Genomic DNA, 57,341 nt, shown 5'->3' with positions numbered 1-57,341 from the left:
GTGGCCGTCTCCGGCCCGGCTGCATAGCACATTTGGACCGTGGCAGCGAATACACGAGCAGTCAATTCCGTTGCGCAATAGGCGAGTTGCGCCTCCGGCAAAGCTGCGGCCGCACGGGATCTTGCTTCGACAATGCCGCTGCGGAGAGTTTCTGGGCCCTGCTCAAAGAAGAGATCGGCACCCGCGTCTGGCCCGACCGGGCCACCGCCCGAGCCCAGGTCTTCGACTTCATCGAGACGTTCTACAACCGACGTCGGCTACGCAAGCACAAGGTCTTCGGCTACCTCACGCCAGCCGAGACCCGGCGGCGCCACCAACACGGCCTCGCGGCATAAAGATCGAGTGTCCAAGATCACGGGGAAGCTTCACCCCGAAGAACGCGAGGATCTCGGGACCCTCCCCAGCGGGTACGGGGAGGGTCCCGAGGCGTCGCTGCGGCTTCCTCTCACGAGGTGGCGGTCGGCCTGCCCTGGCCCAGACGGGCGAGGGCGCGGTCGTGGACGCGGCTCAGAAGCAGCAAGGCACAGATGGCGCCGATCAGGGCGCAGAACATGTCCCACTGGGTGTCCCAGACGTCTCCCTGCGTGCCGAGGAAGGCATCCGCGGCTTCGCCTCCGGTGACCGCCGCGAGCCATTCCACCATCTCGAAGACGGCGCTGAAGGCGAGGCAGGCGCAGACGGTGAGCGGGGCGAGCCAGCGGCTGCCGCGCAACGGGGAGGTGCGGATGAGGAGTTCACGTACCAGGATGGCGGGGACGAAGCCCTGCACGAGGTGGCCGAAGCGGTCGTAGGGGTTGCGGTCCCAGCCGAGCCAGTCGCGCACCCAGTCCCCTGCGGGTACCTCCGCGTAGGTGTAGTGACCGCCCACGATGAGGACCAGGGCGTGCGCCGCCAGCAGAGCGCACAACAGACCGCTCAGCGGGAAGCGGTGGCGCAGCAGGATCGCCAGCGGCAGGCCCGCCATCACCCACACCGTCTCCAGCAGCCAGGTCGTAGGATCGGCCGCGCCGAACCTCGACACGACGAGCGCCGCGGTCACCGCGACGGCCAGGGCGGCGGGCAGACGACGTCGGGGCGGCAACCTCGCGTCCAGCGTCGGGGCGGGGGCGGGGTGGGCGGCGGTCATGGACTGCTCCTCGTCGCAGGGCGGACCCTCACTATCGGGCCTACCGGCGAGCACCCTCATGAGTACGTGTACTCAGACCACCGCGTCGCAGTGCCCAGACCGGGGTGATGAATGCCGGAACCCTTCCTTCTGCCTGGACGTGCCCGAGCCGACGACGTCGGTGACGGTGCATGGGCCATGCGCCATGGGCGACAGCTTTGCACGCTTCCCGCTGCGTCGCACGAAGTCAACTACCGGCAAGGTACGTCGACATGGGACCCAGCTACGTAGATGCGGCGGCGTATGAGCGCAGGGATGTGGCCGTGCAGTTCCGTGCGGGCACACAGCTGACGCAAACGGATCAGATCGGTGCGCAGGATCCACAACAGGCCCAGCAGTTGGGCCAGATGACCGGCGGCCTGCTCCTCTCCCGCATCGACCAGCTCGCAGTCTTCCCCCTCTGCGGACATGGAGCGGTGATATCAGAGGGCGGTCGACGAGGAACTCCAGACCAAGGGACACCTCGGGCCACTGCCAACGGATGAAAACGACTGCTGCACCCCGTTCTCGGTCAGTGCTTGAGACCGAATTCCGCCCTGACGTGGGCCCCGGGTCTTGCCCACAGAGGGTGCGAAAGCTCAGGGACGGCAGACGCCAAAGGGCTTCGATCCGTCAGGGGGAGTAACCGGGCGAGCAAAAGGCCGGAGGACGGGCGAGCGTGAGTGAACCCCCGCCGAACAGCGTACCCCCGGAGTGTCGGCGTTATCGTGGACCGGTGATCGGCAACCTTGAGACGTTCCAGAACGAGCTTGCCGCCAGCGGGTTTCCGCCGCTGGTCAACAAGCGGGCCGGCGCAGGCTTCCAAGGCCGGATCACCACCCGTGACCTCGGGCCGCTGCGGCTGGTCTCCCTCACCACGCCCGAGAGCTCCTGCATCGGGCGGCAGCGTGACGCCTCCGACAGCGAGAACCTGGCGGTCAAGGTGATGACCCGGGGCCGGACGCGGATCGAGCAAGGACGCGGCGAAGCCGAACTGGGACCGACCGACCTGGTACTGCTCGACCCCGCGCGTACGCTCCGCTTCGAGAGCACCGCCGCGGCGCACGTCACCATCCTGATTCCGCGCCGCGAGCTTCGGATCCGGCCCGCGCAGATCGACCGGCTCATGGGCGTACGTATCGACGGCAGCCACGGTCCGGGTGCTCTCGTCTCGGTGCTGGCCCGGGAGTCGGCGTGGTCGGCGACCGAGTTCCGCGAGGCGGAGGCGTTGCGGTCGGCGGCAGCCGTCGTCGAGCTGATCGCGGTCGCGCTGGAGGCCCGGCTCGGCGACGAACAACCGGCCCCGGACGAGCGGCTGCGGAGCCGGATCGCCGGCTACATCGAGACCCGGCTGGCCGATCCCGATCTGTCCCCGCCCGGCATCGCCGCCGCCCACAACATCTCCGTACGCCGGCTGCACAAGCTGTTCGAGGACCAGCCGCTCACCGTCGCGGCCCTGATCCGCCGTCGCCGTCTGGAACGCTGCCGGGCCGAGCTGGCCGGAAGCGGACGTACGGTCACCGCCGTGGCTGCCCGGTGGGGATTCTCCGATCCCACACATTTCAGCAAGCTCTTCAAGGCGATGTACGGCTACAACGCCCGTGCACTGGTAACCAGCAACCGTGCACAGACGACCAAGACGCGCACAGCCGGCCCGGACAAGGATGGTGGTGACCAAGGTAGGCCATAGCAATAGGAGAAGTCATGGCGAAGGTAAACATCGTCCGCCCCGGTGAGGGCGAGATCCTCGGCAGTGGGGCGCAGCAGATCCGCATCCTGGAGAACGGGGAGCACACCGACCACCGGCTGGGATTCGCTGAGGTCACCATTCCGCCAGGCACCCCGAGTCCGTTGCAGCATCGCCACGCCCAGCATGACGAGGGCTTCTACGTGCTGGCGGGAACGTTCCGGTTCACCGTCGGCGAGGACCAGTACGACGCCGGGCCGGGCACCTGGGTCATCGTGCCGACCGGGGCGCCGCACACGTTCGCCAACGTCGGCGACGAGAACGCGGTCATGCTGAACACCTTCACGCCGGACCTGTATGTGCAGTACTTCCGCGACTTCAAGGCCATGATCGATTCCGGGCAGCCGGTCAACGCCGAGACCATGCAACCGCTTTGGAAGAACTACGCCACCGAGATCTCGAACGAATACGCCTCGTGAAGCGGCTTCCGTGCCACCCATGCGACCGCTACGAACGCTACGGCGACCCGAGGTGACAGCGGCAGCCGCATCAGCGGGGAGAGCACCGTACGCACCTGTCCGGCGAATGTCCGCTTCGCACAGGCGGGGTTCTCGCAGTCTCGGAGACAGTCACTCGAACGTGCTGGACACGTCAGACCAATCGTGACGGTCGCGAAGTGGTTTCTTGTGTGCGGGACATTCGTTGTGGTGGGTGGCAGTGTGCGGGACGAGCCGCACCTCGTGGTCTGTCCGGACGCTCGGTGGAGGAAGTCTGTGGTGGACGGGGTGACGGAGCGGCCGGGGCTGCGGTGGGCGGCCTGGGTGAGCGGGGTTTTCGAGCCGCCGCACTGGATGGTCGTACTCCCGCCGTACCTGGGGTGGCGGGTGGCCGGCTCGGTTGGAGTGTGGTGGGGGCTGGGCGCGGGGCTGCTCGCCGGAGTGGTGCCGGCCGCGTTCCTGGCGGTCGACTCGTGGCGTCGGTGGTGGGGGCGGGGATTGCGGGTGCGGCAGGATCGGCTGGTCGCCATTCCGGGTCTGCTGCTGTTGCTGTCGGGCGCAGTGGCGGTGCTCTACGGGGCGGGCGCGCCGCGTGAGGTTGCCGCTGTGGTGGCGGCGATGGTCGCGGTGGTGGTGGTCGGGTCCGCTGTGACGTCGGTGTGGAAGGTGTCGGCGCACTCCGCGGTGACCGCCGCCGCAACGGGGGTGCTCGTGATCGCCTGTCGCCCGCACGCTGCGGCGGCCGGCGTACTGCTGGTTCTGGTACTGGGTGCTGCGGTCGTGGCGGTGGCGTGGTCGCGGGTACGGCTGGACTGCCACACTCGCGCGCAGGTGGTCGTTGGCGCGGCGCTGGGTCTGGTGCTGGGCGGGGCGGTGTTCGCGGGCCTGCGCTGATCCGCCCCGACCGGGTGCCCGGAGGTGTCGGAGGGAGTCAGCGGTCGCGGGCCGCGGTCCAGGCCGGCAGGTGCTCGAAGAAGGCCACGGCCTGCGTCCGCCAGCGTGAGTGCCAGGAGCCGGCCAGGGTGGAGGCCTCGTGTGCGTAGCGGTCTGCGTCGGCCTGTACGGACTGGTCGACACCGTGGCGTCGTGCGATGGCGCGTACGCGGTCGAGCGTGTCGTCGTCGCACTGCGGATCGCCCAGCGCCGTGTCCAGGACTTTGCGTTCGGTCTCTTCGGTGGCGGCGGCGAGCAGGGCACGGACCGCGTAGCTGCGGCGTCCGGAGCGGATGTCGGACCCGAGGGACTTGCCTACCGCGGCGGGGTCTCCGAACAGGTCGAGCCAGTCGTCACGGAGGGTGTTGGCGATGCCCAGCGCGGTGGAGTAGCGGCGCAGTTCGCTGTCGTAGGGTGCCAGGTCGGCGCCGGTGGCGAGCAACCCGAGGCGCAGCGGGGCGAGCACGGAGTACCTGGTGGACTTGAACTCGGTGACCACGTGGAGCAGGTCGAGGTCCGGGACGGGGCCGAAGTCGCGTTCGAGGTCGAGGAACTGTCCGATGACGGTGAGGGCGCCGGCGTCGGCCTGTACGGCGGTCATGGCCGCGGCCCGGTCGGGTGGCAGGTCGGCGGTGGCCAGGACGCGCAGTGAGAGGAAAGCGGCCAGGTCACCGGCGAGGACGGCCAGGCCCAGAGCAGTGTCGGGCCGGTCGGGGAACTCGTCGCGGTAGGCGTGGGGGACGGACTGGGCGCCGCGGCGCACGGCTGAGCCGTCGATGATGTCGTCGTGGATCAGGCCGTGGGTCTGGAGCAGTTCGATGCTGATGGCGGCTTCGTCCAGGCCCGGCACCGGCTCGTCGGTGATCAGCGCGGCGGCCTCGTAAAGGAATGCCACGCGTAGGCGTTTGCCGCCGCGCAGTGACATGTCGCGCACCAGGTCGAGGGCGCGCGAGGGGAACGCTCCGCGTGGGGGCACGTCGAGGGCGCCGCCCTCGGGGTCGGTCAGGGTGTCGAAGTAGTCCGCGAAGCGGGCGTTGAAGCGGTACTGGTACTCGGAGGCGCGTTGCCTAGCACTGGTGATCATGTCGTTCACAGGCCCAGGCTTTCAGCCTCACAGACGCAAGCGCCAACTCGGGGCCGCGGGACACCCGAACGGGTGACCGGCCCTGCCGGGTCGACCCCGGGCCCGGGGCGGATGTGGCCGTACGGCGGTGTGTGCGGCTCTCGAGTGTCGGGAGTGGGGGACACCGTTGCCTGCGCACCGTTTTGCTCGTTGACACCCGGACCAAAGCGGGAAGAGACGGGTGAGCGGTCCGAGGCTCGCCACCGACGGCTGCCGGACACGACGGGAGAACGATGGCCTTCGCGTCAGCTGAGATCGTGAGCACCGAGGTTCGGATGCCGCGGACCGGTGCAAGTCAGGATTCAGGGGAGTCCGGCCCGCCGCCTCGGCACATCGCGGTGATCGCGGACGGCAACCGGCGGTGGGCGCGCGGACGCGGCCTGGCCGTGGCCGACGGGTACCGGGCCGGAGCCGAGCGGGTCGTTGACCTGGTCGGCTGGTGCGACGGCCTCGGTGTGCACATCGCGACGGTGTTCCTGGTCTCCGCCCGCAACCTCGAACACCGCCCGGCCGACGAACTGGCCCCGATGCTGGAGGCCATCGCCGCCTTGCCCCAGGCCGTCCGCCACCGTCACGGCTGGACCGTGCGCGCCGTCGGCGACTCCGGTGCCCTGCCGGGACACCTGCAGTCACCGCTCGGACGCCTCAACCCCCCGGTCGATGCCGACGCACGCCGCGTGGTCAACCTCGCCGTCGGCTACGACGGCCACCGCGAAATCCTCCACGCCGCCCGCCAGGCCAGCGCACCGGGACACACCGCAAACCCCGACGACATCACCGTGCATCTGTACAACGGCGCGCTGCCCGCTCCGGACCTGATCGTCCGCACCGCCGGGGAACACCGGCTGTCCGGGTTCATGCTCTGGCAGTCCTTCGACGCCAGCCTCCACTTCTGCGACGCCCTATGGCCCGACTTCCAACGCGCGGACCTCGTCGACGCTGTCACACACCATCAGACGCAACAACGCACCTTCGGCCTCTAGCGCGTATGTGGTTGTGATCGATCGGTGAGTCGGGTGAGGTCTTTGACCCAGATCATCAAGGCGCGTAGGTGGACGCCGGCGAGATGAAACCTTGGTGGTCTGCCCCACTCGGGACCGCCCGAGCAGGGCGGCCTTCTCCAGCGCGGTGAGCACGTCCTTTCCCACGTTGCGGCAGCAGTTCGAGGGTGCGGTCTGGCGCTTCAAGGCCGGCGGCCAGTGGCGGGAGATGCCGCGGGAGTACGGTGCTCCTGGTCGTGAGGACGATCACGTGGCGGTCCGTCGACCATCACACGACCCGCGCAGAGATGTCATCGGTCCGAGGACGCACGATGACTGCTGGTTGATAACTTCCTTGTTATCGCAGCAGGTTGGTCAGTGGGAGGGGAATACTTTCGTGGGGGCGTCCGTATCGAGGGAACCGAGCATTCATCAGCTTCGGCTCTATCTCACGCTGTGCGAGGAACTCCATTTCGGCCGTGCAGCCGCGCGCCTGTTCATCACGCAGCCTGCACTGAGTCAGCAGATCAGAGAGCTGGAGAAACGCCTGGGAGCGCCCATGGTGGAACGCCAGGGCCGGACCATCACACTGACCGAGGCAGGGCAGGCACTCCTGCCCGAAGCCCGGGCGGCGGTCGCGGCGGTTGACCGGCTGCGGCGCGTCGCCGACGCGCAGCTGCGGCAGGTCTCCGGACGACTTGTCGTGGGAACCATGGGAGCCGAGGCCTCCATGGCGCACACCCGTTCCGTACTCGGCCTGTTGCAGGACCGGCACCCCGGGACGACCGTGCAACTGGTCAACCTCGGTTTCGGCGATCACATGGCCGCCCTGGCGCAGCAGGAGGCCGACGTCGTCTTCCTGCGCCCGCCGGTGACGGATGACATCGAACTGCACCACCTGGCCACCGAGCCGCGAGTGGCCTGTCTCTGCGCCGATCACCCCTTGGCGAGCCAGAACCGACTTACCTTGGCCCAGCTCTCCGACATCCCGGTGGTCGACATGCCTGTGCAGGTTCCGCGGCTGTGGTGGGACTTCTGGGCGGTCGATCCCCGCCCCGACGGCAGCCGCGTCCGTTACGGGCCGGTCGTCACCGACATGGAGTCGTTGCTGCACACGGTGGCCGCCGGAGAAGCGATGTGCTTTCTGCCGACGGCCGCCCGTGAATACTTTCCACGCCCGGGCGTCAGATACATCGATGTGGTCGACCTCAGCCCCTCCACGTCCGCCCTCGCCTGGTTGCGGAGCAGACGTTCCGAAGCCACCATCCAAGCAATCCGGCACGCCGCGCGAGAAGCTACGACCCGAGACTTCGGCGTCATCATGTGACCTGTCCGTGACTGCGCGGCGGCGCTGGGCCATGGCGCTCCGCCCCCATGACACTCATAGGTGTATATGCAGGCGTGGTGGGAGGAAAGTGTCGGTGGGGAGTCTGTTCGAGGCGCTGGGCAGTGAGGAGTTCTGTGTGACGGCGGTCCGCGGACTGGCTCTTCAGGAGGTACTGGATCGACTTGGTGTGGTTGACCGGGGGAACGTGCCGGAGTACCGAATGGACAATGCGGCCGAGAGCCTCGGGCTGGACGACTGGTCCGTGCGCCTGTACTGCCCTTCCGGATCCGGGTGGGCGTACCTGTTCGATGTGAACGGGCAGACGGGAGTTACTCACAAAATCCCGGTGCTCAAGCGGTTGTCTGCGGGCACTGAGGCGGTGAGTGTGTGGTCCCTCATCGGTTCGACTACGCGCATTGCCCAGGTCCGTGACGGGGAGATCCTTGCTGCCTGCAGCACGTGGATGTTCACGCCTGCGAGCGGACCGGAACCTGACCGTCTCAACCGGGCTCTGGAGAAGGCGGGATTCTTCCAGGAGAACGAGACCGAGGACGAGGTCGATGACGCGCGTGGGGCGCTGGACGCGGTGGAGAGCGAGTTCGGCCTGGCCGTGGAGCCGAAAGTGGTCGTGGAGCCGCTGCCGACCGTGATCGTGCCCGTTCGGCTGGATTGAACGGTCGCAGGCGGCAGCCACGGTTGGGTCAGGAGGTCCGCTGGTCATGGCCCACTGCGGACCGGTCAGTTCGGCCCGCAGCGGCCCGCAGCGGCCCGCAGCGGGTCGCTGCCCAGAGCAGACATGAGGTCCGACAGGGCCCACTGTCCTGACACGAGAGTTCCGACGCGTTGTCGCAGTCACCAAGGGACAGATGCGCAGGTCGTGTACTGACGCGAAGCCGAGAGATCGCACCGACGCACCTGGACCGAAGCGGTGAGACGGCCCGCGCACCTCCGCCGAAGCCGGCTCGCCCAGGCCGGACAAGACGGTGGGGCGGCACCAAGCTGCCCCACCGAACCCCCGTTGCCCGATCGGCTCGCTCAGCGCAGGAGCGCGCCGAAGCGGGCGCCCGTGGCGGGCGCCGAGAGGTCGTCGGCGCCGAACGCGAGGGACGACGTGGCCGTGAGACCGGTCGCCGTGCCGCGCAGCACCCAGACCGCGCCGTTCCAGTTGTTCTCGGCCAGGGAACCGGCCGCGAGGTCGGCGTGGCCGTCGCCGTTGACGTCGAGCAGGGCGCTGCTCGCGCCGAACTCGTCACGGCTCTCGGCGACTCCGGGCACGCCCGCGGTGTTCTGGTGGAAGATCTGCGTGCCTGCGCCCGTGACGCCGGTGGCGCTGCCGGGGACCAGGGCTACCGAGCCGGCGTCCGTCAGGTCGCCGATGTCCTCGCCCGGGATGCCGAGCGCGATGTCGCCGAAACCGTCCCCGTTGACGTCCCCGATCGAGACCGTGGTGCCCAGTCCGTCACCCTCCTCCTCGACTCCGGGGAAACCGGGCAGGTCCTGGTCGAAAGTCTGGACGCGGTCCTCGGAGAGGCCGGTGGCCGATCCGAGGGCGAGCTGCGCCTTGTCGCCGCTCCAGTAGTTGCCGACCACGACGTCGTCGAACCCGTCGTTGTTCACGTCGCCGATGCCGGTACCCGTGCCGACCCCCGTCCCCTCGGACGGGACCCAGCCGCTGGTGAAGCCCGTGCTGCCGCCGCCGAGGAACAGACGGTTGCCCCACTGGCCGTCGCCCGCGTACTTCCAGCCGACGATGTCGTCCTTGCCGTCGCCGTTGACGTCGCCGACCTGGGTGGAGCGGATGGGCCCGCTGATCGAGTCGCCGTCCTCCTGGCAGCCGGCGGTGGTGGTGGCACAGGACGCGTCGTTGGCGTCGTAGCCCCACCAGTCGGCCTTGTTCAGCAGCGGCAGGGTGGCGGTGGGCTGTCCGGCACGGGTGACCGGGCCCTTCCACACGGTGGCGTCGCCGCTCGATGGGTCGTCGCCCGCGCCGGACAGGTAGGAGAACAGGGCGAGGTCCGTCTTGCCGTCGCCGTCGAAGTCGCCGGCCGTGGGGGACTGCCCGTACCCGGGTATGGCCGTGCCTCCGGTGAGTCCGGAGGCGGAGCCCCAGAGGATGACCGAGCCGGGACTGCCGCCCGAGATCACCAGATCGCTGAAGCCGTCACCGTCCAGGTCGCCCTTGGTGAAGTTGGTCCCGAAGCGCTGGTTCGCGGTGGCGGAGCCGGGAACGCCACTGGTGGAGCGGCTGATGAGCTTCTTGTTGGCGGTGGAGACCCCATTGGCGGAACCGTACGTGACGGCCACGTAACCCGCCTTGGCCTTGCTGGAGATCGTGGCGTCCGGAGCCGAAACGACCAGGTCGGCGTATCCGTCACCGTTGAAGTCGTCCTGCGTGTCCGCGGACCCGGTGGCCGCCAGCGCCGGGCCCCCGGTGAGAGCCATGGCGCCGAATCCTCCGGCGAGCAGCACCGCGGCTGCCAGGGGTGCGGTGAGCGCGGTACGGGTTCGGCCGTGTGCTCGGCACATACGTGAGCCTTTCGAGTCGGTCGGTTCTGTACGCGGAAGGCCGCGTTCAGTGGGTTCGACTCGAACCGGGCGATCCCAGTTGTACGTCCCCATGTCATGGGTTCGTAACCGAGGAGCCAGGTGCGGCGCTGAACTACCTTGTCAGTAAAGGGAGTTCAGTTCGACGAATGCTCCCGAACGGTACGAGGCGGGGCACGAGCGCCAGCACAAGGCGCACCCATCGGCCCCGCTCAGCCACTCACCACACCCAGGAGGACCCGGACCGTCTCCGTCATCGCCTCCCGGCCCTTGGCGACGTAAGGGCGGGGGTCGGTCAGGTCCGGGCGCTCCGCCAGCGTCTCGCGGACCGCGCCGGTGAACGCGACGTTGAGCGCGGTACCGATGTTGATCTTCACGATGCCCGCCCGTACGGCTTGTCGCAGATCGTCGTCGCCGACCCCCGACGAACCGTGCAGCACCAGAGGTACGGGCACGGCCTCCCGCAGGCGTTCGATGAGCGCGTGGTCCAGGGTCGCGGAGCGTTCGGTCATCGCGTGGCTGCTGCCGACGGCGACGGCCAGGGCGTCCACGCCGGTGTCCGCGACATAGCGCGCCGCCTCCTGCGGGTCGGTGCGCACCCCGGCCGCGTGGGCGCTCGCGGGGGCGTCGGGCTTGCCGCCCACATAGCCGAGTTCGGCCTCCAGCCACAGGCCCTCACCGTGGGCCCACTGGACCGCGGCGCGGGTGGCGGCGAGGTTCTCGGCGTACGGCTGCGCCCCGGCGTCGAACATCGCGGAGGAGAACCCCGCGTCGGCCGCCGTGCGCAGCAGTCGCATGTCCGTCACATGGTCCATGTGCAGCGCGACGTCGACGTCACAGGCCTTGCCGACCTCGGCCGCGGCCCGCGCGATCGGCTCGACCCGGCCGCCGTGGAACCGTACGGCGTTCTCGCTGATCTGCAGGATCACCCCCGGGGCGCCCGCCGCGGCCGCGCCGGCGGTGATCGCCTCGGCGTGCTCCAGCGTGATCACGTTGAACGCGGCGACGGCCCGGCCTGCGGCGGCGGCCTTCGCGACGAGTTCGCGCGTGGGAACCAGGGGCATGAGGGTGTCCCCCCTCGCTTTCATATCGGTTCGGTGGGCACGGGCGTCGGTGTCGGCCCGTACTGCTACGTGGTTCGGGCCGTTCCGCTATGTGCTTCGGCCGGTACCGCTACGTGCTTCGGCCGGTACCGCTACGTGGTTCCGGCCGCTACCGCTACGTGGTTCGGCCGGTACGGATATGCGGGCGATCAGGATTTCTGCGGGGCCGGACTCATCGCCGCGCCGTCGTCCGCCGCCCCCGGGGCCACGGAACTCTCGCCGCTCTTCTCGTCGCTGTAGACCATGAGGGTGGAGCCGGCGAGGGCCAGCACGATGCCGAGGGTGCCCCATACGTTGGGGAGCCTCTGGTAGACCGCCAGGGACAGCACGATGGTCAGCACCGGCGCCAGTGCGTTGGTGACGGGGGCGACCACCGTGGCCTTGCCCCGGCTGAACGCCATGACCAGGAACAGCGCGCCGACCGCGTTGAGGACCTGCGTCACCGCGGTGAGCGTGGGCGCCTGCCACGGGGCGTCGGACGGGAAATCGCCCATCATCACGAACGCCACCGGCACCAGCAGCAGTCCGCTGATGGTCATCCAGCCGAAGGTCGTCGCGTCGTTGACCCCGACCAGCGCGGCCTTGCGCATGCAGAACGCCTGCACGCCCCAGGCGACGCAGATCAGGATGGCCATCAGCAGCCACGGGCCGTGTGAGTTCGAGTCGTCCTTGCTGCTGGGAATGCTGAACAGCACGATCGCCGCCAGCGCCGCGACGACACCTATGAGGGCGAGCCGGTTGATCCGCTCACGCAGCAGCGCCATCGCCATGAGGACGGTGACCACCGGGGAGAGCGAGACCAGGGGGAAGATGAGGTACGCCGGACCGTTGGCGAGCGCCTGGAACAGCAGCAGCTGGCCGCCGGCGCCGGTCAGTCCCGCGATCAGCCCGTACCCCGCGGCGACCGGCCGGCGGTCGAACGTGTTGCCGCGCATCGCGAAGTACGCGGGGATGAGCATCGTGAAGGCCCAGATGATGTAGATCATCTCGTTGGGATAGCCGTACCTGCTGTTCGGCTCGCTGGAGAAGGCACCCCACACACCCCAGAACAGGACCAGCAGCGCCGCGTACACGATCCAGCTCTTCGTACCTCTGTTCATCGGTCGTCCTCTCCTGAGGCAGGGGTCTCGGAAGCCATGCGCAGCGCGTCGAGCGCGGGTTGGTCGAGCGGGGTTCCAGCGAGTTTTGCCGCGTACAGAGCAGCACCTACGACAGGCTCGTAGAGAGGGCGTCGCAGTTCGTAGCGGGTGGAACGATGTTGCAGCGCGGAGGTGAACGCCTCCAGAACCATGCGGGCGCCGAAGGTGCCGCCGGAGTAGGAGACCGGTACGGTCTCGTCCGGGCCGAACTCCAGCCGTTCGCGGGTGACACCGACGAGCAGGGCGAGTTCGCGACCCGCGTCGGTGAGGATCTCCGTGGCGACCGCGTCGCCCAGACCGGCCGCCTCGGCCACCGGGCGGCTGAGCGCGGCGATCCGGCTCCGGTCGCCCTGCCACTGGTTGTGGACGACGTCGATCACGTCGAGGTCGGACGCGAGCTGCAGGTGGCGCCGGAACACCTCGGCCAGGGGGCCCTCGGGGAGCCGCCCGTCGCTCATCCGGGAGAAGGCGTTGAGGCCCCGGATCGCGATCCAGTGCGCCGATCCCTCGTCGCCGAACATCTCGCTCCAGCCACCGATGCGTACGCCCCGGCCCAGCCGCTCGCCGTAGGTCATCGAACCGGTGCCGCTGATGACGTTGATGCCGTCGACCGCCCCCAGCGAACCCGCCCAGCCGCAGACCATGTCGTTGTCGCAGGCGTAGCGGTCGTGCCCGAGCACCGCCCGCGGGGTCGCGTTCAGGACGGGCAGATCGCGGGCCGCCTCCCCGTAGCCGGGCAGCCCGAAAAAGGCGTAATCGATGTCGGCGGGGGCCAGATCGGCCGCCGCACAGACAGCTTCGACACCTTCCTTCAGCACACGTTCGACAAGCTCGATGCCGTGCGAGAAGTAGTACGAACTTGCCGCCTGTGCTCGCGCCACGACCTGTCCGGACCGGTCGACCATGCAGAAGGCGGTTTTCGTACCGCCTCCGTCGACACCTAGGAACATCGTTGTACCTCCGTCGGGCGCCCTCGGTCCGCGCCGTTGATGTCTCTGATCAGTGGTGCGTTGCCTTTGATCAGTGGTGAGATGCTTTTGATCAGTGGGGCAAGGAGTGCAAGGTCACGCCCTGCACCACGCGGTTGATCTGACCCGAGGGGAACGGGTTGTCGGGCCGCAGACCCCGGGCCAGGGAGGCGCGCAGGGCGATGAACTGGGCGTACACCACGGCGGACAGCGCCAGGGCGACATCCTCGACGCCGTCGAGGCCCGGCAGCGGCCAGGCATCGACGCCCGTGCCCTCCGTTCCCGCGCCGGACTCCGCGGATACCTTGACGACGCTGCCGGCGGGCAGATTCCCGCACAGCTCCGCATGGATGTCCTGGTCGTACTTGCGGGTGTACGGGTCGTTCGACATGTACACCACCGCGACCGAACGGTCGTTGAGTACTGCCTTGGGACCGTGCCGGAATCCCAGCGAGGACTCCGCTACGGCCATGAGGGTCCCACCGGTGAGCTCCAGCACCTTCAGCGCCGACTCCTCGGCGAGGCCCTTGAGCGGACCGCTGCCGAGGAAGACGATCCGCTCGGGCGCGCTCTCCAGGAGGGCGCCGACGGTACGGTCGACAGCGCTGCTCTCGATGATCGACTCGGCTGCCCGGGCCAGGCGTTCGGCGACGCCGTCGTAGGCGCTGCCGCCCAGGGCGAGCAGCGCCGCCAGCGTCATGCACGTGAAGCTCGACGTCATGGCGAAGCCGCGGTCGTTGGACCCGGCCGGCATCAGCAGCACATGGGACTTCGGCAGCTCGGCGTGTTCGCGCGCCAGGCGGCCCTGTTCGTTGCAGGTGACCACGAGGTGGTGCACCTCGGAGAGAACCTGGTCGGCCAGCACGGTGGCGGCCACGGACTCGGGGCTGTCACCCGACCGCGCGAAGGAGACCAGCAGCGTGGGCACGTCCTCGGCGAGACAGCCGCGGGGGTCGGCGACGAGATCCGTGGTGGGGACCGCGTCGACGCGTCGTCCCAGCCGCCGGGCCAGGGCGGGCTGGAGCACCTGGCCGGCGAAGGCGGAGGTACCGGCGCCGGTGAGCACCACGCGCAGGTCGCCGCGGGAGAGGAGCGGACGCAGGAAGGCGTCCAGCGAGTCCCGGGAGCCCGCGACGATCTTGTCGACCTCGCGCCACAGCGCGGGCTGCTGGGCGATCTCGCGGACGGTGTGGGCAGCGCCGTCGTCCGAGGACAGCGTGCCGGAGGGCGTGGTCACACGTGCTCCTTGTGGTTCGGGTGGGAGGCGCGGTCGTAGTCGCGCAGAACATCGCGTACGTGGTCCACGGCCAGGTCGCGCGGCCGGGCGGCGAGCTCGCCGTGGCGGACACGGGCGTACTGGAGCGGAAGGTGGGCGCTGAGCAGCGGCAGGGGGATGTCCACGGCCGAGAGGTTGTCCAGCAGCCGGGCCTGGGCCTTTTCGATCTCGGGGTCGGGCCAGTAGTAGCGCATCCGGTCGCTGTAGCTGTAGCGGCGCGCGAGGCGCTGCTCGGCGGCGCCGCCCGGGTAGTAGCCCTCCCATCTCGCCGGCTCGGCGAGCATCCGCCGCTCGACGACCTCGACGAGCCCTGACCGCCCGGCGGCCGGCACCAGTTCGTCCTCGATCGCGGCGAGGGCGAACAGCGCCTCGCGCAGGGCGAACGTCAGGCCGGGGCCCACCTTGAGGACCGCCCAGTGGTCCTCGACCAGCGCGGTGAGCGCCTCGGCGGTCTGGTAGTCGGTCGAGTGAGCCTCGTAGACCATGGTGGGCTCGTCGTCGAGGACCTTGCGCAGCTCCTCGGTCAGCTCCCGCCGGTAGTCGACGACCTGAAGGTGGTCGAACTCCACGGCCGGCTGGACGACGAGGGCCATGACACGCGGCCAGACCTCGTCGATGCCGTGTCGGGCGAACGCCTTGCGGTGCTGTTCCAGAGTGGTGCGCGCCGCCTCGGGCGTGGTCGGGGTGAGAGCGCCGAGTGTCTCGTGCGCGCCGCCGGGGGTGGGCACCTCGGTACCGATCACGTACCGGATCCGCTCGGCCCGCTCGGGGCCGGCCGTCTCCTCGGCCACCCGGATCAGCCGTGCGGCGCGTTCGGCGACCACCTCGTCGGTCAGCGGTGCGGGGTCCCCGGCACACGCGAAGCTGCAGTCCAGGTGGATCTTGGTGAAGTCCGCCGCCACGTACGCGGCGACCAGGGCGTCGGCCCGCTCCATCGCCTCGTCGGGCGTCAGGGACTGCCACCGGTTCGGTCCGAGGTGGTCGCCGCCGAGAATCACACGGTCCAGTGGCAGACCACTTTCGGCGGCGATGCCGTACACGAGGTCGCGGAAATCGGCGGGCCGCATGCCCGTGTAACCGCCGTACTGGTCCACCTGGTTCGAGGTCGCCTCCACCAGTACGTGACCGCCGGTCTCCCGTGCTTGCAGCACGGCTGCCTCGATGACCAGCGGATGAGCCGAACACACCGAGGTGATGCCTTGCGGCTGCCCGGCCTTCTGGTGCCGGACCACCTCGCTCAGCGGGCTCTGCATTGCCAACCCCTTACTCAACGCGCATCTCAAGCCAATGTGCCGTCATGGCCTGCGGCTCATTTCGGACAGTACTGGTCTTGGTTGGGGTCGTCAATAGTCTTATTCTGGTATGCATCTGGTATTGAATGATCGGTGGTGGATCTGCGGGGATCGTTCAAGACCGCAAGGCCGCTAGGGCATCCTTGAAGACCGATCGGTGAGTGGTTACGTCTGGTTGGTGATGGAGGCCCGGAACCGGTAGCGGTCTCCCCGGTAGACCTGCACGGTCAGTTCGATCGGGCGTGCTTCCTGGTTCGACGTCAGCTGGGTCGCGACCAGCATCGGCATGGTCTCCCCGATCTCGAACAGCTCGATCTCGCGTGGCGTCGGGTGGCGGGCCTCGACCGAATAGTCGGCGATGCGGGGCAGTTGCGGCGGATCGGCGGCGCGCAGGGTGGCGTAGAGCGAGGCCGTGGTGAAGTCGGTTTCGGTCAGGGCCGGGCAGGCCGCCAAGGGGAGCCGGTTGTGCTCCAGTACGACCAGCAGACCGTCCAGGAAGCGCAGCCGGTGGAGGTCGAAGAGGTCGGCGCCCGGAGCGATCCGAAGCTGCTCGGCCTCGTGCACCGTGGCCGGGCGGACAGTGGCGGAGAGCACCTTGCCGGCCGTCGTCAAGCCGTTGGCCTGGGCGTAGTCGGCGAATCCCTGGACCTGCGGGGCCGCCGCGGCGGACGTCATGGTCGCCTCGGGGAGCAGACCGAGCTCGGCGACGAACCATCCGCGCGACGACGACGGCCGTACGACGCCCCGCGACTCCAATTGTGCGAGGGCCGCTCGCAGCGTCACACGCGAGACGGCGTACCGGTCGGCCATGGCTCGCTCGGAGGGCAGCCGGTCACCGGGCCGGGCGGCTGCGGCGCGCAGGTCGTCGAGCAACTGCGTGGCGGTGCGCTCGTACAACGGGAGGACGTCGTCCCCGAACAGGCCTCTGGGCAGCGGCGTTCTCGCATCGGTCATACCAGAAACATACCAATCCGAGCGACGGCGCGAACCCAGGTCCCAATCGGCTACCCCGTTGACATGCCACTCGAATACCACTTACGTTCTCGATGCAGGCCACTCGGTGAGGAGGAAGCCGCCCCTTGCGCGACCTTCCGTTTCGCCGCGCCCCGGGCACCCTCCGGTTATCGAGGCGGCATTGTCGCAGCTCACTGAGTACGGCCGCGCACTACCGCCGGAGACGACCTCGCGCCGGGATGCCCGTTCGGACGGCACGCCTTCCCTCGACACCATTCGGCCCACTGCGAAAACCAGTAGCAGCACAGAACCAGTAGCAGACCAGACGTCGGCCGGTCCCAGGACGGTCGCTTCGACGCGAGCTCGCTGCTCGACTCCGACGATCCACACCGACGGACAGACGGACAAAAGGCGGCTGCCCCAAGCGGGCACGCACGACCGAAAGAGAGTTCGACATGACGGACATGAACCGGCGAAGCGTACTGAAGGTGGCGCTGGGAGGTGCCGGCCTGGCCGCCCTCCCCGCCGCGGCCATAGGCGCATCACCCGCGACCGCCGCACCGAACTCGGGTCCTGACCTCGTCGGAGTCGGCGACACCTCCATCACCCTGGAATTCGACGACCAACTGCGCAGCCGAGTGGCGCTGAAGGGCGTCGACCTCACTCGCTTCGACGCCGGCGAAGCCCTGCTGGTGGGGGACAGGACCATCGAGGCGTTCGCCTATCGCGGGCACCGGACCCGCACCACCCGGCACACCCGCCACGGCGCGGGCGTCCGGGTGACGATCGAGGGCACGTCCGAGGAAGGCGTGCACAAGACGGTCGAGCTGACCTCATTCGAGCGTCTGGCCGGCATGATCGTGATGAAGGTGACCTACACCAACAGGTCTTCCACCGCGCTGAAGGTCACCGGGTGGCGCAACGGAGCCCATGAACTCCTGGAGCGTCCGGGCGGCTTCTACACCTTCTCAGGCACCACGTACACGGACCGCCGCGACTGGGTGAGGCCGGTGAAGGACGGCTATGTCCAGGAGAACTCACTGGGGATGGACTCCTCCGACTACGGCGGCGGCACTCCGCTGGCGACCGTCTGGCGCCGGGGCGCGGGCCTTTCCGTCGGACACGTCGAGCCCGTGGCGACGATCCTGCGCATGCCGGTCCGCAAAACGGCGGCCGGAGCGAGCATCGCCATCCAGGACGACACCGCCCGCACCCTGAAGCCGGGCCGTCGGCTCAGCACCAGCACCACGTTCCTGACCGCACTCCCGGGCGACCACTTCGTGCCGCTCCAGCGGTACCGCGACTACATGAGCGACATCGGCCAGCGCGCCCCCAAGGTCCCCGCCTCAGCCTTCGAGCCCATCTGGTGTGCCTGGGGTTACGAGCGCGACTTCGCCACCGAGCAGATCACCGCGACGCTGCCGAAGGCGCACGAGGTCGGCCTGCGCTGGGCCGCGCTCGACGACGGCTGGCAGACCAACGAGGGCGACTGGGACATCGACACGGCGAAGTTCCCGCGCGGCGAAGCGGACATGCGCGCCTTCACCAAGGAGATACGGGACGCCGGCCTGCGACCGCGCCTGTGGTGGGCCCCCCTCGCTGCGGACCCCGACAGCAACCTGATCCGGGACCGCTCCGACATGCTGCTGCTGGACCGCGACGGCAACAAGCAGGACGTCACCTGGTGGGACGCCTACACGCTCTGCCCCGCCTACCAGCCGACCGTGGACTACTTCGTCGAGCAGGCGAAGAGGTTCATCGGCGACTGGGGCTACGAGGGACTCAAGATCGACGGCCAGCACCTCAACAGCGTCGCGCCCTGCTACAACCCCGAGCACCGGCACGCCCGCCCCGAGGAATCCACCGAGGGCGTGGCCAAGTTCTGGAAGGCGATCCACGAAGCCGCGCGTGCGGCGAACCCCGACGCCCTCATTGAACTCTGCCCCTGCGGCACCGCCTTCGCCTTCCACAACCTGCCCTACGTGGACCAGTACCCCAGCTCGGACCCGGAGTCCTCCTACCAGGTTCGCAGCAAGGGCAAGTCGATGAAGGCGCTGATGGGCACGGGCAGCAGCTACGCCGGCGACCACGTCGAACTGAGCGACAACGGCGACGACTTCGCGTCCTCCTACGGGGTCGGCGCCGTCCTGTCGACCAAGTTCACCCTCCCCGGCACCGGAGCCCCGGACAAGGCGACCGACCTCACCCCGGAGAAGGAGGTCCTCTGGCGCAAGTGGGTGTCGCTGTACGAGAAGAACATGCTGCCCACCGGTGAGTACCGCGGTGAGCTGTACGACATCGGCTTCGACAAGCCCGAGGCGCATGTCGTGGCCAGGAAGCGGACCCTCCACTACGCCTTCTACGCCGACCGGTGGAACGGGACGGTCGAGCTGCGCGGTCTGGGCCGCGGCCGGTACCGCCTGACCGACCCGTTCACCGGCAAGTCACTCGGAACTGCCACCGCTCAGCACAACACCGTGAAGCTGTCCTTCGAGCGGTTCCAGCTCATCGTGGCCGAACCCATCGGCTGACCGGCCGGGCTCGTGGCCTGTCGTCGGGCACAGCCACATGAGCAACGCACTTTGTCGGCTCAGCCGAATAAGCAGCCAGAACAGGCAACCGCGGGCCGCCGCCGGAGTTTTCTCCGGTGGCACGTGCCCCGTCGTGCAAGAAACCGGGTGGGTACCTGATCTCACTGCTTTGAGCTGGGATGATTGAGGTCTGGGTACCCCGGCGGTACGCTGGCCGTATGGCAGCACTCAATGTGGATTTCTCCGATGCGGAGCTCGAAGACCTCCGGGCTGCCGCCCGGGAGCACGGCATGACGTTGAAGGCTTTCGTGAAGGCCTCGACGACCGACGCGATCGCCCACCAGCGGAGCCTGAAGAGGGCGGCGACGGAGTTCCAGCGGGTCTTCGCGGATCCCTCCCTGGCCGAAGCCATCGAGGCGGCCGGCATCGACGACGGCCCGGTGACGAACACGACGGGCAGGGCCGCCTGACCTGATGGCGCCCTCCCTGCACATCGACGTGCGCTGGCTCCTGCAGCAGCACGAGACGGCTCTTCCCGACCAGCCCCACATCAGTGACTTCTCCGCCATGGTCGCGGCCGTGGCGCGCCATCGTGTCGATCCGCCCCGCCTCGGTGTCGATCCGGACGCGTCCTGGCGTGCTGCGGCGCTGCTGCACACCCTGCTGCTGCTCAAGCCCCTGCCCTCGCTCAATGTCCGGTTCGCGTGTGCCGTCACCATCGCCTACATGCACGCCAGCGACGAGGGCCTCGACGTCCCTTACGGCGAGCTGGTCGAACTCTGCAAAGATCTGCTGGCGGGCAAGGACAGCGTGTTCGGCGCCGCCGAGCGGATCCGTTCCTGGCGCGTCTGACGGTCTCAGCGCCTGCGCTGTCACCGGCACGGTCAAGCCCCGCTATGCGGTCCAGACGTCGGCGCGGCGCCCTCGACACCAGCGCCGGGACCGTGGGCGCGATCGCGGATCGTTCATCGCGGCCGGAAAATCAGGAACCGGCCACGTTCGTGGGCGCGGTCCAGCCGGTAGTTCGGATCCACTCGACCAGGTCCAGGGTGGCCGGCTCGATCGAGCGCACCGCCGCGAGGTCCGAAGGGGATTCCGCCGCTTTCGCGAACTCACGGAACATCGCCCTGTCGAGGTCGGTGGGAAGCACGCTCAACGGGAGGACCTCGTACCGGGCCGGGAGCCCGGCGCGCGCGCCGAACGCCGCGGCGATCTGGGGGCCCGTCAACTCGTCGCCGATGAGCCCGACGGCTCCGCCGGGCGCCTCCGCGGTGTCGAGCAGGAGCGCGGCGGCGACCCGGCCGATGTCCCTGACCGAGATCATCTTCAGGGCGACGTCCTCCGGCAGCGGCAGCCTCAGCACGATCTCCCCATGCTCCAGGCTCGGTGCCATCACGCTCGTGAAGTTCTCCATGAAGGCGGTCGCGCGAATCATCGTGGCCCTGAGGCCGGACTTCCTCAGGTACTCCTCGATCGAGTGCTTCGAGTCGTGGTGCGGCACACCCGATTCCCGGTCCGCTCCGAAGACCGAGTTGAACACGACGTGCGGGACGCTCGCCTCGACCGCCGCGTCGACGAGCGCGGTACCGATGCGGATCTCCGTCTCGACCTCTTCGAGGCTGTTCGCCTCCGGGGTCATGAAGTAGAACCCCTCGACCGCCGCCAGTGCGGCGGCCGACGACGCCGGGTCGTCGGCCCGGATGGCCGCCAGCTCGACGCCTCGGGCGGCCAGCGCCTGCGCCCGGTCGGAGTGCGGGTTGCGGACCAACGCCCGCACCCGCGCCTTGTGGTCCAGCAGCGCGTCGACCACCGCCCCGCCCTGTTGGCCCGTCGCGCCGAAGACTGCGATCGTGCCGGTCGTCCGTGTGCGCATCACTGCCACCCTTCACTAGTTCATGGCGTGAACGAAATTAGTTCACGGCATGAACTTCGTCAAGGTTCGGGTGGAGCGGGACCTCACGGTGTGCGGGGTTATTCCGAGGTCGGCGGAGAGAGGTCCGAGGTGTCCACGATGGCGGTGGCCACGCGCTCGAAGTCGCGCTGGTCGTCGGCGTCGAGATTCCTCGCGATCTCGGGCAGGCGCTTGCGGACCTCGGCGTAGAACGCCTCGGCGAGCACCTTCCCCGTGGGCGTCGCACTGAGCATGACGACCCGCCGGTCCTGCGCCGAGCCTGCCCGGTCGACCAACTCGCGCCGCGCGGTGCGATCGACCAGCTGGCTCAATGCGTTCTTGGTCATACCCAGCGACGCGGCGAGGTCGGCCATCTGCCGCGGCTCGTTCCTGATTGCGCAGAGCAGCGTGGCCTGCGAGGGGGTCAGGTCGAACTCGGCGCAGATCTGCGCGTACTTGCGTTGAATCACAACCGAGAGCCAGAAGAGCTTGTCGCCATAGTCCACGCCGGCCTCCCCGGTCCGATCACGAACGATCAGCCTACTCGTCGCGGGCCGGCACACCACCACTCACCAGGAGACGCACACCACCGCGAGACCGGTCTGGGCCACCCTCCCCGGCCCCGATGTCCGGCAAAGGTGGTCGACCACTCAGCTGAGAACGCACACCGGGAACCGGCGCGTACTGCCGCGCCGGAACCCGGCGTTACGAGGCGAGGGGCGCGGGATGTCCGGCGGATGTGCTGCGGCGTCGGCCGAGCAGGTCTCGATGCATCTCCTCACTGCTGCGCAGGGCGAGTGCCGCCATGGTCAGCGAGGGGTTGGACGTGGCCACCGTGGGCATGCTGCCGCACCCGACGGCGTAGAGGTAGGGATGGTCCCAGCAGCGTTGCCATTCGTCGACGACAGAGGTGAGAGGTGAGTCGCCCATGATGTGGGTTCCGGCCCCGTGTCCGGCCGCCCGGTAGGCGTAGGGACGGCCTTCGAACTCGAAGTAGCCGGGCCAGTCCGGCCCCTGTTCGAAACGCGTGTGGTCCTCTGCGCCCAGCAGATCGAAGAGCTGGTCGGAAACGGCCTTCGCGGCGGCGATGCCGCGTTTGACGTAGTCGGACAAGTCGTAGTGGATGACCGGCCGCGGGATGCCCAGTGCGTCGCGGTGACGGGGATCGACGGTCACGCGGTTCGCCGGGTCGGCCTCCTGTTCCACCTCGAACTGGAAAGCGAACTCGCGTCCGACCTGATCGCCGAGCGCCCGCCGCAGTTCTGTACCGAGGATGCCGCGGCCGTCGGACCCTCCGGTGCCCAGGAACTCCGCGACCCGACTCTCGGGCGGTCCCGTGGCCCAGGTCCAGCCCCAGTTGCCGATCTCCACGCGGAACGGAGCACGCCGTGCACGGGCGGCGCCGAAGCGGAAACCCTCCAGTCCGGAGGTCGAGCCGGGACCACGATAAGCACCGACCTGCTGGGGCATCAGGCCCCACGTCAGCAGGACCGGGTGGTCCATCAGGTTGCGGCCGACCTGGTCGCTGCTGTTGGCGGCCCCGGAGAGGAGGAGAAGCTTGGCGTTCTCGATCGCGTGCGCGGCCAGGACGACGAGGTCCGCGTCGACGCTGTGGGTCACTGCTTCGGTGGTGTCGTCACGGTAGGACCGGTAGTCGACACCGGCCGCCCGCCCGTCGGCTCCGATCCGGACCCGCGTGACGACCGCCCGCGTGACAAGGGTGACGGACGAGCCCCAGCGGGCCTGGGTCTTGAGGGGAGTGTATTTCGCCTGGGACGGGCAGATCGGTACGCAACTGGCGTGACCCTGGCACAGCGTTCCCGGACCTGGCTGCCCCGGCCCCGGATCGGGCCGGTAGCCGGCGCCGTCGTCGTACGAGGGATGGGGCAGTCCGTTGCGGGCGTGCGGCGTCGTGACGACACGAAGACGGACCGGATCGTTCGCCCCGGGATCCCGGATGGTCCCGCCGTTCAGGGACTTCGTCATCACCTGGTCCAGATAGCTTTGCGGGATGGACCGCATGGGGAGCTGGTAGCCCTCCGGGAACGGCAGGCCGACTTCCGCACACTGCTCCTCCGTGTCGCCGGCCACCCCGATCTCCCGCTCGGCCGCGCGGTAGTACGGTTCCAGGTCGTCGTAGCCGAGAGGCCAGTTCCGCCCCTGCCCGAAGTCACCGGCGCGGAAGTCCTCGGGGTGCATCCGGGGCGCGAGTCCGGTCCAGGCCAGGCCGGTGCCGCCGTTGGCCCGCAGGTATCCGCTGCCGTACGGAAGCGGACCGTTCTGCACGAAGTACTCGCCGACGTCGGACATCGCCGGCGACGGTGCCGCGGTACTCCTCCGGTAGGGCGAGTTGGGCACCTTGAGCAGTGCCGTGCGGTACGCCTCGACCGCGTCCGCGTGCCCCCCGTCCGGACTGGACGCGCCGTGTCCGGCCTCCAGTACGAGGACCCGCCAGCCCTGGTCGCCCAGGCGCTTGGCCACCAGGGAACCCGCGAAACCCCCACCGACCACGACCACGTCCCACCGCGGCCCCTGCGGACCGCTCATCGCGCGACCACCGACTCGCTGTCACGCGCTCCCACGGGCGGCGCTGCCTCGGACGGGGCGTCGGCCCAGCTCCCGTGCGGCTGTGCCGCCGTGCCGGGCGCGTTCCCGCCGAACGCACGCCATACGAGACCCTGTGCATAGGCCCTGGACGAGACCATGTACGGCCCGGCCTCCGGTGCCCACGCTCCGTTCGCCGGGGACAGCGGGTCCGACAGGCCGGGCCACGCTCCGACGTACCAGAGGTGAGTGATGGCCCGCGCCAGCTCCCGGGCGGAATCGTCCTCGAAACGCGGCGGGCCGTCGGGGGCCCCCGCCAGCGAGTCGGCGAGCCGGGCGAGCCGCTCAGCCCCTGCCTGATCCACGAGGACCTGCCGGTACGTGTGCAACATGCCGGTCTCCTGCAACTCCCTGCAGTCGAAACCGGTCAGGTCCGCCGACAGGGCGGCGAACTGGTGGAGTTCCATGCTCTCGAAATCCTTTTTCCTAGCGGGTCAGACGAGTTCTTCTCGTACGCGCGAGCCCTTCGCGGGACGGCGAGCTTGCGCGGGCCGGACTCGCGCCGGGTCGCCTGGGCACGGCCGACGCCCGATCACGTACCGGCGCCCACGCGTCACCGCCTGCCCCGGGGCGACGCCACTGCGGCGTCGCCCCGGGCCACGGCGGCGGCCGAGACTGAGGAGCCCAGCGCCGCGTAGTCCAGCCGCACGCCGTCGTCGATGAGTGCAACGGCCCGGGGAGTGCTGGCGGCCTGACGATGTATCCGCGGCGCCCGGCCCTCCGGTAAGCCAGGGTTCCCGGCACCGCGTTCCTCGCAGGGCCCATCGGAGATCGCCATCACTGCTCCCGCGTGTCGGGGAGGAGCGAGGGCCGGGCCCCGGCCGGGCCGGTACCGCCTTCCGCGGTGGGACCGAAGCGGTTCAGTTCGGCCGTGAGGACAGCGGCGACTCGCGGCAGTTCGTCGCTCTCCAGCATGTCCCAGTGGCCGCAGGCCACCGGCTCCACCACGAACCCGCCGCCGGCGCGGCGCTCCCAGAACGTGCGCAGTTGGGCACCTGCCTCACCGTCCTCGTCGTCCTCCACGGCCATGGCCTGCATGAGCACCGTTCGGGCCCGCGAGTCGGGCACCACGTAGTCGAGGCCGGTCGCCTGGTGGTGGTTGTACACCGCGAGGTACCGGGCGACCTGGGCATCGTCGATGCCCGGGTACATGCCGTTGAAGCGGATCAGTTTCTGCCGGAACTCCTCCATGCCCGTCGGCGTGAACGCGGCGTTCCGTTCCGCGTCCTGAGCGCCGCGGGTGTCGAGCAGGACCACGCTCACCCTCTCGTGCCCGGCCGCCGCCAACTGGCGGCCCATCTCGTGGGCGATCAGCCCTCCGTAGGACAGCCCGCACAGCACCAGCGCCTCATCCGGGCGAGGACCGATCAACCGCAGGTACTCCTGAGCCATGGCCTCCACGGTCGGCAGGGTCTGCTCCCCGGGATTGATCCCCGGAGCCTGCAGGCCCAGCACGCCGACGTCCTCCGCGAGCGCGGTCGACAACGGCAGATAGCAGAAGGCGGTGCCGCCGGCGGGGTGGACGCACACCACGCGCTGCCGGCCGTCCCCGGGGCGGAACTCGACCACGCTGCTGTGGCCCGCGGGTCCGGCAGTTCCGGAGAGGGCGCCGCGAACGAACTCCGCGAGCGCTTCGACCGTGGGACGCAGCATGACGTCCCGGACCGGCAACGCCACGCCCAGCTCCTCCTGCACGGCGTGCGCCATCTTGATCGCCGAGATCGAGGTGCCGCCGAGCTCGAAGAAGTTGTCCGCGACCCCGACCTCCCGGTGCAGCAGCACGCGCCGCCATATCCGGTACAGGGCCATCTCGATGTGGTCACGGGGTGCGGCCGTGTTGACCTGCCCGGCACGGGTCCCGGCGGTCGCGCTCAGTACCGCGTCCCGGTCCACCTTGCCGTTGCGGTTCAGCGGCAGCCGCGCGAACTCGGCGACGACCGCGGGGATCATGTAGTCCGGCAGGCGTTCCCCCAGCGCGAGACGCCATTCGTGGGGTGTCCGGGCGGGCCCGGGGTCGCGTCCCACGCCGGCCACCAGGTGCGGGTCGCCCGGTGTCCGGCGGTCGGCCAGGACGACCGCCTCCCGCACCCCGGGCACCGCCAGCAGGGCGGCCTCCACCTCGCCGGGCTCGATGCGGAAGCCGCGCAGCTTGAGCTGGTCGTCGACGCGGCCGACGTACTGGGCGTTGCCGTCGGGCAGCCAGCGCGCCAGATCGCCGGTGCGGTAGAGGCGTTCCCCCGGCACGAATGGGTCCGGCACGAAACGCTCGTCGGTGAGGTCGGGCCGGTGCAGGTACCCGTGCGCCAGGCTCGCGCCCCCCGCGTACACCTCGCCGGGGATTCCCACGGGCACCGGGCGCATACGCTCGTCCAGCAGGTACAGGCGTGTGCCGCGCAACGGCCGCCCGATGGGGCAGGACCGCGCGAGGGGCTGCGGATCGGTGTACGCCGTGGTGTAGAGCGTGGCCTCGGTCGGTCCGTAGCCGTAGCAGACACGAAGGCCCGGCAGTTCCTCGCGCATACGGTGCAGCGCGGCTTCCGGCAGGGACTCCACACCGGTGAGGAGCTGGCGCAGGCTCAGCCCGGCCAGCCGCCGGGACGGGTCCTCGTCGATCCACAGGATGTAGGAAGGGGGCAGGAAGGCCTGGGTCACCCGCCGCTCCCGCAGCCAGCCCATGAGCGCTCCGGGGTCGCCGCGAAGCTCGTCGGGGACGAGGTGGAGCACCGCTCCCGTCGTCAGCGGCACCAAGAGTTCGTGCACCGAGGCGTCGAAGCCGATGCTCGACCAGGCCGAGGCGGCCTCGCCCGCGGCGTCGCCCATGAGCTCGCGCCAGTGGTCGAGGAGATTGAGGACGCTGCCGTGGGTCACCGCCACTCCCTTGGGGCGGCCGGTCGACCCGGAGGTGTAGATGACGTAGGCCAACCGGGCAGGGTCCGGGGCGATCTGTGGCGCGACCTCCCGCGTGCCCTCCGCCTCGACAGCGGCCAGGTCGTGCCAGAGGCGGTCGTCGGCCGCCGGGGCTCCTTGGTCGGTCAGTACCAGCGCCGGCTCGGCGTCGGCCACCATGGCCGCGAGCCTCTCGGTGGGCTGCCCGGGATCGAGCGGGAGATAGGCGGCCCCGGCCTTGAGGATGCCGAGGACCCCGACGACCAGTTCGAGCGTACGCCCGGCGTGCAGACCTACCACCTGGCCGGGGCGGACACCGCGGTCGATCAGCGCGCTCGCCAACCGGTTGGCTCGGAGGTCCAGCGCCGCGTAGTTCACTTCCGCGTCCCCGGCGACCACCGCCGGCTGTTCGGGCCGGGTCCGCACCTGTTCCGCGAAACGCTCCAGCAGGGCGGATGACATCGATGTCACCGGGTCGCCACCCCAGCTGAAAGCCGACAGGATCTCTCGCTGCTCGTCCTCGTCCAGCAGGGTGAGATCGCCGACGTCCGCCCCGGGCCGCTCGGTCATCTGCCGAAACACCCGCAGCAGTTGTCGCGCGAACCGCTCGACGGTCGCCTGGTCGAAGAGGGCGGTGGCGTACTCGATCCCGCCGACCAAACGCCGGCCCTCGTCGGCAACGACCGCCACCAGGTCGAACTTCGCGGCGACCTGTGAGTCGTCCTCGCGCACCTCGACGGTCACGCCGGGAAATTCGAGCTCCTGCCGCATGGAGGGGACCCATGCGACCATCGTCTGGAACAGGGCCGTGTAGGCCGGACTCCGCGGCGGGTTGACCAGCTCCACGACCCGTTCGAAGGGCATGTCCACATGTGCGAGGTCCTCACGCAGCCGCTGGTTCACGCGCTTCAGCGCCTCCCCGACGGTCGGTGAGCCGGACAGGTCCGCGCGTACGGCGAGGGTGTTGGCGAAGAAGCCGATGAGGCCACCGACGTCCCCCCGCCGGCGGTTGGCCGTCGGGGTGCCGGTCACGATGTCCTCCTGCCCGGAGAGCAGGGACATCAGCACCGACCAGCCGGTCAGGACCGTCGCGTACAAGGAGACCCCGTGGTGCTCCGCCAAGGCTCGCAGCGCCTGGGTCAGGTCCTCGTCGACGACCAGGGCCGCCCTGCCGCCCCGGAAATCCTGCTCGGGCGGACGGGGCCGGTCGGTGGGAAGGGAGAGCACGGCCGGGACCCCGGCCAGCGCACCGGTCCAGTACTCGGCGTACGCGGCGGACTCCTCTCCCGCCATCCAGTCCCACTGCCAGCGGGTGTAGTCGCTGTACTGCCACCGCAGTTCCGGCGGTGACACCTCCTGTCCGCCGTGCAACGCGGCGTACACCGTGCTCAGCTCCCGTAGCAGCAGGGACTGGGACCAGCCGTCGAATATGAGGTGGTGGGCCGTGAGCAGCAGGACATGGTGGTCGTCACTGAGCACGACCAGGCGGCCGCGCGCCATGGCTTCCTCCCCGAGGCGGAAGGGAGTCCCACCCACCGCCCGCTGAGCCTCTGCGAGGCGTGCACCCGCGTCCGGCAGCCCTCTCAGGTCTTCGACCGTGACGGGGAAGCCCGTCGCCGGGGGATCGACGATCTGAAGTGCCGAGCCCTCGGCGGGCACCAGCCGGGTGCGGAGCGCTTCGTGCCGGGCGGCGAGCAGGTGCAGCGCCCGGACGAGCAGGTTCGCGTCCAGCGGCCCCCTGAGGTCGAAGTTCATGAGCCCGTGGTACGCGGCACTGGCTTCCCCGCCCATCCGCGCCAGGACCCACAACCGCTCCTGCGCCAGGGACAGGGGGGCGGGGTTGGACGAGGGAGCGCCGGCGGGGTCCGACGCCGATGAGGCGGACGAGGTGGACGGCAGAATCCGGGGGGTGGCAATGCGAGGCACAGGGTCTCCTTCGTGAGAGAGGAAGACGGCGGAACAGGCGGGGGACAGGGCGCGGGAACGGCCTGTGTCCGGTCGGCAGCACCGGCGACTCGGGAGCAATAGGAGGGCGACAGCCGAGTGCCTGGTGACTCCGACAGGCCTTGCCGTGCCGGGCAGGATTCCGAGGCGCCCGTCCGGCGGCGGGCTTTCGTCGTAACCCAGGAATTTTTATCGGCGCGTCACCCGCAGCGTGACGTCAGGGGTATCGGTTGAAGAACTGAACGAGCAATACATATGGCTGATCATGAGTTAATTGTTCATCACGCAAAAGTACATCCCAGACTGCTTTAAAGGTCAACGGTGACGCGGGTCACACAGATTTATGGCGCCGGAATGTTTGGAGGCGTCATGTCTCGAAAAAGGGTAAGGCGGTAATTCTGTCAAATGCCCCCACCCTTCCGTCATGAGGGGGTTGAGAGAGGGAAGTCCGGTGCACGCCGGACATGGCGTGCGGTCCGGTGGGGCCGAATCTCCCGCTCCTTGGTGTGGGCTGCCGAAACCCGCGCGCCTTCCGGTCCGTCCATACGCGGTGGCCTGCACGGTTTCGCCGGACGGCAGCCTTGACGGGGCGTAGATCTTGATTACGCTGAAGCGACTTGAGATTCCCGGAGGGACTTATGAGCAAGGCCCCAGCCGGTGCGTTCGTGGGTGCGGAAGCGTCTCGCGGGTCTCGCGCGTCCTCTGTGGTGGACGTGTCGGTGCGCTTTGTGTTCATGCGATCGCGCCCCGTAAGAGCCGGGGGGAGCGACATGGGGGAGAAGTCCGGTCGTCGTCGGCGGGGGCGGGGGAGGGGCGGTCGAATGGTGCCGACCGAAAAGCGCTGCCTTAAGGGAGGGGGAGACGATACCGCATATGATCCGCAGGCTCAATCTGTCCAGCGTATGGGCAATCCTTGGGTGTGCACTCCATCGGGGCGTGATAGGCGCCGCATCCCCCTTCCCATGCAGCAATGCATTATTGAGGTGGAAGATTTTACCTCCGACTGAATGTAAGCGCGTAATGTATGCGCGTAATGTGCATGCGTCCGGACGGGTTCGCTGCTAAGGGTCACGGCTGATTTCCTGGCGATTTATTCCGACTGTCCCGTATCGGACCGAAATGGGAAGGTGGACCCGGCGCGAAGGAACGAAAGCCATGCGGTGCCCCGCGCGTCGCGAGACGAGGTCCTCGACGGACCTGCCCGGTCGACTCCCTCTCCTTCCGCCCGTTCCTCGCGTGGCCTCCTCGGGTCCCGGTTTCCTGTACGAGTCCCCGCCGACGACAGCGGTCCGCCGGTTCGGGAAGCCGCCGTCGAGTGGATCCGGTTCCGGCTGCCCGGACAGGACTCGGCCCGGATGTTGCCCTTTCCCCGCACACCGTTACGAACCCCCGAACGACCGACCGACCGATCCGGGCAGTCCAGTGGAGGCCCACGCATGAGAGGCCCACGCATGAGTGTCCGCCGAGACCGAGAGGTCGGAGCCCAGTTCTTGAGGACCGCGGAAAGGACGTTACTTTGATGAGCACCGACGGCCTGCCCTTGGACGGTGTGACCGTTCTCGACTTCACCCAGGTCTTCATGGGTCCCAGCTGTACCCAGCTGCTGGGTGATTACGGCGCCGACGTGATCAAGATCGAGCGCCCCGGAACCGGCGACCTCTCCCGCACGTCCTTCCCGGACCGGGACGGTCTGGACGGACCCATCTTCCTCGCCATCAACCGGAACAAGCGCAGTGTCAGCGTCGATGTCCGCGCACCCGAAGGCAAGGAAGTGATCCTGAGTCTGGTCCGCACGGCAGACGTGGTGGTGAGCAACTTCCGCGGCGGTGTGATGGAACGGCTCGGTTTCGGCTACGAGGACCTGCGGACGATCAACCCTCGTCTCATCTGGGCCTCCGGCACCGGATTCGGCAGCGCCGGCCCGTACAGCCACAAGGGCGGCCAGGACGTGATCAGCCAGGCCTACTCCGGGGTGATGTGGCGCCGCGAGTCACCGGACCTGCCGCTGTCCGTCTACCCCACACCGTTGGGCGACTACACCACCGGCATGCATCTGCTGCAGGGCATCCTGCTCGCGCTGTTCAACCGGACCAGGACCGGCGAGGGCCAGAAGGTCGAAGTCAGCATGTACGACTCGATGCTGCACATGCAGATGCAGGAGGCCTGCGCGCAGCTGAACCGCGGCTACGAGGTCAACTGGGCCGCCATGCCGCTCAGTGGCGTCTTCCCGACCATGGACGGCGCGGTCTGCATGGTCGGGGCGTTCAAGGAGAACCCGCTACGCGCGGTCTGTGCAGCCCTGGAGTTGGACGAGGACCTCTCGCTGCGAGAGGAGTACTCCACCATGGAGGCGCAGTTCCAACGACGCCCACAGCTCCAGGCGATCTTCCGGCAGCGGTTCGCCGGCAACGACACGGACCACTGGATCCGACGACTGGAGGAGCAGGACATCCTCTGCGCCCCGGTGCGTACTCTGGAAGAGGCTCTCGCAGATGAGCAGACCGCGGTCAATGACATGATCGTGGAGATGAACCACCCGGTGGCCGGCAAGATAAGGGCGGTCGCCGCGCCCATCCTGCTCTCCGGCGCCCGCATGGCCGTCCGCCACTGCCCGCCGCAGCTCGGTGAGCACAGTTCCGAAGTCCTCAGGGAACACGGCTTCGACGACGCCCGGATCGCTGCGCTGGTGGAGAAGGGTGTCCTGCGGTGACCGCGGCGCCCTCCGTGGACGAAGTGCGCCTGGAGATCGACCAGCACGTCGCCCGTGTGACCCTCGACCGACCCAAGGTGCTCAACGCCGTCGGCGCCAGGACGCTCCAGCACCTCAACGAGGCCTGGGAACGCATCGAGTCGGACCCCGAGGTCCGTGTCGTCGTCCTGACCGGCGGAGGTGACCGAGCGTTCTGCACCGGCGCCGACATGTCCGCCGAAGAGACCGGCAGGACCGGCTCGGAGTACTGGGCCACTCTCGACCCCAACGGTTTCGGCGGCCTGTCCCTGCGCACCACCCTCGACGTCCCTGTGATCGCCCGGGTGAACGGGTACGCCCTCGGCGGTGGCATGGAGATGGTCCTGGGCTGCGACATCGTGGTCGCGGCCGAACACGCCCAGTTCGGGCTCACAGAGCCCCGAGTCGGACGCGTCCCACTCGACGGAGGAGTCACCCAGCTCGTCCGCCGCATACCCCATACCCGGGCGATGGGCATGCTGCTCACCGGGCGGCGGGCGAGCGCTGCTGAACTCGCCGGGATGGGACTGGTCAACGAGGTGGTGCCGGCCGAGCAGTTGGACGAGGCGGTCAACCGCTGGGTCGCCGACGTTCTCGCTTGCGCTCCCACCTCGCTGCGCGCCATCAAGCAGATGGTGCAGCGCACCGCGCACCTGACCAGTCAGGAGGCGCGGGCGACCCAACTGCCCGCGCTGATGGCAGCCCTGGACAGCGAGGACAGCCGCGAGGGCGTCCGAGCCTTCCGGGAAAAACGCCCACCGAACTGGCCCGGGCACTGAATCGCCGGCGATCTCGTCGTCCGAGGTCTGGTGGGTGTCGGGCTTGGGCGGCGGCGTAGTGTCAGGCACTGGCTCCCCCGGAACGTAAGTGGGACACAGTCAGGTCGGAGACGGGACGAGCGAACGCCTCGACGGCGAGGGGCTGTGTGCTGGGCTACGGCGGCCCGGCCGCGTACGGGAGCCGGCCGGGGTCAGGTACGTAGGCAGTCGTGGTCAGTCCCAACCACCCAGGATTCCCTTGTTCGCCTGGGCGTTGCAGATGTTGTAGCCGCCGGCCGCGTGGGCTTTCTCCGCGTGCCCGTCGATCGTGACGGAGCAGTTGATGTCCCCGGAGCCCTGGAGCTGTGCCATGACGTTGAAGTACAAGGCGTCGTCATCGAGGGGGAGGGTGGCTTCGAACGAGCCGTCCTTGAAGGTGCCCTTGCGGGTGTCGGTGTCGGAGCCGTAGGTGATGTCCAGCGGGCCGAGGCTGCCGGCGGGGGCGTTGCCCCACACCTTGAAGACAACCTGCGACGCCTCTTCCTTCTTGGTTTTGGCGGGTGCGTCCTTCTTCGGCTCGGCAGCCGCTTCTCCGGCCGCGGTGTCGGAGGCGCTGCCGCTCTTGGTGTCCTTGCTCTCGTCATCGCTGCCCAGGGCCCAGCTGAAGATGCCCAGGATGACGAAGAGACTGAAGACGCCGACGCATCCGAAACCGATGATCTTTCCAGCGCTGTTCTTCTTCGGCGGCGGAGGCGGTGTGCCCCATCCGGGCTGCTGCGGGGGCTGCCCCCAGCCTGGTTGTTGCGGATGCTGCTGGTTCACGGGTCCCCCAAGAGGTACGGGTGCGGATGCGAGGTGTACGACTGGCGTGTGCACCGTGTGGTTGCAGGAGGTCGGCGAGTGTCACTCGAATGGATGAGGCCCGCCGTGAAGTGTCCCCGTGGTCTTGAGCGTTCGTCGGTTACGCCGCGAGGAGCAGGCTGCCTTTGCGCCTACCGCCGAAGTGGTGCGCTGGTGGTGGGTTGTGTCGGTGTTGGTCAGAGGTGGATCGTTCCGTGGCCGCCTCCCAGACGAAGTCCACGGGTTCGTCTTCGGGAAACGCGGCAAGGACCGTATCGACATCAGGGGTGGGGTCCGGCCCAGAGGGCCAGGAGCGCGCGGGGGCCGAGCGCGGCGCGGATGATGCGGATGATATCGAGGTTGTTCTCGGTGAGACGGTGCCAGCGGGTGGCGTTGCGGAAGTGGGTCTCCTCCAGGAGGAGGATCCGCGGTGCGGCCAGTTCTGTGCGTACTCGTTCCCGTACTCGTTCCCAGAAGTCGTCGTCCGCGGCCTGTGTCACCTCTGGGTTTTCAAGGTATGCGGCGTAGGGCGAGGACGTGACGGTTCCGCGAAACTGGTGACCGCCGGTTCACGGATCTCCAGCCTGTCGATGCCCGACTCCTGCGCGAAGGCGGCCCCCGCCTCCAAGTAGGACGCCTCGACCGGCCCGTGTTCGCTCACCGTGTCCTCAGCGCCGTTGTGGTGCCCGCGCTCGTCGCGGTCGGCAGGGTTGTACTTGGTTATCCGGTAGGCGAACGACGGCGGCACGCTGCTCCCCGGAATGCTGGAAGGGGATGTCAGCGTAGTTCGTGACAATGGCCTGCCGGGTTCCGGCCACGACCTCCGCCGTCAACCCTCTGGGCCTGAGGCCTACTTCTGTCCGCCGCAGTCACAACGGCCCGAGGTTTCGGGCTGACATCCGCGAAGCCCGCCGAACCCGCGGCGGGGGCGCTGACGCACTCGCCTGCACAAGACCGGGACCGCCTGCACAACGCGGGGCCAGGAACGCTCCTCCGGGCTCTCACACAGAGAGTCACCGGCGCAGCGGACCTTTTCATCGACGAGCTCTGGCTTGACCATGACCTCGGCGGAGATGACAGCATCATGCCGGTGGTGACCCTCTTGGAGGAGGCAGGCTTTCAGGGCGTCCCGTTCCAGATCGGTACTGTCTACGTGCACAGCGCCAACCCCATCGGGGCCGAAACTGTTGTGCGATCCCTTTCACATTGGAACCACCACGTTCGACGAGCCGTCGCCCAATGAGTGGCTAGCGGCCCCTGCCGTAATGGTCGGCGATCCGCCGCATCGGGAGGCCGGGTAGGTAGGCGATCTTGCACGCTGAGGGCCTTGGCGAGGTGTGGTACGAGGCGTAAGCGGGCGGTGCGCTACTCGATGGCTACCTTGCCCTTGCCGGTCCAGCAAGCGGAGCCCGCGGGGGCCGCGCAGGACATGGGGCAGTTTTCACGAGCGACCACCTATGAAACGCGGTGCGGCGAAGTCGCACTATCGGTGCGGGTCTCCGGGGCGCGTTGGCTGATCGGCTGTGTGCTGTGAGCCGTCTTGGCGCCTGGTCGCGTGGAGGGAGCCGAGCAGGCGGAGGGAGTGGGCGCTGGGGCTGCCCGGTTCGGCGTGGTAGATGACGAGCTGCTGGCCGGGTGCCTCGCGTACGTCGAACGCCTGGTAGGTGAGCGTAAGCGGGCCGACGTCCGGATGGAGGAGGTGTTTGGCGCCCCGCGTCTTGCCTCGCACGCTGTGGGACTGCCATAGGCGCGCGAAGTCCGCGCTGTGCTCGGCGAGGGTGCCGACCAGTTCGCGCAACCGCGGGTTGTCCGGTTCGAAGCCGGTCGCCTCGCGGAGGTTGGCGACGGTGGCTTGTGCCGCCCGGTTCCAGTCCGTGTGGAAGGTGGGGCCGGCCGGGTCGAGGAACGTCATGCGGGCGAGGTTGTCCGCCGGGGTGAACGCCGAGTAGAGGGCCTGGGCCAGCGCGTTGACCGCGAGGAGGTCGAGGGTCCTGTTCATGACGAACGCCGGTGTGTTGGGGTAACCGTCCATCAGCTGTCGCAGGGCCGGGCTGACGCGCTCGGTGCGGCGAGGCGACAGCCGTTCGGCGGGAGCGGCCCCGGCCAGCCGGTACAGGTGCGCCCTGGCGTCCTCGTCGAGGTGCAGTGCGTGACTGAGCGCGTCGATCACCTGGGGCGAGGGGTTGCGTTCGCGGCCCTGTTCCAGGCGGGTGTAGTAGTCGGCGTTCACTCCGGCCAGGACGGCGACCTCCTCGCGGCGCAGCCCGGCGACTCTGCGGGTCCCGTGGCTCGGCATCCCGACGTCGTGCGGGCGCAGGGCGGCGCGGCACGCGCGCAGGAAGTCCCCCATGCGGTTGTCGTCCATGTTCCAAGGCTAGGCGGCGGACCGCCGCGCTGCCTGGGTGTGGTGCACCCAGGCAGCAAGCGTCCTGGTCACTCATCGCTGACCTGCGCAGACTCGGAGGAGCGGGAAGGACCGCACCGTTCGAGGAGAGGAGGTCGCCATGGCCGCGATCGAGGACGACCACGTGGACGTGGTGGGTATGTGGGTGACCGAGGACGGGCACATCCGGCAGGAGCTGTTGCCGGACGGCCGTTACGACGAGGCTCGCGGCGGGCGGGCCAGCGCGTACACCGGCCGTTACACGGTCACCGGTAATCACCTGGACTACGTCGACGACACCGGGTTCACCGCCACGGGGGACATCCGCGACGGAGTGCTCTACCACGAACACCTCGTCCTGTACCGGGAGTCGAGCCCGTCGTAGCGGGGCGGCGAGCGTTGCGGGACAACGGGGTTCGGGCAGCAACTGCTCGGGTCGGGGAGAGTAACTCCTCGTGGGAGTGGGCCGGCTGGCCCGAGTCAGGCAGCAGTCGCTGACAGACGCTTATCAAACGCAAGGGAAGCACCGTATTCATGACCGGACGACGTCTTGAGGGCAAGGTGGCCCTGATCACGGGCGCGACCGGGGGGGGATCGGTGCGGCGACCGCCGAACTCTTCGTTCAGGAGGGCGCCGGCTGGTGATCACCGATGTCCTCGACACGGTCCGCCCCGACAGCCGTGCCTACCTCGCATCGTTCGCCGACGCCCAGCCCCTGGGCCGAGTCGCACAGCCCGTAGAGATCGCCGAGGTTCTCTGCTTCCTCGCCTCACCACGCTCCAGCTTCATCACCGGAGCCGTGGTACCCGCAGACGGCGGCTTCACCGCCGTCTGACGAGACGGGGCCGATCAGCCGTGGGCACCGTGAGCCCCAGGTCGAGTCGCTGGTCCATGTCCAGGCGGAAGGTCCCGTAGGGGCGGACGTTGGACCAGAACGGCGCGGGCAGGCCGCGCCGGCCCTCGTCGCTCAGTCTTGATGCTCAGGCCGGTTCGGCCAGGACCTGCTGCACCTGCAGGGTGTTGACGTTTACGAGCGCGGCTTGGAGCAGGTGCAGGGCGAGCATCGGGGGCTCAGCATGCTGGTTGTCCGGGCCGGGGCGCCGTCCTTGCCTTGCCGTAGTGGAGCACGGTGTTGGCGCTGTTCTTGTTCTCCGCAACCTGTAGCCCGCCGTGGATCTCGCGGCGTAGGCCAGGACTGGCCAGAAAATCGCGGGCGAACACCGTACGAACTGCGCAGCCGGGTTCCGATCCGGCGCCTACCTTAAGCGAGTTGGCCACCGATCCCGGCCCCGATCCCGGCCCCGACGGCGCGCGGCCGCTGCCTCTCGGTTCATGGCCGCGCTCGCCGTCCACACCGTGCGCCGCCCGGACCCCGACGGCACCCCGGTGGAGCCGCCGAAAACCCGTACCCACAGTCACGCACCTGCACTATCGCGATTAAATGATCATCCGTGGGCGGTGCGTTGGTCATTCGAGGGTTTCATCGTTTGCCAGTACGGGACTTCGAGGAGCTCGATTCGCCACTGTCAGGCTTGCACGGTGGGGCGGACGACGATCTCGCTGACATCGACGCCATCGGGCTGTTCGATGGCATAGCCGATGGCGGAGGCGATCGCCGAGGGTGGCATGGCGATCTCGTCCCTCTGCTGCGTCATCGCCGCCGCTGCTTCGGGGCTGGCCCCCTTGCCGACACCTTCGGTGTTGGTGAAGCCGGGAGACACGAGGGTGACGCGCAGGTCAGGACCCGATTCCTGGCGTAGGCCCTCGGTAAGCACCTTGACCGCCGTCTTGGTGGCCGCGTAGACCGCCTGCGGAGTTTTGACGACGTAGGCCGCAGTGGAGCCGACGTTGACGAACTGGCCGGAGCGCTGCCGACGGAAGATGGGCAGGGCCGCCCCGATGCCGTTGAGCAGACCGGTGATGTGGGTGGAGACCATGGCGTCCCAGTCGTCCTGGCGCAGGTCGTCGAACGGCGAGACGGCCATCGTGCCCGCGTTGGAGACGAGGACGTCGAGTCGACCGTACTGGTTGAGAGCGGTGCCCGTCAGGCGCTGGAGGTCTTCGCGACGGGTGACGTCGACGATGACGCCGATGGCAGTGCCGCTCTTCGCCGTGATGCCGTCCACGACGGCCTTCAGTCGGTCCTCGCGGCGGGCTCCGAGTACGAGCCGGGCGCCCTGTTCGGCGAGATAGGCCGCAGTTTCCGCACCGATGCCACTGCTGGCACCTGTGATCGCGATGACTTTTCCCTGGATACCCGACATGATCGGCTTCCTTTCTAGGGGTGCGCGTAGGTCGATGCAGTGACCTACAGTGGAAACGGAGGTGCCCCCAGTTATCTGCACCCTAAGTGGGGGCGCGCCCGGTTAGCAAGTTTGAAGGCCTTCGAAGAGGAATGGCGAGCGCTGATGACTGATGGAACGCTCCGGCCGCTGCGGGCTGACGCACGGCGCAACAGGGAGAAGATCCTTACGGCCGCTGTACGCGTCTTCACCACGGAGGGGCTGGACGCGCACCTGGAACGCGTTGCCAAGGAAGCAGGCGTGGGCAGTGCGACCCTGTACCGCAACTTCCCCACCAGGGAGGCCCTGATTGAAGCGGTCTACCGCAACGAGGTGGCCCACTTGTGCGATGCCGCCCCCGCTTTGCTTGCGCGGAAGCCGCCGACAGAGGCCCTGCGCGCGTGGACACGCCTCTTCCTGGACTACGTCACCGCCAAGTACGGCATGATCGACGCCCTGCGTGCCATGGCCGCGACGGGAAGCAATCCTTATGGTCACAGCCGGGAAATGATCCAGGCTGCCATCACCTCACTCATGGACGCCTGCACGGCCGCCGGGGCGATCCGCACGGATATTCAGCCCGCCGACATCGGCGCTGCCCTGGAAGGCATCGCCCTCACCTCGGCGGGTGCGGAACACCGGCAGCAAGCAGAACGCCTGCTCGACCTCACCCTCGACGGCCTCACGGTCCGCCCATGAGGACGACTCGCGCATGGTTCTGCCTCTGCGGGCGTGTCCGGGACTGTCGAGATCTGGTAAGACCCCCCAGCGGTCCGATCGTGACGTAACCCTCCGCGACCACTCCCCAAGATCTGTGCCAGAACCCACTACTGCTCGATAAAGCCACCCGGAGCACTGCCCGGCGCCACCGCGCTGGACCAGGCCCGCGCGGCAGGGAAATTTACTCCGGTGCACGACGCCTGGTGGGAGGCCACCCGACGCGCACACGGCGATGCTGCCGGCACCCGGGCGCTGATCGAGGTCCTGCTGCTGCACCGGCACATGAGTCACCACCACGTCATCGCCGGAATCGCCGCCGCCCTGCAAGCAGGGGCCCTGACCTCGGACGCGGTGGCCCTGGAAGCGCGCCGGGCCGCCGAACGCGAGACCCCCAGCGAGCCGGGCCCGGACACGGCACCGGGGCGGATCGACCCTGTGGTGGTGGCGCTAATCGCGCGCCGGCTGGCCGCACTGCCGTCCGACCCGCGCCCGCTGCCCTCGGTGGCCGCCTACGACCAACTCCTGCGCCATACCCGGCCACCTGCCGAGCGTCCCACCAGTTAAGGAGTCCGCCATGAGCGTCACCCGTCACCGCGGCCTGACCGAACCGGCCGCCGACGCGGCCATCGATGCCGCCTGCCGCAACCTGCGTCTGCCCACGATGCGCGGCCAGTTCTCCGAACTCGCCGCCGCCGCCCGCGACCAGATGACGTATCGCGGGTTCCTGGCCGAGTTGCTGATGGCCGAGCGCGACGACCGCAACCGCCGTCGCTCCGAGCGCCGGATCAAAGCCGCAGGCTTCCCCCGGGAGAAGGCACTGCGCACCTTCGAGTTCGACGCGAACCCCGCCATCGACCCGGCCGCCATCCACACCCTGGCCTCCTGCGAGTGGGTCCGCAAAGGGCTGCCACTGTGTTTGATCGGCGACTCAGGCACCGGCAAATCACACCTGCTATCGCGCTGGGCACCGAGGCCGCGATGGCCGGCTTCCGGGTCAAGTACGTCCTGGCCACCAAGCTCGTCAACGAACTCGTGGAGGCCGCCGACGAGAAGTTGCTGACCAAGACCATCGCCCGCTACGGACGGGTCGATCTTCTTTGTATTGACGAGCTGGGGTATATGGAGCTGGATCGGCGCGGTGCCGAACTACTGTTCCAGGTTCTGACCGAGCGCGAGGAAAAGAACAGCGTGGCGATCGCGTCCCAACCTGTCCGCCCACAAAGGCGCCGACTCCCGCCGCTGGGCCAGGAACCACAAGGTCGAACTGTGCTTCACCCCGCCCTACGCCTCCTGGGCCAACCCGATCGAAGCCCACTTCGGACCACTTCGGCAGTTCACCATCGCCAACTCCCACCACCCCAACCACACCGTGCAGACACGGGCCCTGCACGCCTACCTGCGCTGGCGCAACGCCAACGCCCGCCACCGCGACGTCCTGGCCGCAGAACGCAAGGAACGCGCCCGCAGCCGCAGCGAGAAGGGCATCCGCTGGGGCGGGCGCCCCAGCGCGTCCGCAGCCTAAAACCGCCCCACGGCCAGTGACTCAGAAACCTCGGAAGACGCCGTCCTCGTCGACGGCGCCGGCGAACTCCTCGAAGTCCATGTTCGCGCCCGAGAGGTTGTTCTCAATGCTCCACAGCTGGGCTGCCACAACGCGGACACCACGCCCACGCTCACCCTGCAGGTCCAGCACGAGGAGTGGCCGTTCAGTCGAGGCGAGGGCTACAGAGTCCGCTAAGACAAGAAGCGGATGCTGGTACGCCGCGGGGATCAGGTCGAGGGCCTGGTCGGATGTCAAACCCCCGTACATCCGGTCATCGACGACTGCGACGTTGGCCAAGAAACCGTCCTTGCTGGGCGAGAACAGCGACGCCCGCAGAGCGTCCCACGCACCGTCTGCCGAGAAGTCGGTGCGCACAACGAGGGCTTCCAAAGTGCAGGGGAGCTGATTCATGCGCGGACAGTACCGCCAACCCGGTGAACCAATCCGGTCACAGCACTAGTGTGATGCGCCAGAAATCCTGTTGATTAGTTCTGCTGTGTTTTTTGACCGGTAGTTCCGACTTTGGCGAGGTAGTCGACGAGGGAGTTGAGGATCTCGTCGGCTGTCTTGGTCCAGGTGAACGGCCGTGGGTTCTTGTTCCAGTTGTCGATCCATACGGTGATGTCGTCCTCGAGTGCCTTCACCGAGGTGTGGACGCCGCGGCGGATGAGCTTGTCGGTCAGCAGGCCGAACCACCGCTCGACCTGGTTCATCCAGGAGGAGCCGGTGGGGGTGAAGTGGACGTGGAAGCGAGGGTGTTTGCCAAGCCACGTCCTGATCTCGGCGGTGTTGTGGGTGGCGTAGTTGTCGCAGACGAGGTGCACGTCGAGGTCGGCGGGCACCGCCTTGTCGATCCGGATCAGGAACTTCTTGAATTCGATGGCCCGGTGGCGGCGGTGCAGTGCTGATATGACGGTGCCGTCGGCGATGTTGAACGCGGCGAACAGGCTGGTGATGCCGTGCCGGTAATAGTCGTGGGTGCGGCGTTCGGGCATGCCCGGCATCATCGGCAGCACCGGCTGCGAGCGGTCCAGTGCCTGGATCTGGGACTTCTCGTCCACGCAGAGCACGACCGCCTTCTCGGGCGGGTGGTGGTACAAACCGACCACGTCGACGACCTTGGCGACGAACTGCGGATCGGTGGACAGCTTGAAGGAGTCCTGCAGGTGGGGCTTGAGGTCGAACCGTTTCCAGATGCGCCCGATCGTGGACTTCGACAGCCCGGTGCGCTGGGCCATGGAGGCCCGTGACCAGTGCGTGTCCTGGCCCGGGACCGACTCCAAAGTGGCCACGACAATCTCCTCGACCTGGTCGAGGAGGATTGAAGGCGGCCGACCCGAGCGCGGCTCGTCCTGCAGACCATCGAGGCGATGTGCGAGGAACCGGGCCCGCCAGCGGTCTACGGTCGACCTGTCGACGCCGAGGTCGGCCGCGGCCTGCTGATTCGTGCCGCCCTCCGCGCAGCGCAGCACGATCTTGGCTCGCAACGCCAGGAACTGGGCGGTCTTCGCCTGCCGCGCCCACTGCTGCAGCTGCCTGCGCTCGGCATCGTCCAAGACCAGGTCGGCCTTCGGCCGGCCGATCCAGCCGGCGTCCTCAAGCCCGGCCATCCGCTGGGCGGCGAAGGCCCTACGCCACTTGCTTACCGTCTTGGCCTGGACCCCGACGACCCGCGCCACAGCCGCATTCGACATGCCCTCAGCACACGCCAGGATGATGCGGGCCTTCTCGGCCGAACGCCGGTGCGGCCGTTCCGTCCAGCTCACCAACTCGAGGCGCTCGGCCTCGGACAGCGTGATCTCCACAGCAGAGGGCCCCGGATGCGACATGCCAACAGGGTAGTAACTAATCAACAGGATTTCTGGCGCATCACACTAGAGAGGGTTTCGCGGCATGCGTGCCACGCCCTCCGGTTGCATGGTGAGCGGCATCTCGGGAGCTGCCTGCAACGCGGCCGCGCTGCCCGGCAGGGCCTTCCGGTCTTCGCGCTCGCGCACCTCTCGGGCTTCGACCTGATGCCCAGGATCAGGATCAGGAACTGGAAGGAGCTGACCCTTTAGCGGCCCACGAAGTCAGCCGAGTACGTGCACATCGACGCCCTGTTCGGAGAGCGTGGCTGCAATGTCATCGACTTCGACCTGATCGAGTTCCAGTTCCGGCAGCTGTTGCGGGTGGCGATCTCGGTGCGCGAGGGCGTCATCTCCTCACCCTGCTGCTGCGGCGCTTGCGGGCCGGGTCACGCAAGAACGCGGCCTGCACCGCCTTCTACCGCCTTCCGCGAGGTCGGCCGCGTCATCCGCACCGTCCAGTTGCCGCGCTATCTCTCGGACGCCCCGCCGCGCCGCCGGGTGACCGCCGCGACGAACAAGGTCGAGGCAGTCAACAGCTTCTCCCCGGGGATCGGCTTCGGCAACGGCGGGGTTATCACCGGCAACGATCCGGTCGAGCAGGAGAGGACCGTGAAATTCACCCCGGACGTCGACTTCAGCCCGCTGCGCGGCGACGCCCCCGGCACGGACGGCTACGGTCAAGCAGCCTGACTCCACCCCCGCCGAGGCCCACAGCCCGCCCCAAAACATAGGACAGCTTCTCAGCCCGTCCTTGACCTCTGTCAGGGCCGTGAGTGCCGTGAGTGCTGGGCCGTTGGATTTTTTCCATCTGGCTGACCCAGTGGCCGTTTGCCCTGGTTGGCGCCGCTCTTGACGCCGTGATGGGCCGCTATGCGTACCGATGTGTCTCGCACCGTAGTGCTATTGCGCCATTCGAAGGCCGACTCCTCGTGCGAGGGTGATGATCCCCAGCGTCCGCTCGCCGAGTGTGGCCGTCGTCGTGCCGGTAACCGGGCGCACGGACAAGACCGTCCCCTGGGCGCGGGCTTCCCCGGGGGGAAGGGTGCACGGGCAGTCAGCGGAACAGGCGGAAGAACCCGCGTACTTGCTTGACCAGCGACTCCGGCTGCTCCAGCGCGGCGAAGTGGCCACCGCGCGGCAGCTCCTCGAACCAGCGCAGGTCGGTGAATCGCAGCTCGGCCTCCCGCCTCGACGGGCGGGTTATGTCGCGCGGGTAGACCGACAGCCCGGATGGCGCGGTCACCCTGTCCCGGAAGTTGGCGAAGCTCTCCCAGTACAGGCGCGCCGACGACGTGGCCGACGCGGTGAACCAGTAGACGGAGATCTCGTCGAGGATCGTCTGCCGCGACAACGCGTCGCCGGGATGGCCGTCGTTGTCCGTCCACGCCCAGAACTTCTCGGCGATCCAGGCGGCCTGCCCCGCCGGGGAGTCGGTGAGGCCGTAGCCGAGTGTCTGCGGCCGGGTCGCCTGGATCGCAGAGTACCCCCGACCGGTGCGCTGCATCTCCTTCTCGGCCTGGAGATTCTCCAGCTCCGCGGGCGTCGGGTCGTCGAACGTGCCCGCCGCCACGGATCCCAGGTTCAGGTGCACGCCGGCGACCCGCTCGGGCGCCACCTCGCCCAGCACCGCGGACACCGCCGAACCCCAGTCACCGCCCTGTGCGCCGTACCGTTCGTAGCCCAGCGAGACCATCAACGTGTCCCAGGCGCGCGCGGTGCGAGTGATGCCCCACCCGGTGGTCGACGGCTTGTCGCTCCAGCCGTACCCGGGCAACGACGGCGCGACCACGTGGAATGCGTCCACCGGATCCCCGCCGTGCGCGCGCGGATCGGTCAGCGGGCCGAGGACCTCCTGGAATTCGAGCACCGAACCCGGCCACCCGTGCGTGAGGACGAGCGGAAACGCGTCCGGCTCCGGCGAGCGGACGTGCAGGAAGTGGATGCCGAGCCCGTCGATCGTGTCGCGGTACTGAGGGAACACGTTCAGCCGCTCGGCGAACCCGAAGTCGTAGTCCTCGGCCCAACTGCGGCACAGCTCCTGCGCGTACGCCAATGGCAAACCCTGCGACCAGTCGTCCACCGGCTCGCGCTCGGGCCACCGTGTCCGTCGCAATCGTTGACGCAGGTCCGCGATCTCGGCGTCGGTGATGCTGACCTCGAATGGCTCAGCGGACATGGCAAGGCTCCTTACTGGTCAAGGTGTTGTCGGGTCAGATGCGGGTGGATCGTCATCGCCGGCTCCCATGGGTGGCGTCGGGTTCGGGGCGGGTGTCTGCGGTAGGGCGCCGGGTCAGGCTGAGGACGAGTCCGGCCAGGGGGAGTGCCGCGAGCATGGCGAGGGCCACCGGCACCGGCACGATGCCGGACAGACCCGCGACAGCGGCCGGACCGATCCCGCCACCCAGGGCGTTCATGAAGTTGAGCAGGCCCTGGGCGGTGTCGCGGTCGTCCGCGGCGACCAGGTCCGGCGCGAGGCTCACCAGTACGGCCTGGACGCCGGCGAACCCGCACACGGTCAGCCCCGTGCCGACGACGATCGGGACCGGCCCGGTGAGGATCGCGACCACGAGCACACCGACGACGGTGAGTGCCGCAAGCCCGGCCGACACCTGCCAGCCGGTGAATCGGTCGGTCAAGGTGCCGACCAGCCGCCCGGCCGGCACCGAGCAGGCGGCGGCCGGGACCAGGAGCACGCCGGCTTCCAGGGGGCCACCGCCCGTGGCCTGCTCGATCAGGGACGGGGCGCGGAACAGCATGCCGTAGTAGCCGGCGAAGACGGTCCCGCCGATGAGCCCGGCCGCCAGGAATCCGCGGGATGCGATGATCCGCCGAGGCACGAAGCCGTCGGGCGTACTTCGAACGCGCCACCACAGTCCCACGGCGGCGAGCGCGCCGGCGGCAGCCACGACGAGAGTGACTGGAGCGGGCAGGCCGACCGAGTGTGCCTGCAGCAACGTGATCAAGGAGCCGGCGAGTACCGAAAGCACGGCCGCGCCGACGATATCGAGTCGCCCGGTCGGGCCGTTTCGCTCGCCGCTACCGCTCCGCGTCAGCGCCCGCCAACTCGGCAATGCGGCCAGTAGGAGGGGCAGCGCGAGGACCGGGATCGCGAGCACGGCACGCCACCCGAGCCATGCGGTCACCGCCCCGCCCGACAGCGTCCCGCACCCCGACGCCGTCGCGCTGGCGGCCGCGATGATTCCCAGGGCGCGGATCCGTTGCCGCCGGGGAAGGGCGGTGGCCGCGGCAAAGACGGCGATCACGGTCGCGCCCGCCCCGGCGCCGCCGATCAGTCGGCCGCCGATCACGATGGCCAGTGTCGGCCCGGCTCCGGCGAGCGCGGAGCCCGCGGCGAGCACCACTATCCCGGCGACGAGGACCTGGAAGGGACTCCAGCGGGCCAGCAGCCGACCCGCGACCGGTATCGCGAGCGCGGAGGTCAGCGACCACGCGGCGAGAATCCATGCGGTGGCCCCGAACGGCACCGCGAATGCGCGGCCGATGGCCGGCAGGGCTACCGACGGCGCTCCCAGTGCCACGTACATGGGCAGCACCAGCATCCCCAAAGCCAGCCCCAGCCGACGCCCGTCGGGGGCGTCAATTCGCTTCGGTGCCGGTGTCCCTCCAGACGGGATCGTCTGCGGCGTCGTCCCCTGCCGAGTATGCTGTGACACGCTAAATCCCCTTTGCGTGTAACGCTACGGAGCAGTAAGGAGACACGTCAAATGCAGGATGCGTATCACAGTCCATGGGTGGTCCAGACGGCCGTCGACCTGGCCAACACCTTGAGGCCGATCAAGGGGGAGGACGCGCTCAAAACCGTGGAGCAGCTCCGGGACTTCCTTGACGACCATCCCGCAGCGGTGCCTCCGAATTCGGCCGCGAACCAAGGGGCCGGTCAGCGGCATCTCACCCGCATCGACCTGGCGGAAGTCCGCGCGTTGCGCGATACGGTGCGTGAGGTGCTCGAACGGGCGAACGCGGACGCGGTCGAAGCTGTGGCTCTGATCAACGACGGCCTGCGTCGCAGCCGCGCCACCCCGGTACTGCGCCACGAGGAGGACCGCTGGTGGACCGAGGTGACCTCCGACACCGACCGCTGCTCGGCGCACCTTGCCGCGACTACGCTCAGCGCACTGGCCTCCGTGATCGCCACGCTCGGTCCCGCTCGTCTCGGCGTTTGTGCCGGGCCGACCTGCCGGGCCACTTTCGTGGACCTCTCGCGCAACGGCTCGAAGCAGTACTGCACCCGGACCTGCGCACACCGGGCCAGCGTCGCGGCCTACCGGAGCCGGCGCAGCCCCCGTTGATTGCCGGGGGCCCGACCCTGCCAGGTCGGCGCCGGGGTTTCGTCCGAGGCCGCCTTCGACGAACTCGTTCGGACCTCCGAGGGTATTCCGCGCGACGCGGTCTGCATCGCAACGAAAGCTGCGATGCAGGCCCGAGGCCGCGAGATCTACGGTCCGATCGTCCAGGACGCGGCGTGACCCTGGCATCAGTCCGAAAAGGCGCGTGCTCTCCGCCCCTATCCCAAACGGACCGACTGACCGCCGGGTGATCGACCACGGTACCTACGCCGACCTGCTCCACACCAACTAGTGCTGGATTCCTCAAAGAAGGTACACATAGCGGCGTCGTAGAGAGCGGGTTGGTGGTGCCGCTCTGCCCCAAACCCAGGGACGTGCACGGGAGTTGAGTTGGTCGGTTGCGAGGGTCGTGGCCTGGGCGATGTCGTCGGGGTTGGCGAACGACCGGCCGGCGAGGGCGGCCTTGCGGAAGATGCGCCACCAGCCTTCCTGGAGGTTGAGCCAGCACGCGCCGACGGGGATGAAAGAGTGGTGGATGCGGGGATGTTCCTCGAGCCAGGTCCGGGTGGACAGGCTGTTGTGGCTGGACAAGTTGTCGGTGACGATCCAGATCTCCCCGGTCGGGTTGGCGTCCTCGACCTGTTGCAGAAACCGCTGGTAGAAGACGCTGTTACGGGAGGAAGCGGTCATGGTGATCTGCTGGCCGTCCCGGACGCGTAAAGCCCCGTAGACCCAGGTTTTCTCGGGCCCACGGCTGTAATCGAGCTCGGCTTTGATCCGGCGTCCGTCGGGTGACCAGGCGGGTGCGGGCGGGAAGGTCCGGGGGATCACTGGCCCCAGCTCGTCGGCGCAGATCACCGTCGCGTCGTCGGGCGGGTGGGTGTAGAGGCCGATGATCCTTGTCCTTTTGGGACGAAGTCCGGGTCCTTCGACCGCATCCAGGACCGGGTGCGGCGCCAGCGCACGCCCTCGGCGAGCAGGATACGGCGCACCTGTGAGCGGCCTACCTCGATCCTCTCGGCCCGCGCGGCCGCGGCCAGAGAATCCAGTGTCCACTCGGCCGGCCCGGACTCGTCGAAGGCCCACAGTTCTCCGACGGGTTCCCACCGCAGTCGCCCCGGCGGCACGGTCTTGACCAGGGAGATGATCCGGGATCGTTCCTGCTCGGTGATGCGTCGTCTGCGGCCCTGCCCGCCCAGATCATCGAGTCCCTGCAGGCCCGATCGGTTGAAGCGGTGCAGCCAGCAGCGGACCGTTTTCTGGCTGCAGTCCAGCTCCACGGCGATCGCCGGCACCCGCAGCCCCGACCAGCTCAGCTCGATCATCCGGGCCCGCATCACCGCATCCCGCGGAGCCTTCCGTGCCCGTGACAGGCGCCGGACGAACGGCCCGTTCGTCCTCGTCACGCTCCGGTCGTGCCCATAAAACCATCGCCCAGCACCCGCCCCCGAGCACCCTCAACTACCCCGCCACCAGGACATATACCCAGTGAAAGAGGAATCCAGCACTAGTAGTACTTCGTTAGCTCTATGCGTTTTCGCTGATCAAGAGCATGTTGGGTGTGTGGATACGCATGAAGTGAACCGATTGCGGGCTGGGTTGGCGCTCTTCGTGGAGAACGCGTTCGCTTCGGTGCCGCGCAAGGATCAGCGGCGGTGGGGCGAGTGCTATCTGCGGGGGCTGATGCTGGACGGCCGGCGCAAGTCGATCCAGCCGATGGCCGAGCGGCTGCCGGACGGCAACATGCAGGCGCTGCAGCAGTTCGTCAGCCAGTCCCCGTGGGAATGGACGCCGGTGCGACGGCGGATTGCCGAGCGTCTGGTCCAGGTGGTGAAGCCTGAGGTGTGGGTGGTCGACGACGTGTCGTTCCCCAAGTGCGGCAAGGCGTCGGTCGGGGTGGCCCGCCAGTATTGCGGAGCGGTCGGTAAACGGGCGAACTGCCAGGTCGCGGTCAGTGTCCATGCGGCCACCGACACCGCCTCGTGCCCATTGGAATGGCAGCTGTATCTGCCGCGGGAGTGGACGGACAGGCCGGACCGGTGCCGCAGAGCGGGCGTGCCCCATGAGGTGGTGCACCAGGAGAAGTGGCGTCTGGCGCTCGGCCTCCTGGACACACTCGCCCAGTGGCAACTGAAGGCGCCCGTCGTGGTCGCTGACGCCGGCTACGGCGTCAGCACCCCCTTGCGGATCGGTCTCCAGGAACGGGGACTGTCCTATGTCCTTGCCCTGCAAGGCAAGGAAGTCGCTCACCCGGAGGATGCCGAGCCGCACCGGCCCGCTTACGGCGGGCTCGGGCCGCCTCCTCTTGCCCGCTATCGCACTCCGCCGCGAGCCGTCCGCGCCCTCGCGGCGGAGGTGGGTGCCGAACAGTTCACCGAGGTGACCTGGCGGCAGGGCACCAAGGGCGCGATGACCTCGCGGTTCACGGTGCTGACGGTGCGGCCCGCGGGCAAGCAGTCCCTGGCGGCCGCTCAGGAAGCGGGCGGCGGCCGCAACCGGTGGGACGGTGTCCTGCCCACCCAGACCCTTCTGGTCGAATGGCCGCACGGCCAGGACGCCCCGACGGACTACTGGATATCGAACCTGCCTGCCGCCACTCCGGCAGCTGACCTGGTGCGGTGGGCGAAGATGCGCTGGCGGATCGAGCACGACTACCGCGAGCTCAAGCACGGGTTGGGCCTGGACCACTTCGAGGGCCGCACCTGGCGCGGCTGGCACCACCACGTCACCCTCGTCACCGCTGCCCAGGCTTTCCTCACCCTTCGCAGGCTCGACCCAAAAGCCGAGGCACCAGCCCGAGCCTCTACCAGACCCTCGACGCACTCCAAGACCTGCTGAGGTGCTGGACCGGCACATGCACCACCTGCCATCGCCCCCTCAAAACCGGCAGAACCAGGACAAGAACCTAACGAAGTACTACTAGATAGTCATCGTTCGTCGCGGCGATCGAAGCCGAAGGCTCCCGCGCCATCGGCGCCCGCCTCGATGGGTCGAAGCGGGACGAGATCGAGATGCTCCTTGAGACTGCGCGCAGCAGGTTCGGTGGCCTGGTCATCGTCGTGGCTGAGGCCGGCATCGACGAGACGGGCGGCCCGGTCCTGGACGTGACAGGGCCCCCTGGGTGGTTCACCGTCCGGGGCGAACTCATCGGGCCCCATGCTGACGGATTCGGTCCCCAAGCCTTCCCCGGGCGGTGCGCCGTGCGGTGTCAGTGGTGCACGCACTACCGGTCACAGCCCCGAGGTGTCGTGCGGTTCGATGAGCCCGTGGTGATGGGCGAACCGGACGGTGTGGACGCGGTCCCGGAGTCCGAGTTTGGCGAGGACGCGTGAGACATGGGTCTTGACGGTCTGTTCGCCGACGTACAGCTGGTCGCCGATCTCGGCGTTCGAGAATCCCCTGGCCACGAGCAGGAACACCTCGTGTTCGCGCGGGGTGAGGCGTTCGAGGCCCGGCGCCCGGTCACGCGCGGGGGGAGCCGGGGTGAGGGCGTCGGCCAGCCGTGGCGCGAGGCGGCTGGTGATGGAGGGATCCAGGTAGGTGTCGCCGCGAGCCGCGACGCGGATCGCGGTCACGAGTTCGTCGGGAGGCAGGCTTTTGAGAACGAAACCGGCGACCCCCGCCGACAGCGCCGAACGCAGGTAGTCGTCGGTGCCGAACGAGGTGAGCAGGATGATCTTCACGTTCGGGTGTCCCGCGGACCGGATGCGGCGTGCGGTGGCGAGCCCGTCGAGTCGGGGCATGCGGACGTCCAGGACGGCGAGGTCGGGTGCCAGTGACGTAACGGCCTCGACGGCGCTGCTTCCGTCGCCGACGTCGGCGACGCATTCCATGTCCGGCTGCGCATCGAGCACGGCCCGGAAGCCGGAGCGGAACATGGCGTGGTCGTCGGCGATCACGATGCGCAGCGTCACCGGGCACCTGCCAGCGGGATCGTCACGCTCGATTCCCAGTAGTTCCCGTCCGTGGTGACGCCGAAGGTCCCTGAACCGCCCAGCGCCTCCGCCCGCTTGCGCATGCCGCGCAGGCCGAGCCCGGACCCCGGCGGTGGGGATGCGTGCGGTGCGTCCGCTGCCGGGGAGGCGACACGGTTGCGGGCGGTGAGGGCCACGCAGCCGTCCACGCAGTCGAGTTCGACCCGTGCCGCCCGGCCGTCCCCGTGCCGGAGAACGTTCGTCATCATCTCCTGTGCCACCCGGTACACCGTGATGTCGACTTCCTTCGTGAGGGGCGGCGGTGAGCAGTACACGACGAACATGACGTGCAGACCCGAGGCGCGCAGATTGGTGAACAGCTCCGGCAGCATCGTGACTCCGGGCTGGTCGGTGGAGTCGCTGCCGTCGTGCAGCAGGGACAGCAGCCGCCGAAGGTCCGTCATGGCCGCCTGGCCTGACTGCTGCACCGCGGCGAGCGAGGTGTGCACCGGGCTGTCATGGGGGACGGCCGTGCCGGTGAGGTTCAGCCGGGCCGCCGTCGTGTGGACGCCGATCGCGCCGACGTGGTGGGAGATGACGTCGTGCAGCTCGACCGCGATCGTCTCGCGTTCCCTCGTCACCGCGGCGGCGATCTCGGCCTCCGCGTCGCGCAGCGTTGCCTCCCGCTGGCGGCGCAGCTCCTCCACGTGCTCCTTACGGGCGGTGGTGTATCGGCCCACCAGCCACGGCAGCAGGGCGTTGGCGGCGACGACACCGAGTAACGTCACCGGAGCGGTGAGTCCGGTGATGACCATCGAGGCCAGGTTTCCGGCGCATACCGTGATCAGGGCGGCGGCGGAGGACCGGCCGCGCAGCCAGGCACCGGCCCGGTAGGAGCCGACCAGTTGGCCGGCCGTGCTCGGATTGCGTCCCGGCATCACGAACGCCAGGGCGACACCCACCGCCGCGTGGATGACGGCGACCCAGCCGGAGAATCTCGGTGCGGTCGCGAGCGTGACGTCGGCGGCGATGACCACGGCCAGCAGGACGGGCGTCCACGGGCCCGGATCCGGGCCCCGTGTGAGGAAGTTCAGACCGTCGACGGCGGCGCACATCAGCGCGACCGACACGGCCTGGCGGGCCAGCGACCTCTGCGCGTCACGCGCTGCCGGTCGGGCCGTCCACCGGCGGATCCGTCCAGCCGCGGCCAGGTACACAGTGCGGGACATCCGGCCATTGTGCCGGGGCGGAAGCGGTCCGGCGTCACTCTCCGGAGGGACAGACGATCACCGCCCGGCGTGACGCTTCGGGACCCGCGCACCCCTAGCTTTCCCGGCATGCGTTCTTCCCCTCACCGCCGTCGCTCCCTCGTCGTGGCGGGCATCGCCGCCGCGCTGCTCGTGCTGGCCGCCGTCCTCGTGTGGCCGGACTCCACCATCCGCGTCCCGCAGGGTGCCAAGCCGGACTCGCTGACCATGAAACCGTGCTCCTACGACACCGAGGACGGCTCCGTGGCCGCCGACTGCGGGACTCTCGTGGTCGCGGAGAACCGGCGCGACTCCGGCTCCCGGCTGATCGCCCTGCCGGTCGTACGGATCCGGGCGGCCTCGAAGCCGGCCGGTGAGCCCGTCTTCCGGTTCGGTGGCGGGCCGGGACAGTCCAACATGGACTTCCCGCAGGCAGGCCGCCTGACGAAGAACCACGACGTCGTGTTGGTGGGCTACCGCGGCGTCGACGGCTCGTCCCGCCTCGACTGCGACGAAGTGACGAACGCGCTCCAGTCGTCGGCGGACATGACCGGCGGGCAGAACCTGCCGCACACCCGCCGGGCCTTCGAACGGTGCGCCGACCGGCTGCAGCGCTCCGGCGTCGACCTGACCGGCTACTCGGCGGTCCAGCGCGTCGAGGACATGGAGTCGGCGCGCAAAGCGCTCGGCTACCGGCGGATCAACCTGCTCAGCTCCAGTGCCGGCACCCGGACCGCGATGATCTACGCATGGCGCCACCCCGACGCACTCCGGCGCTCGGCGATGATCTCGGTCAACCCGCCCGGACACCTGTACTGGGACCCCCGCATCACCGACACGCAGTTCGGCCAGTACGCCGACCTCTGCCGGGCCGACCGCGCCTGCGACGCGAAGACCTCCGACCTCGCCGCCACCATCCGTTCCCGGGTCGCCGACATGCCCAGCAGATGGGGGCCCTTCAGGATCAAGAAGACGAACGTCAGCATCCTGAGCCAGTACTCCATGCACATGAACGGCGAAGGCTCGGCACCCGGCAACGCGCCCACGGTGATCGACGCCTACCTCGACGGCGGACCCGGCGCACTGTGGGCCATGTCGGTGCTGGCGGATGTCACGCTGCCGAGCTCCACGGTGTGGGGAGAGCTCGCCTCCTTCGCCATGATCGACGCGCCCGCCATGCGGACCTACTACGGCCGGGGCGGTGATCACGGATCGATCCTGGGCAACTCCTCCACCGATTTCCTCTGGGGCGGCCCGAACGGATTCTCCACCGTGTGGCCGGACAGCCCGGACAACGCCGAATACCGCACCGTGCGCCCCAGTTCCGTGGAGACCCTGCTGATCGGCGGCGAACTCGACTTCTCCACACCGCCGGTCAACGCCACCAAGGAGCTGCTGCCCTCACTGAGCCGGGGGAGCGAGGTGGTCCTGCCCGGCATCGGACACACCGCCGACTTCTGGCAGCAGCAACCCAGGGCGGGCACGCACCTGCTCACCACCTTCTACGACTCCGGCCGCGTCGACAGCTCGCGATTCGAGCGCCGTCCGGTCGACTTCACCGCCGTCCCGATGAGCATGTCGCTGATCGCCGGTCTTCTGCTCGCCGGTGTGACCGGAGTGCCGCTGCTCGCTCTGCTCGCGCTGGTACTGCTGGCCCGCCGACGCCGCAGCCGGGGCGCGCCTGGCCGCCTGGCGGGCCGCTGGATCCGGCTGCTCGGCACGGCACCCCTGGGTCTCGCCGGCTGGCTCCTGGGCGTCCTGTTCGCCTGGATCTTCGCTCCGCAGTGGTTCATCACCAGCCTCGCGGTGGTGGTGCCCGGCACCGGGCTGCTGGTCGGCCTGGGGGTGTACCTGGCCCGGCCGGACGCGGACCCGGACGGCTCGAAGCGGACCACCACACCGATGCTCGTCCTTCTCGGCGCCTGGCTGGGCGCACTGCTGGGCGCTCTGGCAGGGAGCGGGCTGCTGATACCCGCGACCGCCGTCCTCGGTGCCGTCGCCGGAGCCAACGTCCTCCTCGCGATCCGCACCTCCCGGCGCCGCCCGCTCGCCGCCACGGCCGTCACCGGATGAGACGGCCGGCGCCTCCGCAGCCTGCCGGACCGGTGTACCGGAACGCGGGCCGACGGCGCCCGCTCCGCCCGTAGCGCCGGCATCCGGACCCGCCGTGGGCCGGGCAGGGACATCCCTGCCCGGCCCAGGCTGCCTTCCCAGCTTCCAGCTCACGTTGTTTTCCCGGCTGTTGGACGGTTCCCGCGGCGTGGGTGTCTCGCCCCCTCCAGGGACGGGCTCACCCCGTCAGGACTTCCACCCCGAGGAGGGCGGCGGTCCTGGTGTGAACGGTGGCGGCGGGTGCGCCGTCCAGCGCCGTACGCGAGAGGCCGGCCGGCGCCGAAGTGGATCCAGGCCCAGTTTTAGGAGCGCGGGCCTTTCGCCGCGTACCCGCATCTGTACCCGTGCCCTTGGCCGTACCCGTACCCGTACCCGTGCCCTTGGCCGTTCCCGTTCCCGGCCGGGTACGCGACAAGATCGCGCAGTCGGACTGCAGTCCTAACCGCGAGCGACCTCGGCGGTGTGCGCGGGGGTGTAGCGCTCGCCCGTCACCTGGTCGCTCAGCGGGTCCAGCGCGGCCAGTGCCTCGACGTCCAGGCTGAGTTCCAGCGCGGCCGCGTTCTGCTCCAGCCGGGCCGGGCTGCGGGTGCCCGGAATGGTCGCCACCGCCACCCCGAGCCGCGAGGTCTGGGCGTACACCCAGGCCAGTGCCACCTGGGCCGGGGTGGCACCCAGCCGCTCCGCCACCTCGCGCACGGTCTGCGCGATCTCCTCGTTGGCCTCGCCCGCCTCGCCGGCGAAGCGGGGGTTGGTGCGCCGGAAGTCCTTCTCGCCCAGCGTGGAGCGGTCCAGGGCGCCGGTCAGGAACCCCCGCCCCAGCGGCGAGTACGGCACCAGTGCGACCCCCAGCTCGGCCATCACAGGGGTGACCGCCTCGACGTCGCGGGTCCACAGCGAGTACTCGCTCTGCACCGCGGTGATCGGGTGCACCGCGTGCGCCCGGCGCAGCAGCTCGCCGTCGACTTCGGACAGGCCCAGATGGCGGACCTTGCCCGCCTGGACCAGCTCGGCCATCGCCCCGACGGTCTCCTCGATCTCCACATCCTGGGGCGGGCGGTGGGCGTAGTACAGGTCGATCACCTCGACACCCAGCCGCAGCAGCGAGGCGTCGCAGGAACGCAGTACGTAGTCCCGGGCACCGCGGATGCGGCGTGCCCGGTCCCCGGCGCTGCGGTCGATGCCGAACTTGGTGGCCACCTGTACCTGGTCCCGGCGGCCGTGGACGGCCCGGCCCACCAGCACCTCGTTATGTCCGGTGCCATAGGCGTCGGCGGTGTCCAGGAACGTGATGCCCAGTTCCAGGGCTCGGTCGATGGTGGCGAGGCCGCAGTCCCAGTCGGCGGCGCCGTAGCTCTCGCTCATCCCCATGCATCCCAGGCCCATCGCGCTGACGGTGAGGCCGGGTGAGCCGAGCGTGGTTCGGGTGATCATGCGCGGATACTCCTCCTGCCCAGCGGACCGGGCGGTACCTCAAGGGCTGACGAATGCCTGCGACGCTAGGACCTGGAGCGCGCCCGAAGTCAAGCCGGAGGGCCGGTCCCCACCGGCAGGTCAGGCGCGGCGGGAGCGGGGGAGGGGTTGAAGCGGTCCACCGGCAGCAGGCCGCCCCAGGGCCCGGCCACCGCGCATGTCCCGGCCGTCTTCACCAGCGGGTGCAGCGGCCCGGCGGCCGGACCCGTTCCCGGCAGGGCCAGCGACAAGAGCGCGAAGCCAGAGGGGAGTACTGGCCTCCGGCTTTCACGAGCATGTGTGATGAACTGTGGCCCGGCTACGAGACGTTGATCTCGTCTCGGTCAAGAGAGTGGGAGGGGCCGTGGCCCTTGGTGGGGGGACGTGGCAGCGGATTGCCGCGGTGGTGCTCGTCATGGCGGTGGCGGCAGGGTGTACGGGGCAGGACGAAGGCGCAGGCGGCGGAAACGGCGAAGACCTGCTGCTAAACCACGACTGGAAGCACATGCCGGGCACCACCGCGCACAACGGAATCCTGCGGGTCAGCGCTGCGGATCGGCACATCGTGGAGCAGGATTCCTCCGGCGGCCAGCCCAACCCCCCGCTGAACCTGGCCGGCCCGCATCTGAGGTCCGACGGCGACTTCACCGTCACCGCGCGCATGTCCGGTGTGGGTGACGATGACGGCGGCTCATGGCTGCGACTGTACGGACGGGTGCCGGTCATCTACGACGAGTGGCGGCAGGAGCGGCCCTCACTGCGCGTCGGCGTGACCGCCGACGGACAGGTGAAGGTACAGATATGGGACGGCGAGGGCGATGAGCCGGCCATCTCCAAGGATTTCGACTGCGGCTGCTCCGGGACGGTGACGCTCGCCGTGTCGAGCATAGGTGACACCTTCCGTGTGAAAGCCGACGGGCGGCAGCTAGGAACCGTGCAGGACCCGGGGGTGTTCGCCGAGGGTACGGTCTGGTTCGGTCTGGAGGCGGACGCGGGCGACGACGAGCGCCGCGAGGGATGGCGTTTGACGCAGCTGAACGCGCGGGCGGAGAGCGGTGATTCGCTCCGCGTGATCAAGGCGCCGCAGCTACGCCAGGAACAGTCCGACGACTCGCTGCGTGCGCGGGCCACAGAAGTGGGGCGGCCGTTCGACGTCGGCACCGCCCTGGCCGAGAACCCGCTGCTCACCGACTCACGCTACCGGGCGCTCGCGGGAAGCCAGTTCTCCATGCTTACTCCGGAGAACGCGTTCAAGCCACAGTTCCTCCACCCGCGCCGGGGCGTCTACGACTTCCGCGACGCGGACCTGCTCGTACGCTTCGCCCGCGCGAACGACATGAAGGTGCACGCGCACACCCTCGTCTGGCACGAGGCTCTGCCCCACTGGATGCGGGAGAACGACGACCCCGATCAGGTGCGCCGGACCATGCTCCGGCACATCGCCAAGGTGGCAGGGCACTTCAAGGGAAAGGTCGCGGAATGGGATGTGGTCAACGAGCCCATGTCCGACGACGAGGAGAGCTACACCAACGGGGATCTCGGTCTGCGTTCCGAGCAGAGCCCGTGGTTCGAGGCCATGGGCGAGGAGTACATCGACGAGGCGTTCAGGGCCGCCCACCGGGCCGATCCGAAGGCACGGTTGTACCTCAACGAGTACGGGGTCGAGGAGGAAGGCGAGCGGTGGGACGCCCTTTACGCTCTGGTCGAGCGGCTCAAGGAACGCGGCGTACCGATCGACGGCGTGGGTTTCCAGAACCATGAGTACGCACCTGCCGACCGCATCGACCCGGAGACCTTCCGCAGCCACGTGCGGGATCTGGCGGAGCTCGGGGTTCAGGCACGGGTGTCGGAGATGGACGTCCCCATAGATGAGGACGAAGAGGACGGGCGGCAGACCCAGGCTGACGAGATGGCGGGCAAGCTGCGGGTCTGCCTGGAGGAGCCGAACTGCACATCGTTCTCCACATGGGGATTCACCGACCGGTACGGTTCCACCGCCGACACCAAGATCTATCCTCCGCGCACGGCCGATTCCCTGCCCTGGGACGCGGCCCTGCAGCCGAAGCTGGCGTATGAGCGCCTGCTCGAAACCTTTGTGTGATGTGGTGGGTTGGTGGGTTGGTTGGTGGGTTGGTTGGTGGGTGGGTGTCAGTGACGGTGTGTCAGGTCGGGGTGTTTTTGCTGGTGGGGTGTTGAGTAGGGGGGTCGCTGACGCGTTCGGGCGACCGGTTCTCCTGAAAATCCCGTGCTCCGGGGCCGGTCAGGTCAGGTCAGGTCAGGTCATGAGGAGTATCCGTTTGCGGAGCAGGTCGAGGTTGGCTCGGCCGTAGCCCTTCCGCTTGATCAGTTTGACGCGTGTCATGTGGCCCTCGACCTGGCCTGAGC

51 protein-coding genes and 4 pseudogenes (1 of these 55 running past the window's edge) are annotated in these 57,341 nt (G+C 68.9%); 24 read left to right on the top strand and 31 right to left on the bottom strand.

Annotated features, from left to right (window positions below; all coding sequences use genetic code 11):
* Positions 1-335, top strand: the 3' end of a protein-coding gene (locus K3769_RS18445; protein ID WP_267027500.1) for an IS3 family transposase. The gene continues 553 nt to the left of window position 1, outside the view; 335 of the gene's 888 nt are visible here — the last part of the coding sequence; its start codon lies beyond the left edge, outside the window; the stop codon is at positions 333-335.
* A 110-nt stretch (positions 336-445) separates the two neighbouring features.
* Here the strand turns inward: K3769_RS18445 and K3769_RS18440 are convergent, their stop codons facing one another.
* The gene (locus K3769_RS18440) at positions 446-1,126 is read right to left on the bottom strand and encodes a DUF2238 domain-containing protein (protein ID WP_267027499.1); all 681 of its coding nucleotides are present in this window, start codon (positions 1,124-1,126) and stop codon (positions 446-448) included.
* 230 nt (positions 1,127-1,356) lie between these two features.
* Entirely contained in the window at positions 1,357-1,575 is a 219-nt protein-coding gene (locus tag K3769_RS18435) for a hypothetical protein (protein ID WP_267027498.1), read from the bottom strand.
* A 305-nt stretch (positions 1,576-1,880) separates the two neighbouring features.
* Between K3769_RS18435 and K3769_RS18430 the strand changes: the two genes are divergently transcribed.
* The 3 genes from K3769_RS18430 to K3769_RS18420 all read left to right on the top strand — a co-directional run bounded on the left by K3769_RS18430 (position 1,881) and on the right by K3769_RS18420 (position 4,222).
* Positions 1,881-2,834 carry a helix-turn-helix domain-containing protein gene (locus K3769_RS18430; RefSeq protein WP_267027497.1) on the top strand — a complete coding sequence of 318 codons (954 nt, stop codon included), beginning with the start codon at positions 1,881-1,883 and terminating at the stop codon, positions 2,832-2,834.
* Positions 2,835-2,848: 14 nt separating this feature from the next.
* Positions 2,849-3,310, top strand: coding sequence for a cupin domain-containing protein (locus K3769_RS18425; RefSeq protein WP_024494953.1), 462 nt, complete (start codon positions 2,849-2,851; stop codon positions 3,308-3,310).
* A gap of 228 nt (positions 3,311-3,538) precedes the next feature.
* On the top strand, positions 3,539-4,222 hold the full coding sequence (locus tag K3769_RS18420; protein ID WP_267027496.1) for a phosphatase PAP2 family protein: 684 nt from the start codon (positions 3,539-3,541) through the stop codon (positions 4,220-4,222).
* A 37-nt stretch (positions 4,223-4,259) separates the two neighbouring features.
* Here K3769_RS18420 and K3769_RS18415 read toward each other — a convergent pair whose 3' ends face one another.
* Positions 4,260-5,345 (bottom strand): polyprenyl synthetase family protein, encoded by a 1,086-nt coding sequence (locus K3769_RS18415; protein WP_267031432.1) that lies wholly within the window; start codon positions 5,343-5,345, stop codon positions 4,260-4,262.
* A 296-nt stretch (positions 5,346-5,641) separates the two neighbouring features.
* Here K3769_RS18415 and uppS point away from each other — a divergent pair, with 296 nt between their 5' ends.
* From uppS to K3769_RS18400, 3 genes are all read left to right on the top strand, one after another.
* Positions 5,642-6,367, top strand: a complete 726-nt coding sequence (uppS, locus tag K3769_RS18410; RefSeq protein ID WP_267027495.1) for a polyprenyl diphosphate synthase — start codon at positions 5,642-5,644, stop codon at positions 6,365-6,367.
* Positions 6,368-6,761: 394 nt separating this feature from the next.
* Complete coding sequence (locus tag K3769_RS18405) at positions 6,762-7,691, top strand: LysR family transcriptional regulator (protein WP_267027494.1); 930 nt, start codon at positions 6,762-6,764, stop codon at positions 7,689-7,691.
* 94 nt (positions 7,692-7,785) lie between these two features.
* Complete coding sequence (locus K3769_RS18400) at positions 7,786-8,364, top strand: DUF6461 domain-containing protein (RefSeq protein WP_267027493.1); 579 nt, start codon at positions 7,786-7,788, stop codon at positions 8,362-8,364.
* A gap of 362 nt (positions 8,365-8,726) precedes the next feature.
* On the opposite strand, the gene K3769_RS18395 is transcribed toward K3769_RS18400, so the two are convergent.
* The 7 genes from K3769_RS18395 to K3769_RS18365 form a co-directional block, all read right to left on the bottom strand.
* On the bottom strand, positions 8,727-10,217 hold the full coding sequence (locus K3769_RS18395; RefSeq protein WP_267027492.1) for an FG-GAP and VCBS repeat-containing protein: 1,491 nt from the start codon (positions 10,215-10,217) through the stop codon (positions 8,727-8,729).
* 230 nt (positions 10,218-10,447) lie between these two features.
* Positions 10,448-11,299, bottom strand: a complete 852-nt coding sequence (locus tag K3769_RS18390; protein ID WP_267027491.1) for a class II fructose-bisphosphate aldolase — start codon at positions 11,297-11,299, stop codon at positions 10,448-10,450.
* 188 nt (positions 11,300-11,487) lie between these two features.
* Positions 11,488-12,438: a DMT family transporter gene (locus tag K3769_RS18385; RefSeq protein ID WP_267027490.1), complete on the bottom strand. Its 951-nt coding sequence runs from the start codon at positions 12,436-12,438 to the stop codon at positions 11,488-11,490.
* Positions 12,435-13,427: a BadF/BadG/BcrA/BcrD ATPase family protein gene (locus K3769_RS18380; protein WP_267027489.1), complete on the bottom strand. Its 993-nt coding sequence runs from the start codon at positions 13,425-13,427 to the stop codon at positions 12,435-12,437. The genes K3769_RS18385 and K3769_RS18380 overlap by 4 nt, the downstream gene beginning before the upstream one ends.
* Positions 13,428-13,518: 91 nt before the next feature.
* Entirely contained in the window at positions 13,519-14,682 is a 1,164-nt protein-coding gene (locus tag K3769_RS18375; RefSeq protein WP_267027488.1) for an SIS domain-containing protein, read from the bottom strand.
* Entirely contained in the window at positions 14,679-15,974 is a 1,296-nt protein-coding gene (locus K3769_RS18370; protein WP_267027487.1) for a D-tagatose-bisphosphate aldolase, class II, non-catalytic subunit, read from the bottom strand. The genes K3769_RS18375 and K3769_RS18370 overlap by 4 nt, the downstream gene beginning before the upstream one ends.
* A gap of 204 nt (positions 15,975-16,178) precedes the next feature.
* Entirely contained in the window at positions 16,179-16,967 is a 789-nt protein-coding gene (locus K3769_RS18365) for a GntR family transcriptional regulator (protein WP_267027486.1), read from the bottom strand.
* Between the two features lie 455 nt (positions 16,968-17,422).
* Between K3769_RS18365 and K3769_RS18360 the strand changes: the two genes are divergently transcribed.
* The 3 genes from K3769_RS18360 (at position 17,423) to K3769_RS18350 (ending at position 20,350) form a co-directional block, all read left to right on the top strand.
* The gene (locus K3769_RS18360; protein ID WP_267027485.1) at positions 17,423-19,498 is read left to right on the top strand and encodes a glycoside hydrolase family 36 protein; all 2,076 of its coding nucleotides are present in this window, start codon (positions 17,423-17,425) and stop codon (positions 19,496-19,498) included.
* A 218-nt stretch (positions 19,499-19,716) separates the two neighbouring features.
* Positions 19,717-19,968, top strand: a complete 252-nt coding sequence (locus tag K3769_RS18355) for a hypothetical protein (RefSeq protein ID WP_267027484.1) — start codon at positions 19,717-19,719, stop codon at positions 19,966-19,968.
* Positions 19,969-19,972: 4 nt separating this feature from the next.
* Positions 19,973-20,350 carry a toxin Doc gene (locus K3769_RS18350; RefSeq protein WP_267027483.1) on the top strand — a complete coding sequence of 126 codons (378 nt, stop codon included), beginning with the start codon at positions 19,973-19,975 and terminating at the stop codon, positions 20,348-20,350.
* 130 nt (positions 20,351-20,480) lie between these two features.
* Here K3769_RS18350 and K3769_RS18345 read toward each other — a convergent pair whose 3' ends face one another.
* The 5 genes from K3769_RS18345 to K3769_RS18320 form a co-directional block, all read right to left on the bottom strand.
* Positions 20,481-21,371, bottom strand: a complete 891-nt coding sequence (locus K3769_RS18345) for an NmrA/HSCARG family protein (RefSeq protein ID WP_267027482.1) — start codon at positions 21,369-21,371, stop codon at positions 20,481-20,483.
* Positions 21,372-21,469: 98 nt separating this feature from the next.
* Entirely contained in the window at positions 21,470-21,895 is a 426-nt protein-coding gene (locus tag K3769_RS18340; protein ID WP_267027481.1) for a MarR family winged helix-turn-helix transcriptional regulator, read from the bottom strand.
* A gap of 199 nt (positions 21,896-22,094) precedes the next feature.
* Positions 22,095-23,936 carry a GMC oxidoreductase gene (locus tag K3769_RS18335; protein WP_282566211.1) on the bottom strand — a complete coding sequence of 614 codons (1,842 nt, stop codon included), beginning with the start codon at positions 23,934-23,936 and terminating at the stop codon, positions 22,095-22,097.
* Positions 23,933-24,400, bottom strand: a complete 468-nt coding sequence (locus K3769_RS18325) for a hypothetical protein (RefSeq protein WP_267027480.1) — start codon at positions 24,398-24,400, stop codon at positions 23,933-23,935. The genes K3769_RS18335 and K3769_RS18325 overlap by 4 nt, the downstream gene beginning before the upstream one ends.
* 370 nt (positions 24,401-24,770) lie before the next feature.
* Positions 24,771-28,805, bottom strand: coding sequence for a non-ribosomal peptide synthetase (locus tag K3769_RS18320; protein ID WP_267027479.1), 4,035 nt, complete (start codon positions 28,803-28,805; stop codon positions 24,771-24,773).
* A gap of 1,537 nt (positions 28,806-30,342) precedes the next feature.
* Here K3769_RS18320 and K3769_RS18315 point away from each other — a divergent pair.
* Both K3769_RS18315 and K3769_RS18310 read left to right on the top strand, forming a co-directional pair.
* Positions 30,343-31,533 carry a CaiB/BaiF CoA transferase family protein gene (locus K3769_RS18315; RefSeq protein ID WP_267027478.1) on the top strand — a complete coding sequence of 397 codons (1,191 nt, stop codon included), beginning with the start codon at positions 30,343-30,345 and terminating at the stop codon, positions 31,531-31,533.
* Positions 31,530-32,330: an enoyl-CoA hydratase-related protein gene (locus K3769_RS18310; RefSeq protein WP_267027477.1), complete on the top strand. Its 801-nt coding sequence runs from the start codon at positions 31,530-31,532 to the stop codon at positions 32,328-32,330. Before K3769_RS18315 ends, K3769_RS18310 begins: the two co-directional genes overlap by 4 nt.
* A gap of 213 nt (positions 32,331-32,543) precedes the next feature.
* Here K3769_RS18310 and K3769_RS18305 read toward each other — a convergent pair whose 3' ends face one another.
* The 3 genes from K3769_RS18305 to K3769_RS18295 form a co-directional block, all read right to left on the bottom strand.
* Positions 32,544-33,131, bottom strand: coding sequence for a hypothetical protein (locus K3769_RS18305; protein WP_267027476.1), 588 nt, complete (start codon positions 33,129-33,131; stop codon positions 32,544-32,546).
* 299 nt (positions 33,132-33,430) lie between these two features.
* Positions 33,431-33,649: a hypothetical protein gene (locus tag K3769_RS18300; RefSeq protein WP_267027475.1), complete on the bottom strand. Its 219-nt coding sequence runs from the start codon at positions 33,647-33,649 to the stop codon at positions 33,431-33,433.
* A complete protein-coding gene (locus K3769_RS18295; RefSeq protein WP_267027474.1) occupies positions 33,646-33,897 on the bottom strand; it encodes a hypothetical protein in 252 nt (83 codons plus the stop codon). The genes K3769_RS18300 and K3769_RS18295 overlap by 4 nt, the downstream gene beginning before the upstream one ends.
* A 108-nt stretch (positions 33,898-34,005) precedes the next feature.
* Here K3769_RS18295 and K3769_RS41145 point away from each other — a divergent pair, with 108 nt between their 5' ends.
* The gene (locus K3769_RS41145; protein WP_372515154.1) at positions 34,006-34,392 is read left to right on the top strand and encodes a cyclic-phosphate processing receiver domain-containing protein; all 387 of its coding nucleotides are present in this window, start codon (positions 34,006-34,008) and stop codon (positions 34,390-34,392) included.
* A gap of 240 nt (positions 34,393-34,632) precedes the next feature.
* Here K3769_RS41145 and K3769_RS18290 read toward each other — a convergent pair whose 3' ends face one another.
* Complete coding sequence (locus K3769_RS18290) at positions 34,633-35,514, bottom strand: helix-turn-helix transcriptional regulator (protein WP_267027473.1); 882 nt, start codon at positions 35,512-35,514, stop codon at positions 34,633-34,635.
* 139 nt (positions 35,515-35,653) lie between these two features.
* Between K3769_RS18290 and K3769_RS18285 the strand changes: the two genes are divergently transcribed.
* Together K3769_RS18285 and K3769_RS18280 are read left to right on the top strand one after the other, a co-directional pair.
* A complete protein-coding gene (locus tag K3769_RS18285; RefSeq protein ID WP_267027472.1) occupies positions 35,654-35,917 on the top strand; it encodes an Atu4866 domain-containing protein in 264 nt (87 codons plus the stop codon).
* 252 nt (positions 35,918-36,169) lie between these two features.
* A pseudogene (locus K3769_RS18280) lies at positions 36,170-36,367 on the top strand (SDR family oxidoreductase); the annotation flags it as partial.
* Positions 36,368-36,603: 236 nt separating this feature from the next.
* Here the strand turns inward: K3769_RS18280 and K3769_RS18275 are convergent.
* Both K3769_RS18275 and K3769_RS18270 read right to left on the bottom strand, forming a co-directional pair.
* A complete protein-coding gene (locus K3769_RS18275; RefSeq protein WP_267027471.1) occupies positions 36,604-36,753 on the bottom strand; it encodes a hypothetical protein in 150 nt (49 codons plus the stop codon).
* A gap of 305 nt (positions 36,754-37,058) precedes the next feature.
* Positions 37,059-37,796, bottom strand: a complete 738-nt coding sequence (locus K3769_RS18270) for an SDR family oxidoreductase (protein WP_267027470.1) — start codon at positions 37,794-37,796, stop codon at positions 37,059-37,061.
* Between the two features lie 144 nt (positions 37,797-37,940).
* On the opposite strand from K3769_RS18270, the gene K3769_RS18265 reads away from it, so the two are divergent.
* The 4 genes and pseudogenes from K3769_RS18265 to K3769_RS18250 all read left to right on the top strand — a co-directional run.
* Positions 37,941-38,513, top strand: coding sequence for a TetR/AcrR family transcriptional regulator (locus tag K3769_RS18265; protein ID WP_267031430.1), 573 nt, complete (start codon positions 37,941-37,943; stop codon positions 38,511-38,513).
* Between the two features lie 210 nt (positions 38,514-38,723).
* Positions 38,724-39,098 carry a hypothetical protein gene (locus tag K3769_RS18260; RefSeq protein ID WP_267027469.1) on the top strand — a complete coding sequence of 125 codons (375 nt, stop codon included), beginning with the start codon at positions 38,724-38,726 and terminating at the stop codon, positions 39,096-39,098.
* Between the two features lie 10 nt (positions 39,099-39,108).
* A pseudogene (locus K3769_RS18255) lies at positions 39,109-39,737 on the top strand (ATP-binding protein); the annotation flags it as partial.
* A gap of 1 nt (position 39,738) precedes the next feature.
* Positions 39,739-40,056: pseudogene (locus K3769_RS18250) on the top strand (transposase); the annotation flags it as partial.
* A gap of 21 nt (positions 40,057-40,077) precedes the next feature.
* On the opposite strand, the gene K3769_RS18245 reads toward K3769_RS18250, so the two are convergent.
* A complete protein-coding gene (locus K3769_RS18245; RefSeq protein WP_267027468.1) occupies positions 40,078-40,488 on the bottom strand; it encodes a DUF6924 domain-containing protein in 411 nt (136 codons plus the stop codon).
* A gap of 74 nt (positions 40,489-40,562) precedes the next feature.
* On the bottom strand, positions 40,563-41,906 hold the full coding sequence (locus tag K3769_RS18240) for an IS630 family transposase (protein WP_267026466.1): 1,344 nt from the start codon (positions 41,904-41,906) through the stop codon (positions 40,563-40,565).
* Positions 41,907-42,149: 243 nt separating this feature from the next.
* On the opposite strand from K3769_RS18240, the pseudogene K3769_RS18235 reads away from it, so the two are divergent.
* Positions 42,150-42,617, top strand: a pseudogene (locus tag K3769_RS18235) (Tn3 family transposase); the annotation flags it as partial.
* 364 nt (positions 42,618-42,981) lie between these two features.
* Here K3769_RS18235 and K3769_RS18230 read toward each other — a convergent pair.
* Both K3769_RS18230 and K3769_RS18225 read right to left on the bottom strand, forming a co-directional pair.
* Positions 42,982-44,103 carry an epoxide hydrolase family protein gene (locus tag K3769_RS18230; protein ID WP_267027467.1) on the bottom strand — a complete coding sequence of 374 codons (1,122 nt, stop codon included), beginning with the start codon at positions 44,101-44,103 and terminating at the stop codon, positions 42,982-42,984.
* A gap of 52 nt (positions 44,104-44,155) precedes the next feature.
* Positions 44,156-45,487, bottom strand: a complete 1,332-nt coding sequence (locus K3769_RS18225) for an MFS transporter (RefSeq protein ID WP_267027466.1) — start codon at positions 45,485-45,487, stop codon at positions 44,156-44,158.
* Between the two features lie 165 nt (positions 45,488-45,652).
* Here K3769_RS18225 and K3769_RS18220 point away from each other — a divergent pair, with 165 nt between their 5' ends.
* Positions 45,653-46,237: a CGNR zinc finger domain-containing protein gene (locus K3769_RS18220; RefSeq protein ID WP_267027465.1), complete on the top strand. Its 585-nt coding sequence runs from the start codon at positions 45,653-45,655 to the stop codon at positions 46,235-46,237.
* Positions 46,238-46,537: 300 nt separating this feature from the next.
* Here K3769_RS18220 and K3769_RS18215 read toward each other — a convergent pair whose 3' ends face one another.
* Positions 46,538-47,092 carry a transposase gene (locus K3769_RS18215; RefSeq protein WP_267026284.1) on the bottom strand — a complete coding sequence of 185 codons (555 nt, stop codon included), beginning with the start codon at positions 47,090-47,092 and terminating at the stop codon, positions 46,538-46,540.
* Positions 47,089-47,640: a helix-turn-helix domain-containing protein gene (locus K3769_RS18210; RefSeq protein ID WP_267027464.1), complete on the bottom strand. Its 552-nt coding sequence runs from the start codon at positions 47,638-47,640 to the stop codon at positions 47,089-47,091. The genes K3769_RS18215 and K3769_RS18210 overlap by 4 nt, the downstream gene beginning before the upstream one ends.
* Positions 47,641-47,797: 157 nt before the next feature.
* On the opposite strand from K3769_RS18210, the gene K3769_RS18205 reads away from it, so the two are divergent.
* Positions 47,798-49,072, top strand: coding sequence for an IS701 family transposase (locus tag K3769_RS18205; RefSeq protein WP_267027463.1), 1,275 nt, complete (start codon positions 47,798-47,800; stop codon positions 49,070-49,072).
* An 89-nt stretch (positions 49,073-49,161) separates the two neighbouring features.
* On the opposite strand, the gene K3769_RS18200 is transcribed toward K3769_RS18205, so the two are convergent.
* The 3 genes from K3769_RS18200 to K3769_RS18190 all read right to left on the bottom strand — a co-directional run bounded on the left by K3769_RS18200 (position 49,162) and on the right by K3769_RS18190 (position 51,377).
* Positions 49,162-49,392, bottom strand: a complete 231-nt coding sequence (locus tag K3769_RS18200; RefSeq protein WP_267027462.1) for a hypothetical protein — start codon at positions 49,390-49,392, stop codon at positions 49,162-49,164.
* A gap of 72 nt (positions 49,393-49,464) precedes the next feature.
* Positions 49,465-50,148 (bottom strand): response regulator, encoded by a 684-nt coding sequence (locus K3769_RS18195; protein ID WP_267027461.1) that lies wholly within the window; start codon positions 50,146-50,148, stop codon positions 49,465-49,467.
* Entirely contained in the window at positions 50,145-51,377 is a 1,233-nt protein-coding gene (locus K3769_RS18190; RefSeq protein ID WP_267027460.1) for a sensor histidine kinase, read from the bottom strand. Before K3769_RS18190 ends, K3769_RS18195 begins: the two co-directional genes overlap by 4 nt.
* 108 nt (positions 51,378-51,485) lie before the next feature.
* Between K3769_RS18190 and K3769_RS18185 the strand changes: the two genes are divergently transcribed.
* Positions 51,486-53,468, top strand: a complete 1,983-nt coding sequence (locus K3769_RS18185; protein WP_267027459.1) for an alpha/beta hydrolase — start codon at positions 51,486-51,488, stop codon at positions 53,466-53,468.
* A gap of 477 nt (positions 53,469-53,945) precedes the next feature.
* On the opposite strand, the gene K3769_RS18180 is transcribed toward K3769_RS18185, so the two are convergent.
* Entirely contained in the window at positions 53,946-54,938 is a 993-nt protein-coding gene (locus tag K3769_RS18180) for an aldo/keto reductase (protein WP_267027458.1), read from the bottom strand.
* 382 nt (positions 54,939-55,320) lie between these two features.
* On the opposite strand from K3769_RS18180, the gene K3769_RS18175 reads away from it, so the two are divergent.
* Entirely contained in the window at positions 55,321-57,057 is a 1,737-nt protein-coding gene (locus K3769_RS18175) for an endo-1,4-beta-xylanase (protein ID WP_267027457.1), read from the top strand.
* The last annotated feature ends 284 nt before the right edge of the window (positions 57,058-57,341 follow it).

Origin of the sequence: Streptomyces ortus (genome assembly GCF_026341275.1) — a bacterium.
In the GTDB taxonomy this organism is placed as follows: Bacteria; Actinomycetota; Actinomycetes; order Streptomycetales; family Streptomycetaceae; genus Streptomyces; species Streptomyces ortus.
The sequence above is the reverse complement of the archived record's forward strand: the minus strand, read 5'-3'. Positions and strand labels throughout refer to the sequence as shown.

Bases quoted from the DNA above. Each gene is read 5' to 3' on its own strand.
- K3769_RS18225 (WP_267027466.1), bottom strand. From the start codon at position 45,487: ATGCTGGTGCTGCCCATGTACGTGGCACTGGGAGCGCCGTCGGTAGCC.
- K3769_RS18290 (WP_267027473.1), bottom strand. From the start codon at position 35,514: ATGGACGACAACCGCATGGGGGACTTCCTGCGCGCGTGCCGCGCCGCC.
- K3769_RS18240 (WP_267026466.1), bottom strand. From the start codon at position 41,906: ATGTCGCATCCGGGGCCCTCTGCTGTGGAGATCACGCTGTCCGAGGCC.
- K3769_RS18270 (WP_267027470.1), bottom strand. From the start codon at position 37,796: ATGTCGGGTATCCAGGGAAAAGTCATCGCGATCACAGGTGCCAGCAGT.
- K3769_RS18200 (WP_267027462.1), bottom strand. From the start codon at position 49,392: ATGGGGCCCGATGAGTTCGCCCCGGACGGTGAACCACCCAGGGGGCCC.
- K3769_RS18380 (WP_267027489.1), bottom strand. From the start codon at position 13,427: ATGTTCCTAGGTGTCGACGGAGGCGGTACGAAAACCGCCTTCTGCATG.
- K3769_RS18390 (WP_267027491.1), bottom strand. From the start codon at position 11,299: ATGCCCCTGGTTCCCACGCGCGAACTCGTCGCGAAGGCCGCCGCCGCA.
- K3769_RS18220 (WP_267027465.1), top strand. From the start codon at position 45,653: ATGCAGGATGCGTATCACAGTCCATGGGTGGTCCAGACGGCCGTCGAC.
- K3769_RS18395 (WP_267027492.1), bottom strand. From the start codon at position 10,217: ATGTGCCGAGCACACGGCCGAACCCGTACCGCGCTCACCGCACCCCTG.
- K3769_RS18345 (WP_267027482.1), bottom strand. From the start codon at position 21,371: ATGCGCACACGGACGACCGGCACGATCGCAGTCTTCGGCGCGACGGGC.
- K3769_RS18335 (WP_282566211.1), bottom strand. From the start codon at position 23,936: ATGAGCGGTCCGCAGGGGCCGCGGTGGGACGTGGTCGTGGTCGGTGGG.
- K3769_RS18415 (WP_267031432.1), bottom strand. From the start codon at position 5,345: ATGATCACCAGTGCTAGGCAACGCGCCTCCGAGTACCAGTACCGCTTC.
- K3769_RS18365 (WP_267027486.1), bottom strand. From the start codon at position 16,967: ATGACCGATGCGAGAACGCCGCTGCCCAGAGGCCTGTTCGGGGACGAC.
- K3769_RS18315 (WP_267027478.1), top strand. From the start codon at position 30,343: ATGAGCACCGACGGCCTGCCCTTGGACGGTGTGACCGTTCTCGACTTC.
- K3769_RS18185 (WP_267027459.1), top strand. From the start codon at position 51,486: ATGCGTTCTTCCCCTCACCGCCGTCGCTCCCTCGTCGTGGCGGGCATC.
- K3769_RS18350 (WP_267027483.1), top strand. From the start codon at position 19,973: ATGGCGCCCTCCCTGCACATCGACGTGCGCTGGCTCCTGCAGCAGCAC.
- K3769_RS18360 (WP_267027485.1), top strand. From the start codon at position 17,423: ATGACGGACATGAACCGGCGAAGCGTACTGAAGGTGGCGCTGGGAGGT.
- K3769_RS18285 (WP_267027472.1), top strand. From the start codon at position 35,654: ATGGCCGCGATCGAGGACGACCACGTGGACGTGGTGGGTATGTGGGTG.
- K3769_RS18435 (WP_267027498.1), bottom strand. From the start codon at position 1,575: ATGTCCGCAGAGGGGGAAGACTGCGAGCTGGTCGATGCGGGAGAGGAG.
- K3769_RS18370 (WP_267027487.1), bottom strand. From the start codon at position 15,974: ATGCAGAGCCCGCTGAGCGAGGTGGTCCGGCACCAGAAGGCCGGGCAG.
- K3769_RS18355 (WP_267027484.1), top strand. From the start codon at position 19,717: ATGGCAGCACTCAATGTGGATTTCTCCGATGCGGAGCTCGAAGACCTC.
- K3769_RS18245 (WP_267027468.1), bottom strand. From the start codon at position 40,488: ATGAATCAGCTCCCCTGCACTTTGGAAGCCCTCGTTGTGCGCACCGAC.
- K3769_RS18230 (WP_267027467.1), bottom strand. From the start codon at position 44,103: ATGTCCGCTGAGCCATTCGAGGTCAGCATCACCGACGCCGAGATCGCG.
- K3769_RS18325 (WP_267027480.1), bottom strand. From the start codon at position 24,400: ATGGAACTCCACCAGTTCGCCGCCCTGTCGGCGGACCTGACCGGTTTC.
- K3769_RS18190 (WP_267027460.1), bottom strand. From the start codon at position 51,377: ATGTCCCGCACTGTGTACCTGGCCGCGGCTGGACGGATCCGCCGGTGG.
- K3769_RS18425 (WP_024494953.1), top strand. From the start codon at position 2,849: ATGGCGAAGGTAAACATCGTCCGCCCCGGTGAGGGCGAGATCCTCGGC.
- K3769_RS18440 (WP_267027499.1), bottom strand. From the start codon at position 1,126: ATGACCGCCGCCCACCCCGCCCCCGCCCCGACGCTGGACGCGAGGTTG.
- K3769_RS18385 (WP_267027490.1), bottom strand. From the start codon at position 12,438: ATGAACAGAGGTACGAAGAGCTGGATCGTGTACGCGGCGCTGCTGGTC.
- K3769_RS18265 (WP_267031430.1), top strand. From the start codon at position 37,941: ATGACTGATGGAACGCTCCGGCCGCTGCGGGCTGACGCACGGCGCAAC.
- K3769_RS18180 (WP_267027458.1), bottom strand. From the start codon at position 54,938: ATGATCACCCGAACCACGCTCGGCTCACCCGGCCTCACCGTCAGCGCG.